Genomic DNA, 56,691 nt, shown 5'->3' on the forward strand with positions numbered 1-56,691 from the left:
GATCGGCAGGCCCGTGGCACCATCGGGAAAGCCGTAGCTGATCACATTGGTGATCAGCTCATCAGCCGCGAGCGAGATCTGATACGAGACCGCGGGCGGCAGGGCATGCTCGTCGCAAAAGGTCTCGATGGCATCCGCAAGCCGGGTCAGTTCGCTCAGATCGGCCGCAAGGGCCAGTTCGGTCACTGCGGTCATGGCGCGGTTCCCTGATCCGGGGCGCGTGTGGCGCAGCCGGGCCTGGCCGGCCGCGTGGTGGCGGATGATCAGGCGAAAGCGGCGATCGCCTCGTCGCGGCCGGGCAGGATCTGGAAGATCGCGCTGAAACCGCTGATATCGAAGACCTCGCGGATCTCGGGCCGCATGCCCGACAGCACCACCTTGCCGCCGCTGGCCTTCGACCGTTTGGCCGCGATCAGCAGAACCCGCAGACCGGCGCTGCTGATATAGTCCAGCCCGGCAAGATCCACCGCCAGCCGGCCCGACGAGGACTCCAGCGCCGCCAGAACCTCGGCTTCGAAAGCCGGACAACTGGTGCCGTCCAGCCGGCCCTTAGGGCTGAGGACGACGACCGTTCCGATGGACTGACGCTCGATCTGCATCTTCGCTCCCGTCAACTTGAGCCCGGGTCCGCCGGTGACCGTCAGGAACACTGAGGTGCGGCCCCTGGAACCGTTCCGGATTCCATATCAGGTGACAGCCCTTTGCCCAAGGGATTTTGTCCATGGCGGACAGTATATGACAGTTGAATGACGTTGCGGGGCGAGGATTGCAGCGCGTGGGGGTGGTACGGCACACTCCGCATCCTGCGGGACCGATGGTCCGGTCCCGATCTTCTCCGGCTCAGATGGAATGCTGCTCGACGTTACCACGGCCCTGGCCGGGCTGGGCCTGTTCTTCCTGGGGGCCCGCACGCTGGGCGATGCCTTGAAACGCCTGGCGGGCCGCCGGGTCCGGGTTGCGGTCGCCCGCAGCACCGACGGGCCCCTGAAGGCTGCGGGCATGGGGCTGGTGATGGCGGCCGTCACCCAGTCCACCCAGGTCGCCACCTTCATCCTGGCCGGCATGATCCGGGCGGCGCTGATCAGGGCCGAGCGGGCCATGATGGTCATGACCGGTGTCAATGTCGGGGTCTGCGGCCTGCTGTTCGTCGCGACGTTCGATGTGCGCATCGTGGTCTATGCCGTCATCGGCCTTACCGGCATCGCGATGACCCGCGCCCGCTTCGCGCCCTGGCGGGACCAGATCTCGGCCCTGTTCGGCGCCGGGCTGCTGCTGTTCGGGCTGGGACTGCTGCGCCAGGGAACGGTACCGATCGCCGGGCTCGACATCGTCACCGGCACCATGGCGGCGATCAGCGGCCACGATATCCTGGTGTTCCTGGCCGCTGCCCTGCTGATCCTGGCCGTGCAGTCCTCGTCGGCCGTGGGCATGATCGGGATCTCGCTGGCCGGTGCCGGGTTGTTCGGGCCGGAACAGGCGATCGCGCTCGCCTTCGGCGCCAATTTCGGCACCGCGCTCAACATGGCGCTGCTCACCCGCAGCATGACCGGTCGGGCGCGACAGCTCGCCATGTTCCAGGTGCTGGTCAACCTTGTCGGCACGGCCGTGACCCTGCCGCTGCTGCTGGCGGAAAGCGCCGGCCTGACCGGCTTCGGCCCGATCCGGGCGATCGCGGGGCTGACCGGCGATGCGGGCCGCACCGTCGCCTGGGCCTTTCTGCTGTTCAATCTGGTCGGCGCCGGACTGTCCGGCCTGCTGCTGTCGTGGATCGCGCCGGTCCTGGCCCGGCTCTGGCCGGTGAGCCGGGTGGAGGCGGATGCCCAGCCCGCCTTTCTGGAAGACGGCATGCTGCGGGATCCGGCCGGCGCGCTCGATCTCGCCATCCTGGAACAGCGCCGGCTGGTCGCCCATCTGGCGCATCTGTCGGCGATCGCAGCCGGTCCGGGCGATGCGGCCGCAGGCATGGCCGCGCAGGCCCAGCGGGTCGACGGGCTGCTGACCCTGCACGGGCGGATCGCGGAGGTGCTGCGGGATCTGTCCGCCGCCGACCTGTCCGCCACCGCCTATGAGCGGCTGGCTCGTGCCGTGGCCAATCATCAGCGCATCGAAGGCGTGATTCAGACCTTTGCCGAACTGGCGGGCACCCTTATCGACCGACTCGGTGATCCGGGGGCGATGGGGCGGGTGTCGCGCGGCATGGTGGACGGCATCGATGCGGTGGTGATGACGCTGGCCGAGGTGGCGCGGAGCGCGGACCCCGAGGAGCGGATGCTGCTCAGGGCGATGACCGGTGACCGTGCCGAGACCATGGGCCGGATCCGCAGCAGCTATCTGGCGGCGGAAGAGGCGCTGTCGGCCGGCGATCGCGGCCGCCTGCTGCTGGCAACCAATCTGTGCGAGCGATTGTTCTGGATGCTCGGCAGCCTGGTCGAGGGCCTGGAGGCGGAATTCGATGCCGGGAGCGGCGACGGCGAGGTCTTGCCGCTGCCGCAGACCGCCTGAACGGAACGGATGCCGCCCGCGGCTGTGTCTTCGATGCCATGTCGTCGGAAATCGTCAACCCTGGATGAATTGCCGGCATCGCCGTGGCGGCCCGTAGGGGTATGCTGATCGCCGTGAAATTTTTCCGCTTCAGGAAGGCTTACGGGCTCCATGCTCGATCTGCTCACCGATCCGCAGGTCATCCTCAGCTTCCTCACCCTTGCGGTGCTGGAAATCGTTCTCGGCATCGACAATCTGCTGTTCGTTCAGATCATCGCCGGCCGGGTCGCCCCGGAACGGCGGGATACTGCCCGGCGCGTCGGGCTGGCCCTCGCGCTGGTCACCCGACTGATCCTGCTTGCGGCCATCTCGTGGGTCGCCGGCCTGACGGCGCCGCTTGTCGACATCTGGGGATTCGCGCTGTCCTGGCGCGATGTGATCCTGATTGCAGGCGGCCTGTTTCTGCTGGCCAAGGCCACCACCGAGATCCATCACACGGTGGATGGCGATGAGGAGCACGGTGCCGGTCAGGCGAAGGTTCATCTGAGCTTCGCGGCCGCCGTCGTGCAGATCGCGCTGCTCGACATCGTGTTCTCGCTCGACAGCGTCATCACGGCGGTCGGCATGGCGCAGCATCTGCCGGTGATGGTGGCGGCGGTGATCGCGGCCATGATCGTGATGATCGTGGCGGCCGCCCCGGTCGGCCGCTTCGTCGAGCGGCATCAGTCGGTGAAAATGCTCTGCCTGTCCTTCCTGCTTCTGGTTGGCGTGGCCTTGATCGCGGACGGGCTGCATTTCCATATACCGAAGGGCTATCTCTACTTCGCCATCGCCTTCTCGGCGCTGGTCGAAGGTCTCAACATCCTGGCCAAGAGCCGCCGGCGCCGTCGCCGGGCCACGAGCAACGTCGCACCGTCGTGATCTTCGAAATACTGATCGTCTTCGCGCTGATCCTGCTGAATGCGGTTTTCGCGATGTCGGAAATGGCCCTGGTCTCCGCCCGTCGTCCGCGGCTGGTGGAGCGGGCCTCGGCCGGTGACCGGTCGGCAGCCGCTGCGCTGCGGCTGGCCGACGACCCGACCCGCTTCCTCTCCACCGTACAGATCGGCATCACCCTGGTGGGTGTGCTGGCCGGCGCCTATTCAGGGGCCACCCTTGCCGGGCCGCTGGCGGATGTGCTGGCGACCATTCCGGGCTTCGAGCCCCATGCCCGGCCGGTGGCCGTGGGCCTGGTCGTCGCCGGCGTCACCTATGTGTCGCTGGTGGTGGGCGAGCTGATCCCCAAGCGGCTGGCGCTGGCCCATGCGACCACCATCGCCATGGCGGTCGCGCGGCCGATGTCGGTGCTGGCGGTGATCGCCACGCCGGCGATCTGGCTGCTGCGGGTGTCCACCGAAGGCGGGCTCAGGCTGCTCAGGGTCGATACCACTGCAACCGAGGCCGTCACCGAGGATGAAATCCGGGCCATGGTGCGCGAGGGCGCCGATAGCGGGGCCATTCATCGCGCCGAGCAGAGCCTGATCGACAGCGTCTTTGCTCTGGACGACCGGCCGGTGCGCACGGTGATGACGCCGCGCCACGACGTGATCTGGCTCGATGCCGACCGGCCGTTCGGCGAGCAGCTGGACAGAATCTCGGGGAGCGCGCGCTCGCGCTATCCCGTCGCCCGCGGCAGCCTGGACGAGCCGGTGGGCATCGTCGCCACGCGTGACATTCTGGATGTCGTCCTAGCCGGCGGAACACCCGACATGGCCACACTCGCCCGGCCTGTGCTGGTGGTGCACGAGGGCGTGCCGCTGCTGAAGATGATCGCCATGCTTCGCGATGAACGTGAGCCCATGGCGCTGGTGGTGGATGAATATGGCGGTGTCGAGGGCGTGGTTACCGCCACCGACATCCTGTCGGCGATTGCGGGGGAAACCGCGCTCGGCTGGGATGACGATCGCCCGGCAGCGGTGGCGCGGCCCGAGGGCGGCTGGCTTGCCGATGGCCGCATGGCGATCGGCGAGGTGGAGCGCCTGCTCGACCGTCAGGATCTTCACGGCGAGGGCGACTATGCCACTCTGGCCGGTTTCCTGCTCTGGCACATGGAACGCGTGCCGGCGGCGGGTGACGTCTTCGACTGGCAGGACATCCGCTTCGAAGTCGTCGACATGGATGGGCGCCGGATCGACAAGGTTATGATCCGGCTGCGGCCGGTTGACGACATTCTGCCGGGGGAGGGGATCTGAGGCGGCAATGTCGCCTCAGCGCAGCACACCGCCACGCAGATCGGGGGCCAGACGCCGGATGCCGGCGTCCGCCTCCGCCATGGCGCGCTCTCCCTGATTACCGTCGCAGGCGCGATTGGCACGGTCCAGATGCTGGCGGGCCGCGATGTAGTCGGCAACGCGACGATCCCGCCGGGGCGGGTCGGCCACCAGTTTTGCCAGCGTCTGCACGGCGGAGCGACAGGATGAGCGCGCCGCCTCCTGGGCGGTGGCGCCCGAGGCGGGGAGCGTTGCCGTGACCAGCGCAGCAAGGCTGCTGGCCACGAACATGATGTGCAGACGGGTCCGCTCCGGTCGGGCGGCACGAAGGCGGCGGATGATCATCGCGAAGGCGCCTCGTCGATCAGGCAGGAGCACTTGCGCCGGGCGGGAGCGTCGATCGCGTCCCGATCAGGTGGGGAAGGGATCATCATGTTCCCATGTAAATTTATGCGCACATGGTAACCGTGAAGCGATCCTTTCGCGACGCAGTATCTCCATGCAGGGCTGTGCTGTAAACGGCGAACTCCACGAAATCCGACGGCCGATCCTGTCGGGGCGGCGAATCGCCGCGTATCGCAAATCAGTCTCACCCGCGCTTGAAGCGACGCTTCCAGAATGATAGGGAGGTGTTGATAGGAATTCGCAATCTCACGCCGCCGACGCACGCCGTCCGGCGGCCCGGATTCCGCCTGCCCCGCTTATCGACGAGACTGCCATGACCGACATGTTTCGCCGTCCCGCCCGTCATCGCCTGTTCGGCAGGATCGGTGGCGCTGCCGCCGCCCTTGCCCTGCTGGTCGCCGGCCAGGCTGCTGACGCTGCCGAAGTCAACCTGTACTCGGCGCGTCAGGAACAGCTGATCCGCCCGATCCTGGACACCTTCACCGCCGAGACCGGCATCAAGGTGAACCTGCTCTCCGACAGCGGTGAAAAGCTGCTGGCGCGCATTCAGGCCGAGGGGGAGAACAGCCCTGCCGACATTCTGCTGACCGTCGACGTGGCACGGCTGGAGCAGGCGAAGGAGGCCGGCATTTTCCAGCCCGTCTCGTCGAAGGTGCTTGAAGAGGCGGTGCCGGCCTATCTGCGGGACCGCGACGATGCCTGGTTCGGCCTGTCGAAGCGCGCGCGCGTTGTGGTCTACGCCAAGGACAGGGTGAAGCCCGAGGAGCTGTCGACCTATGAGCAGCTGGCCGACCCGGTGTGGAAGGGCCGTATCGCCATCCGCTCGTCGAGCAACACCTATAACCAGTCGATGACTGCGGCCATGATCGTGGCCAACGGGCCCGAGAAGACCGAGGAATGGGCGAAGGGGCTGGTCGCCAATTTCGCCCGCAAGCCGCAGGGCGGCGACCGCGACCAGATCCAGGCCGTTGCCTCGGGCGAGGCCGATATCGCGGTGGTCAACACCTATTATCTGGGCGGCATGCTAGCCGGCAACGATCAGGCCCAGAAGGAGGCCGCCCAGAAGGTGGCGGTGTTCTTCCCCAATCAGGGTGACCGCGGGACGCATGTCAACGTGTCGGGTGCCGGCGTGGTCAAGACCGCGCCCAACCGCGATGCGGCGGTCAAGCTGCTGGAGTTCCTGGTCTCCGAGAAGGCTCAGAAGTTCTATGCCGAGGTGAACCAGGAATTCCCCGTGCGGCCGGGTGTGCCGTCTTCGGCGATCATTCAGTCCTGGGGGCCGTTCAAGGAAGACACCGTGGCCATCACCCGCCTGGGCGAGCTGAACCGTCAGTCGGTTGAGATCATGGACCGCGCCGGCTGGCGCTGATCCTGACGGCCGCGAAGGTCGGGAAGGGGTGCCGTGGCTGAAGCGTCGCGGCACCCTTTCGTCGTCCTGGCGCGGCAGTGCTTGATCCGCGGCCGGGTGACGTGTACCCATCGTCGATCCCGGAGCTGCGGATATGTCGCAGTCGCGACCGGGACATGCCTGGCCCGCACGACACCCGGCCCGCACGACACCTGGCACCCACGGCAGCTGACGGAGGGGTATCTGCCCCATGGCCACGATCTATGCAGGCAAGCCGGAGGACGAGCCCCCTGCGGTCGGCCGCGCCGCCGTGGCGCCGGCGCCGCTGGCCCGTCGGGGTGGTCGGGGCGGTCTGGTCTGGCCGGCCGCGGCGCTTCTGCTGGCGGCGCTGGTCGCCGTGCCGGTGGTGGTGGTGCTGAGCGCAGGCGTCACCCCCGATCTTGCGGTCTGGTCCCATCTGATCGACACCGTGCTCGGCCGCTATCTGGTCAACACCTTCTGGCTGGTGATCGGGGTCGGCGCCGGGACGCTGACACTGGGTGTGGGCACGGCCTGGCTGGTCACCATGTGCCGTTTTCCCGGACGTCGGACCTTTGAATGGGCCCTGTTGCTGCCGATGGCGGTGCCGGCCTATGTGATCGCCTATACCTATTCCGGGCTGCTCGACTATTCCGGGCCGGTGCAGGAGACTTTGCGCATCCTGATCGGCGCGACCAGCCGCCGCGACTACTGGTTCCCGGAGATCCGCAGCCTGGGTGGCGCGATCGTGGTGATGACGCTGGTGCTCTACCCTTACGTCTATCTGCTTGCCCGGTCGGCATTTCTTGAACAGTCGATGTGCGTGCTGGAGATCGGCCGCACGCTGGGCAATGGCCCCTGGTCGTGCTTCCGGCGCATCGCCCTGCCGCTGGCGCGCCCGGCGATCGTAACCGGGGTGAGCCTGGCGCTGATGGAGGTTCTGGCGGATTTCGGCACCGTCGACTATTTCGCCGTCGACACCTTCACCACCGGCATCTATCGCACCTGGTTCGGCCTGGGGGAGCGCGCTGCCGCGGCCCAGCTGGCGGCGGCGCTGCTTTCGGTGGTGCTGATCCTGGTGTTGCTGGAGCGAGCCAGCCGCGGTGACCGGCGCTTCCACCATACCTCGCGCCGCTACCGGCCGCTGCCGGGCTGGCAGCTCCGCGGCCTGCGCAAGGCCGGGGCGGTCGCGGCCTGTGCCCTGCCGATCCTGTGCGGTTTCCTGATCCCGGCCACGGCGCTCGGCTGGTGGGCGCTGACCTCGCGTCTCGATTCGGGCAGCGGCTTCCCGCGCCTGGTGGCGACCAGCCTGCTTCTGGCCGCCGCCGCCGCGGTCATGGCCGTGGCGGCTGCCCTGGTCATTGCCTATGCCCGCAGGCTTTCGCCGGGGCGCGCCTCGGCGCTGGCCGCACGGGTCGCGGCCATGGGCTATGCCGTGCCGGGGGCGGTGATCGCCGTCGGCATCGTCGTGCCGCTGGCGGCCGCCGACGGTGTGATCATCGACATCGCCCGCGCGCTCGGCCTCGGCAATCCAGGGTTGGTTCTGACCGGCACGCTGGTCGGGCTGCTCTATGCCTATATGGTGCGCTTCCTCGCCGTCTCGCTGAACACGGTGGAGGCGAGCCTCGGCAAGGTGACGGCCTCGATGGATGATGCCGCAAGGGTCTTCGGCCTGGGGCCCGGGGCGACGCTGGTCCGCGTCCATGCCCCCCTGGTGTCCGGCGGTCTGCTGACCGCGGCGCTTCTGGTCTTCGTCGACGTGCTGAAGGAATTGCCGGCGACCCTGATCCTCAGGCCGTTCGGCATCGGCACGCTTGCCATGCGCACCTACGAACTGGCCGGTGACGAGCGTCTGGCCGATGCCTCGTTGCCGGCCCTCACCATCGTCGCCGCCGGTATCCTGCCGGTCATCCTGTTGTCCCGGGCCATTGCCCGTTCCCGCCCCGGTGCCCAGAGTTCATGAACCCGTCCTCCACCGCCCCGTCCCGACTGATCCTCGACGATATCGTGCATGCCTATGACGGCCGGGTTGCCGTCGATCATGTCTCGGTCGGTATCGCGGCCGGCGAGATCCTGTGCCTGTTGGGCCCGTCCGGCTGCGGCAAGACCACCTGCCTGCGGCTTGCGGCGGGGCTGGAGGACGTGCAGCAGGGCCGGGTGATCATCGATGGCCGGACGGTGGCGGAGCCCGGCCGCGCGGTGAAGCCCGAGGCCCGCGGCGTCGGTCTGGTCTTTCAGGACTACGCCTTGTTTCCGCATCTCACCGTCCTCGACAATGTCGGCTTCGGACTCAGGCAGGCCGGTGCTGCGGAACGCCGGCGACGGAGCGAGGCGCTGCTCGATCTGGTCGGGCTCGGCGGCCGGGGAGGTGACTACCCGCATATGATGTCGGGCGGCGAGCAGCAGCGCGTCGCGCTGGCCCGGGCGCTGGCGCCTGAACCGCAGGTGATGCTGCTGGACGAGCCGTTCTCGGGGCTGGACATTGCGCTGCGCGACCGGCTGTGCGCCGACACGCTTGCCGTGCTGCGTGAGGTGGGGGCGGCTGCCCTGATGGTGACCCATGACCCGGACGAGGCCCTGCGCATGGGCGACCGGATCGCGGTGATGAATGGCGGCCGGATCATGCAGGCGGGATATGCCACGGAGCTTTATCAGGCGCCGGCAACCCCTTTTGTCGCCCGCCTTTTCGGTGAATTGAATGCCATGACGGTGCGGGTTGCGGGCGGCCGGGTTTCAACACCTCTCGGCCAGTTGCCGGCGCCCGGCCTGGCGGAAGGTGAGGCGGCTTCGGTGCTGATCCGGCCCGAGGCGCTGATCGAGGACCTGGCCGGACCGATCGCGGCCGAGGTCGTCGAGGTCCGGGCGCTCGGGCCGATGACGGCGCTTGGAATACGGGTCGAGGGTTGGCCCGGCCGGCTGGGGTTGAGGCTTGCCGGCGTGCCACGCCATGCGCGGGGCGACCGCATCCGCCTGACGCTCGATCTGAACCAGACTTTCGTATTCCTGGCAGACGGGCGCTGACGGCTGCATTGCACAGCCCCCGTGCTTCTGCCATCATGCGCCGCACGATTGGGCAGTCCGTGGGACTGCGGAGGAGGGGTACCCGATGAGCATCGGTATTTGGCAGATTGTCCTGATCCTGGTTCTGGTCCTGATCCTGTTCGGGGCGGGCAAGCTGCCGCGGGTGATGGGCGACGTCGCCAAGGGCATCAAGAGCTTCAAGGCCGGCATGAAGGACGAAGAGACCGAGAACAACAGCTCGCCGTCTCAGGATCCGAAGGTGCTGAACAAGCCGCAGGATGCGCGCATGGCGGACGAGATTCGCCGTGATGAGGTCGGCGGCCCGAAGGCCTGATCCGGTGAGGCATTCGAGGAGCGGACGCAGGTTGCTGCGTCCGTCTGCGTGACGCCATGTTCGACATCGGCTGGGCGGAACTCGCCCTGGTGTTCGTCGTTGCCCTGATCGTGATCGGCCCCAAGGATCTGCCTGTCGCATTGCGTGCGGCCGGCGTCTGGATAGGGCGGCTGCGGCGCATGGCGCGCGAATTCCAGTCGAGCGTTGATGAGGTCCTGCGCGAGTCCGAACTCAAGGAGCTGCGCGACCGGGCCGAGAAGGCGTCGCGCTTCGACATGGGCGAGGCGACCCGCAGGGCCATCGATCCCGACGGTGCGCTGGAGCGGGCGACATCGCCCGTGAGCCTGGAGGATGACGCCCCGGCGGCCCGGGCCGCGGCTGCGGATGCGCCGGCCACGGCGCCGGCAGCCTCTGCGTCTCCGGCGTCGCAGACCCCGCCTCCCGCAGTTCCGGCCCCCACGGATGCCACGCCTGCCGCACCGGTCGGGGCCAAGCCCGCCACGCCCGCTACGGCACCGGCGGCGCCGGCCGCGACACCTGACGATGCCACGACCCCGAAGGCCTGACGCTTCATGGCGACCCATGACGACGACGACGAGGTAGAAAACTCCAAGGCGCCGCTGCTCGAACACCTGATCGAGCTTCGCAACCGACTGATCTATTCGGTCGTGGCGCTGCTGATCGCCTTCGGCGTCTGCTACATGTTCGCCGAGGATATCTTCGGCTTCCTGGTCGAGCCGCTTGCCAAGGTGCTCGGCCACGACAAACGTCTGATCTATACCGGCCTGACCGAGGCTTTCTTCACCTATGTGAAGGTCTCATTCTACGCCGCGCTGTTCATCTCGTTCCCGATCATCGCATCCCAGCTCTACATGTTCGTGGCGCCGGGGCTCTATCGGAACGAGCGCAAGGCGTTCATGCCCTTCCTGGTCGCGACGCCGTTCCTGTTCGTCCTTGGCGCGGCGCTGGCCTATTACTTCGTCTTCCCGCTCGCCTGGGGCTTCTTCGCCGGCTTCCAGACCACGGGCTCCGAAACCAGCATGGCGATCGAGCTGGAAGCCAAGGTCGACCAGTATCTGTCGCTGGTGCTGGCCCTGATCTTCGCCTTCGGTCTCGCCTTCCAGCTGCCGGTGGCGCTGAGCCTGCTGGTGCGCGCCGGGTTGGTGAGCGCCGAGGCGCTGGCCAAGAAGCGGCGATTTGCGATCGTCATCGTGTTCCTGGCGGCGGCCGTGATGACACCGCCTGATCTGATCAGCCAGGTGTCGCTGGCCGTGCCGCTGCTGATCCTCTACGAGATTTCGATCTTCATCGCCCGGCGGATCGAAAGGGCGCGGGCGGAGCGCGAGAAGGCCGAGGAGGCGGAACTCGCTGCAGCACTGGCCGACAAGGACGACAGCGGCGCTTGACCCGAAGGGATCGGGGCCGTTAGATGGGCGCGCTTCGGCCGTATGGCCGGCGCGCCCTTCGTCGTTTCCGGAACCATCGTTCATTCAGCGAGCGAACCCATGCACGACATACGCCTTCTGCGCGATGCGCCAGACGCCTTCGACGCCGCTCTTGCTCGTCGTGGCCTCGATGCGTCGTCGGAGCGTCTCGTGGCGCTCGACGAACGGCGCCGCGCCCTGATCCGCGAATTGCAGGAATTGCAGACCCGGCGCAATGTCGCCTCCAAGGAAATCGGCCAGATCAAGCGCAACGGCGGCGATGCCACGGCGCTGGTTGCCGAGGTTCAGGCGATCAAGGAGCGGATGCCGGAACTGGAAGCCGAAGAGGCGGCGCTTGGCCGCGAACTCGACGAAGCACTCTCCAGCCTGCCCAACCAGCTGGATGCAGATGTGCCCGATGGGCCGGACGAGACGGCCAATGTCGAGCTGCGCCGGTGGGGCACGCCCCGATCCTTCGATTTCGCGCCCCGCGCCCATTATGAACTGGGCGAGATGATGGCCGCCGGCCCGGTGCTGAAGGCGATGGATTTCGAGCGCGCGGCGAAGCTGTCCGGCGCACGTTTCGTGGTTCTGGCCGGCCAGATGGCGCGGCTTGAACGGGCACTGGCGCAGTTCATGCTCGACCTGCATACGGGCGCGCATGGCTTTCTTGAGGTGCAGCCGCCGCTTCTGGTCGGTACGGATGCCCTCTATGGCACCGGACAGCTGCCCAAATTCGCCGAAGACCTGTTCCGCACCACCGATGATCGCTGGCTGATCCCGACCTCTGAAGTGCCGCTGACCAATCTTGTGGCGGGCGAGATCCTGGACGAGGCCGCATTGCCGCTGAGGCTGACGGCGCTGACCCCATGCTTCCGGTCCGAAGCCGGATCTGCCGGCCGTGACACCCGCGGCATGCTGCGTCAGCACCAGTTTTCGAAGGTGGAGATGGTATCCATCACCACCGCCGAAGCCTCGCGCGACGAGCAGGAGTACATGACGGCCTGCGCCGAAAAGGTCCTCCAGCTGCTGGAACTTCCCTATCGGGTGGTCGTGCTGTGCGCGGGCGATACCGGTTTTGCCGCGGCACGCACCCACGATATCGAGGTCTGGGTGCCCGCGCAGAACACCTATCGTGAAATCTCCAGCGTTTCGAACACCCGCGATTTCCAGGCGCGGCGGATGAAAGCCCGCTGTCGCAAGGCCGGCGAGCGTGACACCCGCTTCGTCCACACGCTCAACGGTTCGGGCGTGGCGGTGGGCCGCGCATTGATCGCGCTGGTCGAAAACCATCAGCAGGCGGATGGCAGCATCCGCATTCCCGAGGCGCTGCGCCCCTATCTTGGCGGTGCCGAGATCGTCGGCGCCTGATCCGGTCGCCTGTCCCCTGCAGGCGACACGCATCACATCATACCGGAATACCGGAAACGAGTGCCGCCGATTGCATCGGCGGCACTTCCCATGAAAGCCAAGAACGGGTATCCAAGCCCGGCTTTCCCGATCCTCAAGGAGTTCGGCACGTGCGCATCCTGATCAGCAACGACGACGGCATCAACGCCCCCGGGATCGCGATCCTGGAGCAGATCGCGCGCGAGCTGTCCGACGACGTCTGGGTCGTCGCCCCTGAAACCGATCAGAGCGGCGTGTCGCATTCGTTGACCATCCACAACCCGCTGCGGGTGCGCAAGATCGCCGACAAGCGCTATGGCGTCAGCGGCACGCCCACCGATTGCGTGCTCATCGCCACCCGGCGGCTGATGCACGAGACCGCGCCGGATCTGGTGCTCTCGGGCGTCAACCGCGGCGCCAATCTGGGCGAGGATGTGCATTATTCAGGCACCATCGCCGCCGCCAAGGAAGCCACGTTGCTCGGCCTGCAGGCGATCGCGATGAGCCAGGTCTTCGTCGACCCGCAGGACGTGCCGTGGCGCACGGCTCGTGCTCATGGCCCCGCGCTGGTCGAGAAGCTGATCGCCACCAAATGGCCCAAGGGCGTGCTGGTCAATGTCAACTATCCCCCGGTCGAGCCCGAGGCGGTGACCGGCGTCAAGGTCGTCTCGCAGGGCCAGCGCGTGCTGGGCGAGATGATCGTCGAGGGGCGCGATCCGCGCGGCGTGCCGTATTACTGGATCGGCGGCCTGCGCCGCGACGGCCACGAGACCGAGGGCACCGACCTGTCGGTGATCCGCAAGGGCGCCATTTCGGTCACCCCGCTGCATATCGACCTGACCGCCCGCGACTATATGGGCGCGCTTGAGGACGTGCTGGGGGCCTGACGATGGAGACGCTCGCCGAAGCGAAGATCAAGCTGTTGATGCAGCTGCGTTCGGCGGGCATCACCGACACGCGGGTGCTGAAGGCCATCGAGACGGTGCCGCGCGAGATCTTCGTGCCGACGCCGCTGGTGCCCAAGGCCTATGCCAATCGGGCCCTGCCCATCGGGCAGGGCCAGACCATCAGCCAGCCCGAGGTGGTGGCGCTGATGACCCAGGCCCTGGAACTGGGCGACCGGCACAAGGTGCTGGAGATCGGCACCGGTTCGGGATACCAGACCGCGATCCTCTCGCGGCTGGCCCGCCGGGTCTACACGATCGAGCGTCATCGCAGCCTGGCGCGGGAGGCCCAGACCCGCTTCGGCGAACTGGCCATGCACAACGTCGTCAACCGGATCGGCGACGGTATGCGGGGCTGGCCGGAACAGGCACCCTTCGACCGGATCATCGTGACGGCCGCCTCCGACGAGGTGCCGGAAGAACTGCTCGATCAACTGTCGATCGGCGGGCTGATGGTGATGCCGGTCGGGGCGCATGGCCGCGAGCAGCGGCTGATGAAGCTGATTCGCAACGAGGATGGCGTCGACGACGTCGAAATCGCCCGCGTCCGCTTCGTGCCGTTGATGCCCGGCGTGCCGCGTGAAGACGATCCGGGCTCGCCGGCGGGTTGAGATGCGCTGGCGGCTTGTGCCGGATCACGCTTCCGTTGCCGCAGTGCGACATGCGGCTTAGACTGGGCGCGCCATGAACGGGGCCGCCATGATCAGACCCAGCCTGCCTTTCCGCCAAGCCGCCGCAGCGGCGCTCGTGTTTCTTGTTGCCGCCTGCGCCGGCCGCGACGAGCCGGCGCCTGTCGATTTTCGCGGTGCCCAGCCTGCGGAAATCGCGCTACCTGCCGGGGCGAGCGAGATCGTCGTGGAGCGGGGCGATACGCTGTATGCCATTGCCCGCCGCAACAATGTGCCGCTCCGGGCGCTGATCGAAGCGAACCATCTGGAACCGCCCTATACCATCTATCCCGGCAACCGGCTGGTGCTGCCGGCCAACCGCATCCACACCGTGCGCCAGAACGAGACGCTCTACGGTATCTCGCGGGCCTATGGTGTGGAGATGACGGCCCTGGCCCAGGCCAACGGGCTGCAGCCGCCCTATCCGGTTTCCCCGGGCCAGCGTCTGGTCGTGCCCGAAGGGCAGGGGCCCGGCACCCAGGCCGCGGCCGAGGCGGTGGCCGCGGCGGGGCCTGAAGGGCGGCCGCCCTCGGCACGTATCGACGGGGCGGAGACGATTTCCGTGTCCTCTGCGGTCGGCGGCACGGCCATCGCTTCGACGGGCGGGACGGCGACCGGCGCCACCGGCATCTCGGCCGCGCCCCTGCCGCCGCCCGGAACTGAGCCGTCCGGGACTGAAACCTCGTCTGCGGCATCGACGACGGTTGCACCTGTCGCGGCGGCGCCGGTTGCCGCCGGTGAGCCCGCGACCGGCGGCGCACCGGTGACGCTGACCCCCGGGGCGGAGACGACCGCGCCGCCGCCTGCGGCACCGGCCGCCCCGGCTGCCGAGCCGGCCCCGCAGCCGGCACCCGCACCGGCCGAGCCGCCGAAGGCGGAACCGGCACCTGCACCCGCACCGGCCGCCCCGGCGCAGCCGGCGGCGGAGCCGGCCCCCGCGCCCGTAAAGGCGAAACCGGTGGAAACGGGCGATCTCGGCCCTGCGCCCAAGCGCTTCGTCTGGCCGGTCAACGGACGGGTGGTCTCAGGTTATGGCGACAAGGCGGGCGGCCTGCACAATGATGGCGTGAACATCCAGGCGCCGCGCGGCACACCCATCCGCGCAGCCGCCGACGGCGTGGTGGTCTATGCCGGCAGCGATCTGAAGGGCTTCGGCAACATGCTGCTGATCCGCCATGGCGGCAACTGGCTGACCGCCTATGCCCATGCCCAGGCGGTGCTGGTGGATCGTGGGCAGCGGGTCAAGCAGGGCGAGGTGATCGCCCGGGTTGGCTCCAGCGGCAATGTCGATCAGCCTCAGCTGCATTTCGAGCTGCGCCGCGGCCGCGAAGCCGTTGATCCCGAACGCTATCTGCCCCGGCGCTGAGCCGGGGCAGGGTATGCTGCCGGTGACGATGCCTCAGGGCGTCAGCGATAGCGGCTGAAGACCACCGAGGCGTTGACACCGCCGAAGCCGAAGCCGTTCGACAGCACATGATCGACGGACCGGTGGCGTGCTTCGGGTCCGATCAGGTCCAGCCCGGCCGCGGCCGGATCGGGATCGGTGAGGTTCAGCGTCGGCGGCAGGATGCCGTCGCGCAGCGCCAGCACCGAGAACATCGCCTCGATTGCGCCGGCGGCACCGAGCAGATGGCCGGTGGCCGATTTGGTCGACGAGATCGACACGCCCGCAGCCTCGCCGAACACCGCCCGGATCGCTGCCAGTTCGCCGGCATCGCCGACCGGGGTGGAAGTGGCATGGGCATTCAGATAGCCGATCTCTCCGGGGGCGAGACGCGCCGAGGCGAGGGCGGCCCGCATCGCCCGCTGGGCGCCTTCACCGTCTTCCGGCGCGGCGGTCATGTGATGGGCATCGGCACTGGTGCCATAGCCGGTGAGTTCGGCGATCGGAACCGCACCGCGTGCCAGGGCATGGTCCAGCGCCTCGATCACCAGCATGGCCGCGCCTTCACCCATGACGAAACCGTCGCGCGCCGCATCGAAGGGACGCGACGCTTCGGTCGGGCGGTCGTTGAAGCCGGTGGAAAGGGCGCGGGCTGCCGCGAAGCCGCCAAGGCTGACCCGGTCGATGCAGCCTTCGGCCCCGCCTGCCAGCGCAATATCGGCCTCGCCCGAATGGATCAGCCGGGCGGCATCGCCGATCGCCTGGACACTGGCGGCACAGGCCGTTACCGGCGCACCCAGCGGGCCGCGCAGCCCGAAGCGGATCGAAACCTGTCCCGCCGCCATGTTGGGCAGGAAGGACGGCACGGTGAAGGGCGAGAGCCGCCGCGGTCCCTTGCCATCGGTCGTGCGCACGGCTTCGGCCATGGCGGGCAGGCCGCCGACGCCGGTGCCGATGATGGTCGCGGTGCGGTTGCGCTCGGCCTCCGAGGCCTCCAGCCAGCCGGCCTGGCCCAATGCCTCTTCGGCGGCAGCCATGGCGAGCAGGATGAAGCGATCCATCTTCTTGTGGTCCTTGGGCGGCACCGTGCGGGCGGCATCGAACCCGCCCTCGGCATCCTCGGCCGCATCGGGCACCACGCCGGCGATCCTGGCCGGCAGATCGTGGACCATGGCCTCGGGCAGGGCGCGAATGCCGGAGCGCCCCTCGATCAGGCGCCGCCAGACGGTGGGGGCGCCCTGGCCGAGCGGCGAGACCACGCCGATGCCGGTGACGACGATGCGTCTCATGGGGGTGTCCTTCATCTTGACCCGGACAGCAGCGTCCTGAGGTCGTTAAGGGCTGCGGCGATCCCGTCGGTCATCGGCGCGGGATCGCCGGCGAGAAAGGCGAGCACGGCACCACCGGCCCAGCGGGCAGTGAAATCGCGGGCCGCGGCCTCCGCCCGGTCGGCAGCGACGCCGCCCGCGACCAGTTCGGCGACCACGCTCTTGCGCAGCAGGGTGGCTGCCCGGATGCAGATATCCCGGGCCGCACGTTCCGCCTCGCCACCATTGGCCAGATCGCGTGCAAGCCGCTGGATCGGGCAGCCATAGCGTGCGGCCAGCGGTGCACCGGCCGAGAGCCCGGCGGCAATGATCGTCAGCCGCTCTTCCGGAGAGCGGCCCTCCGCCGCCCGGGACAGAATCTCCTCCGCCCGGTTTAGTTGCGCTTCAGCCGCTGCGGTCGCAAGAGCGGCCTTGGTCGGGAAGTGGTAGAAGACGGCCCCGGCCGGGATGCCGGCCCCGGCGGCAATGTCGCGCAGGCTGACGGCATCATACCCCCGCTGATGGAAGAGGTCAGCGGCCGCCCGGGCCAGGCGCTCGCGACGGTCTCGGGCAGGTATGCGCATGCCGGTGGTCATCTCTCGAATAGTTAGTCAACTGACTTACAAAATCACCAGAACCGGGCCGCGTCAAGCGCGGCCCGGTTCTGCGTCAGCCCTCGCGGGTTTCCAGCCGTCGGCCGAGGCGGCCGGCCAGATCCTGGATGTACTGCCAGGCCACGCGACCCGACCTTCCGCCGCGGGTCTGGGCCCAGGTGAGGGCCTCGCGCTCCACATCGACCTTGTCGGAACCAAGGTCATAGGCGGCGACATAGCCATGGACCATGGCCAGATAGGTCTTCTGGTCGCAGGCATGGAAGCCGAGCCAGAGGCCGAAGCGGTCGGAGAGCGAGACCTTTTCTTCGATCGCTTCCGACGGGTTGATCGCGGTCGAGCGCTCGTTGTCGATCATGTCGCGCGGCATCAGATGGCGGCGGTTGGAGGTGGCGTAGAACAAAACCTCGTCGGGCCGGCCCTCGATGCCGCCGTCGAGCACGGCCTTCAGCGATTTGTAGTCGGTGTCGTCATGGTCGAAGGACAGATCGTCGCAGAACAGCAGCGCCCGGGTATCGCCGCCGCGCAGCACCGCCAGCAGGTCCGGCAGCTGCGAGATGTCCTCGCGGTGGATCTCGATCAGCTTGAGCGGCCGGCTGCCGGCCGGCGTCTCCGACACGATCTTCGCGTGCACCGCCTTCACAAGCGAGCTTTTGCCCATGCCACGGGCGCCCCAGAGCAGGGCATTGTTGGCCGGCAGGCCGGCGGCGAAGCGCCTGGTGTTGTCGAGCAGCTGATCGCGTGCCAGGTTCACACCTTCGAGCAGGCTGATATCGACCCGGGAGACCCTGGGGACCGGCTGCAGGCTGCGATTGGTCGAGACCCAGACGAAGGCGTCGGCGGCGTCCAGGTCGATCGCGGCGGCGGGCGGCGGCGCCATGCGCTCCAGCGCCGAGGCGATGCGGTCGAGCACCGACAGAAGGTCGGGGGAAGCAGAGGCGGTATCGGTCATCGGAGCAGGATCCTGCAGGCGGATGTCGGACAGGAGAGGCAGTGAGGCGGTGTTATACCGCTTCGATCGGGCGTCCCCAAGCAGCGGGCCATTATGAGGACCCCCACATGACGGTACCGGGCTGGTCCCGCAGCAGCCGGGTTCGCTTTGCAAAGCCGCGGGGCGCCGCTATAGTCCGCTCACGACTGCGCCGGAGCCGGCTTGCGGCTGCGGCCTCCTCTTGCCAACGCAATATATACCCACGGGGACGTATCGATGCTCATCTCTCCGGCCTATGCGCAGGCCGCCGGTGCCGACGGCGGTGCCGGCATGCTCATGCAGCTGCTGCCGCTGCTCCTGATCTTCGTCGTCTTCTATTTCCTGCTGATCCGGCCGCAGCAGAAGAAGGCCAAGCAGCACCGCGAGATGATCTCGGCGCTGCGTCGCGGCGACCGTGTGGTGACCGCGGGCGGCATCGTCGGCACCATCGCCAAGGTCGATGACGACACTTACGCCACGCTGGAGATCGCGCCTGACGTGCGCGTGAAGGTGATGCGCCATACCATCACCGACAAGATCGCGGCGACCGAGCCGGCCCGCTCGGGCCGCAAGGGCAAGGAGGCCGACGAGGCCGACGACGCCGACGCCGACACCGAGAAGACCGGGAAGTGACGAACAGGCCGCCGCGGGAGGTATCCCGCGGCGGCCTTCTCCCGAAGAAGACGTCTCCCCGAGGTCCGGTTTCCCGCCGCCTCTCCGCCTTCCGCCCAGACGACGGTATCCATGCTGCAATTCGCCAAGTGGAAGACGGCGCTGATCATCGGCATCTGCCTGATCGGCGTTCTCTTCACCGCCCCGAACCTGATCGGCCGGCAGACGCTGGATGCGCTGCCCGACTGGCTGCCCAAACAGCGCCTCAGCCTGGGGCTCGACCTGCGCGGCGGCTCGCATCTGCTGCTCGAAGTCGAGATGGGGGCGGTGCTGCGTGAGCGCCTGGCCTCGGTGGCCGATGATGTGCGGTCGAAGCTGCGCGAAGACGGAACCGGTTACGCGGCGATCGGCGTCGATGGTGACGCCATCGTGGTCCGGGCGCGTGATGCCGCCGATGCCGGCAGGATCGCGGATGCCATGCGCAGCCTGAATGCCGGGCTCGACGTGTCGACCGATGGCGGCGTGATCCGCGCCACCTTCACCGAGGCCGAGATCGCCCATCGCCGCGACCAGACGCTCGCCCAGTCGATCGAGGTCGTGCGTCGGCGCGTCGATGAACTCGGCACCCGGGAAAGCTCGATTCAGCGCCAGGGCGACGAGCGGATCATCGTTCAGCTGCCCGGCGTCGAGAATCCGGGCGAGATCAAGGCCCTGCTCGGTACCACCGCGAAGATGAGCTTCCGCCTGCTCGACCCCACGGTCAGCGCGGCCGAGGTGCTCTCAGGCGGCCGTCTGCCGCCGGGCTCGGAACTGCTCGACGGCACCGGCCCCGGCGGTCAGCCGACCAGATATGTGGTCCAGCGGCGGGTTCTGGTCTCGGGCGAACGCCTGACCGACAGCCAGCCCAGCTTCCAGAACAACGAGCCGGTGGTCAGCTTCCGCTTCGACAGCGTCGGCGCCCGCCGTTTCGGCGAGGCCACCCAGCAGAATGTCGGTCGCAACCTGGCGATCGTGCTCGACGAGAAGGTGATCAGCGCACCGGTGATCCGCGAGCCCATCCTGGGCGGATCGGGCGTCATCTCCGGAACCTTCACGGTTCAGGAAGCCAACAATCTGGCCGTCCTGCTGCGTGCCGGTGCTCTGCCGGCGCCGCTGACCGTGATCGAAGAGCGCACCGTCGGCCCGGACCTCGGTGCCGACGCCATTGCCCGTGGTGAATTCGCGAGCGTGCTGGCCTTCGTTCTGGTCATTGCCTTCATGGCGTTCTACTACCGCCGGCTCGGCATCTATGCCGATATCGCCCTGCTCGCCAATCTGGTGCTGCTGCTGGGGGCCCTGTCGGCCCTGCAGGCGACGCTGACCCTGCCGGGTATCGCCGGCATCGTGCTGACGATGGGCATGGCGGTCGACGCCAATGTGCTGATCTATGAGCGTATCCGCGAGGAACGCGCTGCCGGCCGATCCGTGATCGCCTCGGTGGAGGCCGGCTTCAAGGGGGCGATGACCACCATCATCGACAGCAACCTCACCACGCTGATTGCCGCGGCGCTGCTGTTCCAGTTCGGCTCGGGCCCCGTTAAGGGCTTCGCGGTCACGCTGTCGATCGGCATTCTGACCACGCTGTTCAGCGCCGTGTTCGTGACCCGCCTGCTTGTGGCCAGCTGGCTGCATCGGGCGCGTCCGAAGACCCTTGCCCTCTGACCGCGCCGGGATCGATCACATGTTCAAGTTCTCACTCAACCCCGGCAAGACCAATATCGACTTTCTGCGCCACCGGATCGCGGCCCTGGTCTTCACCGCCCTTCTGACCATCGCCACCATTGGTCTGGTGGTCGGCAAGGGGCTGAATTTCGGCATCGATTTCACCGGCGGCGTGCTGGTCGAAGTCCAGACCTCGGGCCCTGCCGATCTGGCGGCGATGCGCGATGCGCTGGGAGACGGCACCTTCGGTGACGTGTCGCTGCAGAATTTCGGCGCCGACAACGCCGTGCTGATCCGCCTTGGCCAGGATGCCAGCGAGGGCGATGCGCAGGGCCGGATGGTCGAGGCGCTGCGCCAGACCCTGTCCGAGAAGGTCGACCCGAACATCCAGATCCAGCGCGCCGAATTCGTCGGCCCCAAAGTGGGGCAGGAACTGATTGAAGGCGCGGTGATTGCCTTCGTGGTCGCGATTGCGGCCATGATGATCTATGTGTGGTTCCGCTTTGAATGGCAGTTCGGCGTGGGCGCCGTCGCGGCCCTGTTCCACGACGTGATCATGACCATCGGCATGTATGCGGTGACCGGCTATGAGTTCAATCTCACCAGTGTCGCCGCGGTGCTGACCATCATCGGCTATTCGCTGAACGACACGGTGGTCATCTTCGACCGGGTGCGCGAAAATCTGCGCAAGTACCGCGACATGACCATCGTGGAACTGCTGAACCGGGCGGTGAACGACACGCTTGCGCGAACGATCATGACCGGGTTCACCACGCTGATCGCGCTGTTCGCGCTCTACTTCGTGGCCGGCTCCGCGCTTGCGGGCTTCACCTTCGCAATGATCGCGGGCGTGTTCATCGGCACCTATTCCACGATCTTCATCGCGGTGCCGATCCTGGTCTATCTGAACCTGCAGAAGCGCCAGCGGGGCCGGGTGGGCACCGATGGCAACGAAGAGGGTGAGGCGGAGGCCGAGGTGAAGGCCTGACGCCGCCACCCCCGCCCTTTCCTCTCGGACCGGAGTATTCACCGATGATGGACCTGACCCCTAAGCTCGCCGACGGCGCCAAGGTGGTGCAGGGCTATGCGGAAGGCCGCTTCCGTATCGGCGGCGAGATCTTTCCGCATTCGGTGCTGGTGATGCCGGGCGTGGTCGAGGCCTGGCAGGCAGTGGATCTTGCCACCGCTACGGTGGAGAGCCTGGAGCCGGTGCTTGCCGCCGGCCGCGCCGGGCAGGTCGAGGTGCTGATCATCGGCTGCGGCCCGCGCACCCAGCTGGTACCGCGGCCGCTGCGCGATGCATTGAAGGCGGCCGGTATCGGTGTCGAAGGCATGGATACCGGCGCCGCCGCCCGCACCTACAACGTCATGACCATGGAAGACCGCAAGGCGGCGGCTGCCCTGATCGTTCTCTGACCACAGAACGGCGCCAGACGAAAACCCCCGCCCGGCAGCCCGGGCGGGGGTTTTTACGTGCAGGGGAAGCTGCGCCGGCCGGATCAGGCCTTGGCGAGATTCTCGGCCGCGAAGTCCCAGTTCACCAGGTTGTCCAGGAAGGACTGGACGAAATCCGGGCGACGGTTCTGGTAGTCGAGGTAGTAGGCATGCTCCCAGACGTCGATGGTGAGCAGCGGCGTGGCGCCGGTGCCGACCGGGGTTTCGGCATTGCCGGTCTTCACGATCTCAAGCTTGCCGTCCTTCACCACCAGCCAGGCCCAGCCCGAGCCGAACTGGGTGGTGGCGGCGTTCTTGAACGCCTCCTTGAACTTGTCGAGACCGCCGAAATCGGCATCGATCCGGCTGGCCAGATCGCCCGAGGGGGCGCCGCCGCCATTGGGCTTCATCGAATGCCAGAAGAAGGTGTGGTTCCACACCTGCGCGGCGTTATTGAACACGCCGGCCTTCGCCGCATCGCCGCGGCTCTTGACGATGATGTCTTCGAGGCTGGCGTCGGCGAGATCGGTGCCCTCGACCAGCTTGTTGAGGTTCACGACATAGGTGTTGTGGTGCTTGCCGTGATGGAACTCGAAAGTCTGGGCCGAGATATGCGGCTCCAGAGCGGTCTTGTCGTAGGGCAGGGCGGGAAGTTCGAACGCCATGACGATCCTCGTCCTCAATTGTCATTATGCCCAGGCGGCGGACCCCTCTTGTCGTGGGCTGCCGCCGGATGACAGGCTTTACCACCGCATGCCGCTGACCGGCATGTCGCTGGAGAAAGCCCGATGGGGTGATACCGCGAAACTCCACCTTGTGCCAACCATCGGTCGGGCTTGATCGCCGGTCGAGCCGGAGGGTGCCCGACACCAGACCGGAATGGAACCAGGCGGGGTGTTTCCGGCAGAACCCCTCCACAGCCACCCGGTTCCGCCAGGAGGCGTCATGCGGGTCACCGTTCCGCCCGAATATGGGGCGAGTCGCGGTCCGGGCCAAGGGCTGCCTTCGACATGTCACGGGTTGTTATGTGCCGATGGTGCGCCGGATCAGCGACGGCGAAGCACGGCCGCTGCCGCCCGCTGCCCCGAGACCACCGCGCCTTCGATCGTGGCCGGCAGGCCGGTGGCGGTCCAGTCGCCGGCGAGCACGACATCCGGCCGGGGGCGGGTGCGATCGACAGGGCCCGGGCGCAGCGCCTCGCCGCCCGGATCGTGACGCATGGTTGCCCGCTTCTCTTTCACAACCCGGACCGGCGGCATCGCGGCCGAAAGCCCGGCCATGGCGAGGCCGGCCCGGATTTCCGCCCAGCCGGTTGCCGCCAGCACCTCTGCCGGCCGGTCCATCAGCGCATCGGCGGCGCTGGTGGTGATGGACAGGATGCCGTCCCGATGAAAGATCCAGTCGGCCATCCCGCCGGTCACCATCAGCGCCTCTGGCATGCCGGGGGGCAGCCGATCCGGGGCGTAGTGGATGTTCAGGATGGCGGAGCTGGTGCGGGGCACCGTGATGTTGGGCAGCAGGCGGTGGGCGGCCGCCGGCGGCAGGGCGAGCACGATCATCCGGTCGGGGTCGGGCGGCGGCAGCCGGTCGAGCGGGGTGGTCGGATGCAGGCGGACGCCCAGTGCCCGCAAACGCGCGACTGCCGGGGCGATCAAGGCGGCATCCAGCCCGCCTTCGGCCAGGTGCAGCCGGAAGCCGCGGGGGCCGGCGAGCGCAAGCCGGCGAAGCATGCGGGCGACCAGCCGGGCATCGGCCGCCGCGGGATCGATGTTGAGCGCGGCGCGGACCAGCGGAGCCAGCACCGCCTGACCGAGCTTGCGCGAGAGCAGGCCGGGGCGGGCTGTTCCGAGCGGGCCGTTCACGCGGCCGTCGAGCAGAAGGCCGGCAAGGGCCAGCAGATCGCCCGCACCGAGCCCCAGGCTGCGCATCAGCTGCATCGGGCTGCCGAGCCGGATCTCGTGCCGGCCGGTGACCTCGCCGCCGGGGCCATCAAGGGCGACTGCGGGATAGATGGCCGGCAGCTCGCGAAACCGCCCGCCGACCCTGCGCACGAAATCGAGCGCGGCCGGATTGGCCCCCAGCAGAACATGGGTGCCGTTGTCCAGCCGATGGCCGGTGACCGGGTCGTCGAAGGACCGGCAGCGGCCGCCGGCCTGGGGCGCCGTCTCCAGCAGCTCGACCGTCAGCCCGGCTTCGGCCAGATCGAGTGCCGCGGCGAGGCCGGCAATGCCGGCGCCGGCAACCAGGACGCGGGTCGGGCGCGGGGGACGAGCGGGCAAGGCGGTCAGCCGCCGATCCGGGCAAGCACGGCGTGGCGCAGGGCTGCGCGGACTGCCCGCCGTTTCAGCTGCCGGCGCAGATCCGGGGGCAGGGCGGCGAAGCGCCGCGCCTCCAGCACCGCCAGCAGGCCGCGATAGGCATCGGCCATGGCCATGGCCGGGCGCAGACGGCGGCGCAGATGCGGATCATCGGGCAGGGCGGCATCTGCGGCAGCAAAGGCATCGCGGGCAGCATGGCCAAGGGCGCGTGCGGCGGGCAGGCGGGCGGGCCCTTCGGCAATGACCACGGGTGCCGCCCGTGGATCGGCACCGGCGGCCATCAGGGCCTCTGCCGGCAGGTAGATCCGCCCATGGATCGCATCCTCGTCGATGTCGCGCAGAATGTTGGTCAGCTGGAGCGCCCGGCCCAGATGACGGGCATAGGCCCGGCCTGCAGCCCGGGGGACACCGAAGGCCACCAGGGCTGCCTCGCCGACGGCGCCGGCCACGCGATCGGCGTAGCGCAACAGATCCGCCCAGGCAGGGGCACCGCCGGGATGATCGCTGCAATCGCTCAGGCAGCCGGCGACGATCTGTCGAAGGGCATCGACCGGCAGATGATGGTGCCGGACGGCATGGTGGAGCAGCGCCGCATCGCGCCCGGTCGGCGCATGGTCGGCACCGAGGGCCAGCAGATCCGCATCGATCGCGTCCAGAAGCTGCCGCCGCCGGGCGGCGGGTGCATGGCCGTCGGCAATGTCGTCGACCAGCCGGCTGACGGCATAGAGGGCCTGCATGGCCGGCCGGCCATCCGATGGCATCAGGCGGATGGCCATGCCGAAGCTGCTGCCGGTGGTCTGGCTTTCGGGCACCGGCACCCGCAGGGCCGCCAGGCCGGCATCGGCAAGGGCGCCTGCCCAGTCCCTGCGGCGCGGTCGGATGCGCCGGGCCAGGGGGTCGGCACCGGTGAAGCGGCGACGATGGCGGCGGGCTATGCCGAGCGTGAGGGCAGCCTGAATGCGCAGCCGGCGCACCGGTGTGGCGAGCAGCGGCCGCGCCCGGTCGAGCAGGTCGTCCACAGCTTCCAGCATCCGCCCGATCGCGGCGAGCAGGCGCGGCGGTGCCGCAGGCGCACCCAGCACCGCGGCGCCGAGCCCCGCATCCGCCAGCCAGCTGCCCGGCAGCCAGACCCGGCCGGCGGTGCGATAATCGGCCCCCAGATCGCGAATGTGGTTCAGCAATTGAAGGGCGACGGCCAGATCGTCGCCGGCCTGGCGACGGGCGGGATCCTGGTCGCCGGACACCGCCATCAACACGCGGGCGACCGGCGCGGCCGACAACCGGCAATGGCCGTCGAGTGCCGCCCAGTCTGCCGGAACGAACCCGTCGACATCGCGACGCGAGGCTTCGGCCAGATCGCGCAACGGAGTGATGTCGATGCCAGCCTGTGCGAAGGCGGCGGCCGCCTCGGCCGCAAGCCGCCGCAGTTCGTCGGCGGCCGGCGTCGCCGTCAGATGCGGCTGACCGTCCCCCTCCAGACCATCCGTGAAAGCGGCAATCGCGGCGTGACGGTCGGCCTTCGGCAGGTTGCGGTCGTCGGCGATGTCGTCGAGCCGCCGTGCTGCCCGATAGAAGGCCTGAACCGCCATCCGGCCCGGCCCGGGAGGGGCGGCCATCCCCAGCACGGGAAAATCCTCGCGCCCCGCGGCCAGCGCGCGCACCGGCAGGGTTACCCGGTCAGGGGCGGCGGACGCCACGGTCAGACGGGTAGCGACGGCGGATGGGCGTGGATCGGCATCAGCCGTCATCGGCGGCGGGTCTCCGGCAGGGAAGGGATCCGGGATGAGGAAGGTCGCGCGCTTTCAGAATAGCATCACGCGGTTTGCGGTGGAGCCCCCGAAGCCTATATGGTCGGCCGAAACCCGCCGGAGCACGCTTCGGCTCACAAGCCCGGCCCGGAGAGACGGATGACCACGGTTTCCGATACCGAACGCGCAGCGGCGCTGGCGGCGAGCGCAGACGAGCTGACCAGGCTGGATCCGGACCGCTTCGCCTGCCTGATGCTGGCCGATCCGGAGCGGCGTGCCGATCTGGTTGCTCTGCTCGGCTTTGCCTTCGAGACCGCGAAGACCGCCGAGGTGGTGAGCGAAACCATGATCGGCGCCATCCGCCTGCAATGGTGGCGCGAAGCCCTGGACGGAATCGAGGCCGGCACGCCGCGGCGCCATCAGGTGATCGATCTTCTGGCCCCGGCGATCGCGGCCCATGATCTGCCGCGGGACCGGCTGGAGCGGATGATCGATGCCCGCGAGGTGGATTTCGAACCGGCACCCTTTGCCGATGCCGCTGCGGTCGAAGCCTATGCCCGCGACACGGCGGGACAGCTGGCGCGGTTGCAGGCCAGGGTACTTGGGGTAACCGATGGCGCACGGCTGGATGCGGCCGAGGCGGTCGGTACCGGCTTCGGTCTGGCAGGTGTGCTCAGAGCCCTGCCGCATCAGGCGCGGCGGCGGCGGGTGCTGCTGCCCCGCGACCGGATGGAAGCGGCCGGTCTGGGGACGGGCCAGGTGATTGAACCGCATCTGCGCGACCAGGCGGTAACGACCGCGATTGCCGCCATCGTCGCAGATCTGGCCGGGCGTGCCGGGGCGCTGATCGCCGATGCCCGCAAGGCCGGCCGCCTGCCGCGGCCTGTGGCGGGGCAGGCGGCACTCGCCCGGGTGCATCTGGCACGGCTGGCACGGGCGGGTCATGATCCGTTCACGGCCCCGGCCGTGCTCAGCCCGGCACGTCGGGCTTTCACCCTGCTGCTTGCCCGGGGCTGAGACCGGCGGATCCGTCCTCAGGCGGCCACGGGCCGGGCATCGGCCCAGGCCGCGATGTCTTCGAGCGCCCGGCGGGCCATCACCTGCTTGCGCTCATTCTTGCGGATCTTGCCTTCGAGCGGCGCGAACAGGCCAAAATTCACGTTCATCGGCTGGAAGGTTTCGGGGTTCGCGGCGCCGGTGATATGGGCGAGCAGCGCGCCCATGGCGGTGGTGGCGGGCGGCAGCACGATCTCCTGCCCCAGTGCCTCTGCCGCAGCGAAGCGGCCGGCCAGCAGGCCCATGGCCGCGCTTTCGACATAGCCTTCGACGCCGGTCACCTGGCCGGCAAAGCGCAGATGCGGGGCCGCCTTCAGCCGCATCACCCCGTCCAGCACCCGCGGGCTGTTGATGAAGGTGTTGCGGTGGATGCCGCCCAGCCGGGCGAACTCGGCATTCTGCAGACCCGGAATCATCCGGAAGATCCGGCTCTGTTCGCCGTATTTCAGCTTGGTCTGGAAACCGACCATGTTCCAGAGCGTGCCGGAGGCGTTGTCCTGGCGCAGCTGGACCACGGCATGCGGCGAGCGGCCGGTGCGCGGATCGGTCAGGCCGACCGGCTTCATCGGGCCGAAGCGCAGGGTCTCGGGCCCGCGTTCCGCCATCACCTCGATCGGCAGGCAGCCTTCGAAATAGGGCGTCGACTTCTCCCACTCCTTGAAGTCGGTCTTCTCGCCGCCGATGATCGCGGCGATGAAGGCTTCATAGGTCTCCCGGTCCAGCGGGCAGTTGACATAATCGGCACCGGTGCCGCCCGGCCCCGGCTTGTCGTAGCGCGACTGCATCCAGGCAATGTCGAAGTCGATGCTGTCCCGGTGCACGATCGGCGCAATGGCGTCGAAGAAGGCGAGGCTGTCCTCGCCGGTGGCGGCGCGCACCGCCTCGGCAAGGGCAGGGGAGGTCAGCGGCCCGGTGGCGATGATCGTCCGGCCCCAGTCTGCCGGCGGCAGGCCGGTCACCTCTTCACGGCGGATCTCAAGCAGCGGATGGGCACGCAACCGTTCTTCCACCGCGGCCGAGAAACCGTGGCGATCGACCGCGAGCGCGCCACCCGCCGGCACCTGATGGGAATCGGCTGCGGCCATGATCACGCTGTCGGCGCGCCGCATCTCGGCATGGAGCACGCCCACCGCATTCGAGGTGGCGTCATCGGACCGGAAGGAGTTCGAGCAGACCAGTTCCGCCAGACCGTCGGTTGCATGGGCCTCGGTCTTTCTGACCGGGCGCATCTCGTGCAGGATCACCGGCACGCCTGACTGCAGCAGCTGCCAGGCAGCCTCGGAACCGGCAAGACCGCCGCCCACGACATGGACGGGAGCGATATGAACCGGGGCAGAGGTCTTCACGGGCACCAACCTTTCCTGTGGCCGACGGCAGAGACGAACCGTCGCCCCAGGACATATTACAGTCGGGCCCGGCCCTCAAGCGGGAGCCGTAGCTTCAGACCCCGCTTCTCAGACCCGGCGCGGCGCCCGGCTGGCGGATTCGAGGGCGGCCGGTGCACTGGCGGCACGGAAACCGGCAAGGCCGAGGGCGGCCACGATCACCGCCACGTCGTCAGGCCGGGCTGCATCCGATGTGACCCCGTCGCGCCCCGTAAGGGCGAACAGCGCGCCGCCGACCAGCAGAGCGGTGACCAGGCCGGCGCGCCGGCGCGCTTCGGCCGGGGCGATCATCGGCTGGGTGAGCTCCCGGCGCTGGGCCCCGCGCGAGATCAGATCGGCGATGGTGTCGGCGATCATCGCCATATCCGCCGGGGCCGGAGCCTGGGTCGGATGGGCGGCGTCGCCGCCGGTGGCGGAACGAGCGGCATCGGTGAGCAGGCGGCGACCGATGCGGGCGATGCCCTGGGCGGCCGTGTCGGGCGCAAGCCCGGCGAGGCCCGGGGCACGCGGATCACTGGCGGCGAGTATGGCGGGCAATGTATGGACGGAATCTCCGTGACGTGTGGGTTCCAGATGTTGCGCGCACGAGTCGTTCTTCGCCGCCGATGCTCCGAGCATGTGGCAAACCCCCGGTCTGTCCCGATCATCACGTTCAACTTACCGTCCGGACACGCAGTTCTGATCGCGGCGCGTTCCGTCCTGTGCTCACGCTATGACAGGACGTCGGTGACGGCAAGTCACCGACGTTCCACAGTCAACGTTTTTTACCCGATCAGCCCGTTCAGGCCTGTCCGAGGTAGATAACAGGTGCAAAATCGTACGGAATCTCGCAAATCTGGCGAAATTTATGGTGAAGATGGATTTAATTGACCCGGCATCTATCTTTCATTCGGCTGAAATGATTCGCGCACCGGCCCGTTTTGCGTTTTCCATGGCAAGATGCCGGCCCAGATAGTGGCCGGTATGGCTGGCGGGGTTGTGGATGACATCCTCCGGCGTGCCCTCGGCCACGATGTGGCCGCCGCCGGACCCGCCTTCAGGGCCCATGTCTATCAGCCAGTCCGCTGTTTTGATAACGTCGAGATTGTGCTCGATCACCACCACCGTGTTGCCCTGATCGACCAGGGTGTGCAGGACTTCGAGCAGCTTGCGGACGTCGTCGAAGTGCAGGCCGGTGGTCGGCTCGTCCAGGATATAGAGTGTCCGCCCGGTCGCCCGACGCGACAGCTCTTTGGCCAGCTTCACCCGCTGGGCTTCGCCGCCCGACAGGGTGGTGGCGGACTGGCCGAGACGGATATAGCCAAGCCCGACCTCGGCGATCGTGCGCAGCTTGTCGCGGATCGACGGCATGGCCTGGAAGAAGTCCAGCCCCTCGTCGACGGTCATGTCGAGGACGTCGGCGATCGACTTGCCCTTGAACTGGACCTCCAGCGTCTCGCGGTTATAGCGCTTGCCCTTGCAGGCATCGCACTGGACATAGACGTCGGGCAGGAAGTGCATTTCGATCCGGATCACGCCGTCGCCCTGGCAGGCCTCGCAGCGACCGCCCTTGACGTTGAACGAGAAGCGGCCCGGCTTATAGCCGCGCGCCTTGGCGTCCGGCAGGCCGGCGAACCAGTCGCGGATCTGGGTGAACAGGCCGACATAGGTCGCCGGGTTCGACCGGGGGGTGCGGCCGATCGGCGACTGGTCGATGTTGATGATCTTGTCGATATGCTCCAGCCCATCGATGCGGTCGTGCTGGCCCGGATGGGTACGGGCACCGTTGAGCCGGCGGGCGATCGCCTGGTAGAGCGTCTCGATCACCAGCGTCGACTTGCCGCCGCCGGAGACGCCGGTGACGCAGGTGAAGGTGCCGAGCGGGAAGCTGGCGGTGACATCGTGGAGGTTGTTGGAGCGGGCGCCGACCAGGGTGATGGCCTCGCCCGTGCCTTTGCGCCGTTCTTCCGGCACCGGAATCAGCTTCGCACCGGTCAGATAGCGACCGGTGAGCGAGGCCGGGTTGGCCATGATTTCCGCCGGTGTCCCCTCGGCGACCACCTTGCCGCCATGCTCGCCCGCGCCCGGCCCCATGTCGATGACATGATCGGCGGCGCGGATGGCGTCTTCGTCGTGCTCGACCACCAGCACCGAATTGCCCAGATCGCGCAGGTCCTTCAGCGCGGCCAGCAGCCGGTCGTTGTCGCGTTGATGCAGGCCGATCGAGGGCTCGTCGAGCACGTAAAGCACGCCCGTCAGGCGCGAGCCGATCTGTGAGGCAAGGCGGATGCGCTGGCTCTCGCCACCCGAAAGCGAACCGGAGCCGCGGGCGAGGGTGAGATAGTCGAGCCCCACTTCGGTGAGGAAGCGCAGCCGCTCGTTGATCTCCTTCAGGATCCGCTGGGCGATCTCCCGGCGCTTGGCATCGAGACGGCCGTCGAGCGCACCGAACCAGGACCGGGCCTCGCCGATCGACATCGCCGAGACGTCGGCAATGTTCTTCATGTCGATCTTGACCGCGAGTGCCGTTTCCTTCAGGCGCTGACCACCGCAGGTTTCACAGGGACGATTGCCCTGGAAGCGCGACAGTTCCTCGCGGATGAAGGCACTGTCTGTCTCGCGCCAGCGCCGCTCCAGATTGGGGATCACGCCTTCAAAGGGGCGGTCGACGGTATAGTTGCGCGCGCCGTCTTCATAGCGGATCTTGATGGCTTCTTCGCCACTGCCGAACAGGATGGCCTGACGGACCCGGTCGGGCAGTTTCTCCCAGGACTGGGTCAGCGTCACCTTGTAGTGTGCGGCGATGCCGGCAAGCGTCTGGTTGTAGAACTGGGTGGTCGACTTGGCCCAGGGGGCGATCGCGCCCTCGCGCAGGCCCAGCGACGGGTCCGGCACCACCAGTTCGGGGTCGAAATGGCTCTTCACCCCCAGCCCGTCGCAATCCGGGCAGGCGCCATAGGGATTGTTGAAGCTGAACAGCCGGGGCTCGATCTCGTCGATGGTGAAGCCGGAAACCGGGCAGGCGAAGCGAGCCGAGAAGGTCGTGCGGTCGCCGGTGTCGGCATTCTCGGCGATCATGATGCCGTCGGCGAGATCGAGCGCGGTCTCGACGCTGTCGGCCAGCCGGTTGCCCAGCCCGTCGCGGATGACGATGCGATCGACCACGACCTCGATATCATGCTTGCGCTTCTTGTCGAGCGCGGGCGCGTCCTCGATCTCGTGAATCTCGCCGTCGATCTTCACGCGGGTGAAGCCGCGCTTCATCAGCTCGGCCAGTTCCTTGCGGTACTCGCCCTTGCGGCCGCGCACCACGGGGGCAAGCAGCAGCAGGCGGGTGCCGTCGCCCATCTCCATCATCCGGTCGACCATCTGGCTGACCGTCTGGCTTTCGATCGGCAGGCCGGTTGCGGGAGAATAGGGGATGCCGACCCGTGCCCAGAGCAGGCGCATATAGTCGTAGATCTCGGTGACGGTGCCCACGGTCGAGCGCGGATTGCGCGAGGTGGTCTTCTGCTCGATCGAAATGGCGGGCGACAGGCCGTCGATACGCTCGACATCCGGCTTCTGCATCAGCTCCAGGAACTGACGGGCATAGGCCGACAGGCTTTCGACATAGCGGCGCTGACCTTCGGCATAGATGGTGTCGAAGGCGAGCGACGACTTGCCGGAGCCGCTGAGGCCGGTGATCACCACCAGCCGGTCGCGCGGAATATCGACGTCGACGTCCTTGAGATTGTGTTCCCGCGCCCCGCGGACGCTGATCAGTCTGGTGGTGTCGCGCATCTGATCCCGCACCATGTGCCTCGCCGGCCGGATGTCGTTCCAGCGCCCCGCGCTGCAGGGCAGCACACGAACAAATAGTGCACGGATGCCTGATCGTCACGTGGCAAATCATGTCAGGAGGCCGGGGATATTCACCAGGGCCAGGGCGGCAGCCATGCGCCGGTGGCATGGCTGCCCGGGGTCCCCGGGGTGCGCCCCGGTGCCTGTGGCCGCTGCTCAGGCCTCGCGGATATGACGGATGAAGGCGCCGACGCGGACGGTCAGCTGCTGGCCCTCCTCGACCAGGGCGGTCGAGGTGTCGAGCACGCGCCGGGCCATGGTGCCGGCATCTTCGGCGCTGCGTGACACGCGGCCGATTTCGGCACTGACCCGGCCGGCGCCGGCGGCCGCCTGGCTGATCGAGGCCGCGATCTCGCTGGTGGCGCTGCGCTGCCTGTCGACCGCACCCGAGATGCCATCGACCACCTGGCTGATCCGGTCGATGGTGGCGCCGACGCGGCTGATCGTCGATGCGGCCTCGCTTGCGACCGTGCGGATCTGGGCGATGCGCGCCTCGATATCTGCGGTCGCACGGCTGGTCTGGGTGGCAAGGCTCTTCACTTCCGATGCCACGACGGCGAAACCCTTGCCGGCCTCACCGGCGCGGGCCGCCTCGATGGTGGCGTTGAGGGCGAGAAGATTGGTCTGCTCGGCGATGTCGCTGATCAGGCGGACGACCTCGCCGATCTGGTTGGCGGCCTCCACCAGCCCGGTCACGGTATGGTTCGAACGCCGGGCCTCGCCCACCGCCTCGGTGGTGATGGTGGATCCTTCTGCGACCTGACGGAGGATGTCGCTGATGGCCGCGCTCAGCTGTTCCGTCGATCCGGCCACGGTCTGAACGCTGCGGGCCGTTTCATCGGCGGAACCGGCGACGCCCGAGCTGGTCTCGCGGGCCTGATCGACACCGGCACTCATGGCCCGGGCGGTGTCGCGCATCTGCTGCGACGATTGCCGCACGGCCGTGACCACCTCGCCGATGGAGCGCTCGAAATCCGCGGCAAGACGGTCCAGGGCGGCAGCCTTCTCGGCCTCGGCCTGAAGACGCTGGGTATCGTTGACCTGACGCAGGCGTTCGGCTTCGGCCATGCCGTCGCGGAAGACCAGCAGTGCCCGTGCCATTTCGCCCAGTTCGTCACGCCGGTCGAGCCCGTTCAGGTCGACGGTGGTGTGGCCGCCTGCCAGCTCACGCATGGCGCCGATCGCGCGGGCGAGCGGGCGGGCGAGCAGGGTGCGCAGGCCCAGGATCAGGGCGATGAGAAGCGTGAGCATGGCGGCGGCGGTCAGAAGGGCGCTCTGCCACAGGGCCGTGCTGGTTGCAGCCTCGACCTCGGCAAGCGACCAGGCGGCGGCGATGGCGCCGACCAGCTTCTGATCCTTGCCGGCGAAAACCGGCCGCACGAGCAGTATGGCTGCGGATGTCTCTTCGTCATAGGCCTCGCTGCGGCCGAGTGCGGCGGCAGCGCGGCCGTGAAGGGCGGCCAGATCGGCTGCGGTCAGGCGTGGATCATCCATGCCGACGATCCGGCTGCCGTCGAGGGAGAAGGCGGCAAAAGAGGCGAGGCGGTTGCCGTCGCGTTCCATCAGCGGGCCGACGATCGTCTGGATGCCAGATGCCTTGGCGTATTGCACGCCGCCCGACACCTGGCCCGCAAGCATGTCGGTGAGCGTCCGGTCCGACCGACGAAAGGCATCCGAGAGCGCCTCGGCCCGGCTGAAGGCTTCCCGGAGGCCGATGGCCGTGAGAACGAGGCCGACCATGATCACGGTCATGATGGTGATGCGCAGATGCAGTTTCACCGTGCGGCGGCGGAGATTCGGGGACATGTTTCGGGCCTCCGTCTGGGCAAAATGCGTCTGGGCAAGGGGCGTCTGGGCACGGGGTATCCGGGCGGCCGCGATCCGGAGAGAGATCGCGGCCGTCGGCAGGCACAGGGGCTGGAACGATCAGGGACTCGGAAAGGCGGCGGCCGTCAGAGGTTGCCGAGCGCCTCGGCATCGAGGCCGAGGGTCACCGCGCCGATCGGCTTGCCGCTGTCGGGGTCGATCACCGGCTCGCTGAGCTGGATGATGTAGGTCTGGCTGCTGTCGTCGAAATCGACGTCAGAGACATGACGCCCATCGGGGCCCTTCAGGAAGGTCTGCTGCCATTTCGGCTCGTCGCCCTGCCAGTAGTCGGATGTGACGTCGCTCATGCCGACGTTCAGACCACGGTTGTCCATGACGAAGGCCTCGGTGATCAGCCCCTCTGACGCGTCCTTGGCCTTGTGCAGGATGGCCGATGCCGGATTGGACGTGACACCCGAGATGGTGGGCGTGCTGGCGGCGCCGACCTCCGCCCGCCAGGCCTTGTCCCTGGCCAGGATGTCCGCCTCGCTCAGGCCGGCATGGGCGGCGTTCTGGGCACGAATCGCAGCGATGATGCCGGGATCGGTCACCAGCTGATGCATCACGCCGGCATCGACCTTGGTCAATCCGGCTTCCAGCTCCGCCGGCGGCCCGTCGGCACGCACGGGCAGTGCAAGACAGAGGGCTGCAAGGGCGATGCCGGCGGCGAGGCCCGCCTTCATCGCCAGCGGCAGCGGCTCCCGCACGGCGGCGCGGGCAAGGGGGCGGCGATCGGAACGGGGAGGGATGACGGTGCGGGACATGGGGACACTCCCTTCTTCGCCCTGGCCATAATATGCATTATGGCGTCACATAAGGACGTGTTGGTATAGGTGCCCGCTCTGCGGCGGTGACCGGCTTCAGTGACGATCATCCTGCCGGGAAAATCTTAGCAATTCTTTTAAGTGCGCGAAAAATCGATCGGCGTTCCAGAAAAACGGCGAACCTGAACCGGGTGCGATTCGCGCATCGGTTCAGGTTCATTGCATATATCAGGTCACTGATCGAGCGGTTCGAGGCCGCACCATTCGGCGATGAAGAGAGCGATGGCGCCGGTGACACGCTCGATGGAGGCGAGGGAGACCCGTTCGTCGAAGCCGTGAACATCGGCGGTGACGGGGCCATAGACGAGGCAGGGGCAGTCGCCGTAGAGCACGAAGACACGACCGTCCAGATAGCTGGGCGTCACGAAGCTCTCCAGCCCCCGGCCGAAGGCGCGGGCATGGGCGCGACCCAGGGTCTTTTCGGCATCGCTGCCTTCTTCCAGCACATAGCCTTCGGCGAAGAAGCCGTTGTAGTCGATCTCGGGCGGGTTGTTGGCCAGGAAGGCATCGGCCTTGGCGGCGTCCGACAGGCAGGCTTCGATCTCGGCGGCGGCATCGCGGGGATCCACACCGGGATAGATCGAGATCCGGCAATCAAAGGTGCACCAGGCTGGCACCGACGACGCCCAGTCGCCGCCTTCGATCTTGCCGAAATTGAGATTGATCGGGTGATCCAGCTCTTCGAAATAGCGATGGGCGGTCTTGCGTTCGTTCCAGTCGGCTTCGAGCCGGCGCAGGGCCTGCATCAGCCGATAGGCGGCCTCGATCGCATTGGCACCCGATCCGGCTTCGCGGACATGGACGGGAATGCCGCGCACGGTGACCTTGAACCAGATCACACCGACATTGGCCCGCACCAGCTTATCGTCTTCCGGTTCGGGGATGATGGCGGCATCGGCGCGATAGCCGCGTACCAGGCAGGCGAGGGCGCCATTGCCGGTGCATTCTTCTTCCGTCACCGACTGGACATGGACGGTGGCGGCCGGCTGATAGCCCAGGCGCCGGAGGGCATCCATGGCGAAGACATTGGCGGCGATGCCCGCCTTCATGTCGCCCGACCCGCGGCCATAGAGCCAGTCGCCCTCGATCACCGGCTCGTAGGGCGGATTGGTCCACATGTCGTGCGGCCCTTCGGGCACGACGTCGATATGGCCGTTCAGGATCAGCGAGCGCCCGGTCTCGTTCCGCGGCCGGTGGGTGCCGACGACGTTGAGGGCATTCTGATAATCGACCTTCACCGGCGAAAAGCCGGGGTGATGGCAGATCTCGTCGACATCGATCGCCCAGCGGTCGACCGCATAGCCGCGGTCGCGCAGCGTCTTTGCCATGAAGTCCTGCGCGGTGTGTTCACGGCCACGCAGTGACGGCAGGCGGATCAGATCCTGCGTGAAGGCGATCTGTTCGGCAAAGCCCTGTTTCACCGAAGCGAGGATCGCTTCGGCCAGGGCGGGATCCAGCCGCGAGCCTTCGGGGCGTGCCCCGGCGGGCGCTGCGGATGCGGGTGTGATGGTGTCGGTCATCTGAGGTCCGGCCTCCCTTGGTCTTATGCCTCTGGATTGAGCGTAGAAGGCCGGTTTGCTTCGATAAATATCGATGTGATAAATCTCGTTTCGATAATGATCAAAGGAAACGCGTCATGGCCCTGCCGAGCCTGTCGACGGTGGATCTGAAGCTTTTGGGCGTGTTCCTGGCGGTCGTGAAAGCCGGTGGCTTTGCGCCGGCGCAAGCGGCGCTCAATGTCGCCGCCTCGACCATCAGCATCCAGATCGGCACGCTTGAAAAGCGGCTGGGCGTGGTGCTGTGCCGGCGTGGCCGGGGTGGATTCGCGCTGACCGAGGATGGCCGTCGTGTTCATGAAGCGGCCCAGGCGCTGTTTGCCCAGATCGAGGATTTCCAGGCCCGGATCGGCAGTCTGGGCGGGGGGATGACCGGCAGGCTGAACCTGGCGGTGATGGAGAATCTGATCACCCACCCGAGTTTCAGCCTGAGCACGTTGATCGCGCGTTTCAGGGACGGGGCGCCGGGGGTGCGGGTCAGCATCGATACGGCATCACCGGCACGGCTGGAAGAAATGGTGCTGGGCGGTGCGGCGCATCTGGCGATCGGCTATTTCCCGCGCCGGCTTGCCCAGTTCACCTATGCACCGGCCTGCGAGGTGGAAATGGAGCTTTGTGCCGGGGCGGGTCATCCGCTGTTCGATGTTGCGGCGCCGACGCCCGAGATGGTCCGGGCCGCCGAACATGCCCATCGCGGCTATGTCTCGACCGAGCAGACCCCCGATGCCCATCGCGGCTTCGTGTTCACCGCCGAGGCCCAGAGCGTCGAGGCCCTGGCGATCCTTGTATTGTCAGGCCGTTATCTGGCCTTCCTGCCCACCCACTTCACCCGCCGGCCCGGCTATGCCGGCCGTATCCGGCCGATCCTGCCCGAGCGTTACGCCTACCGGTCGTCGATCGAGATCGTCCGCAACCGGGCGGCACCGGTGACGGCGCCGGCGGCGCGGTTCATGGAGCTGGTCGCGGCCTCTCAGTGACCGCCGCCGCGGCGGCGGATGGCCCCTTCCGCCCGGCGCTCGACAATCAGCTTGGCCAGGATGGTGACCAGGGCGAGCACGGTGAGGGTGGAGGCGGCGGCGAAGGCGCCGATGGCATTATAGTCGTTGTAGAGCAGTTCAACCTGCAGCGGCAGGGTGTTGGTCTGGCCACGGATATTGCCGGAAACCACCGACACCGCACCGAATTCGCCCATCACCCGCGCATTGCACAGGATTGCGCCGTAGAGCAGCGCCCATTTCACATTGGGCAGGGTCACGCGCAGGAAGGTCTTGAGACCCGAGGCACCGAGGGTGATGGCAGCCTCTTCCTCGTCGGTGCCCTGGGCCTGCATCAGCGGCACCAGTTCACGGGCGACGAACGGGCTGGTCACGAACAGGCTGACCAGAAAGATCGCCGGGATGGTGAACATCACCTGGATGCCGGCGGCATCGAGCGTCGGCCCCAGCAGGCCCTGGGCGCCGTAGACGAAAAGATAGGCGACGCCGGCCACGATCGGCGAGATCGAGAAGGGAAGCTCGATCACGGTCATCAGCAGCTTGCGGCCGGGGAAGGTGAATTTGGCGATCGCCCAGGCAGCGGCGAGGCCGAAGCCGATATTGATCGGAACGACCACGATCGCGGTCAGGATGGTGAGCCCGATGGCATGCAGCGTGTCGGGGGCGACGACATTCGAGGTCCATCCTCCGATACCGGCGGCAAAGGCCTGGGCGAAGATCACCGCGAGCGGTACCACCAGGAACAGCCCCGAGATGCCGACGGCAAGGGCAATGAGCAGGGCGCGCAGCCAGCCTTCGCCGGCCACCCCTTTCCAGGCTTCGGGGGTGCGGCCGTTCCGGTCGTGATCCGCCTGACGACGGCTGGCGGTGGCGGGGATGTCGGTCATCGTCCTGTCCTCATCCCCGGCCTGAATGGCGGGCGGCCCAGAATTGCAGGATGTTGATCAGCAGCAGCATCACGAAGGCGCAGACCAGGATCATCGTCGCGATCGCCGCCGCGGCCGGATAGTCGAACTCTTCCAGCCGGATGAAGGTGAGCAGGGCGGTGATCTCGGTCTGGAAGGGGCGGTTGCCGGCAATGAAGATCACGCCGCCGAACTCCCCCAGGCTGCGGGCGAAGGCAAGGGCCGATCCGGCCAGGAAGGCGGGCAGGATCGCCGGCATGATGACGCGCAGGAAGATCGCCCGATCGGGCGCCCCCAGCGAATGGGCGGCCTCTTCGGCCTCGCGCGACAGATCTTCCAGCACCGGCTGAACCGTGCGGACCACGAAGGGGATGCTGGTGAAGGCCATGGCGACGGCGATACCGAGCGGCGTATAGGCAACCTTGATGCCCAGATCCTTGAGCGGCGCGCCGAGCCAGCCGGTGGGTGCGAGCAGATTGGCAAGCGCGATGCCGGCCACGGCCGTGGGCAGGGCAAAGGGCAGATCGACCAGAGCGTCGAGCACCCGGCGGCCCGGGAAGCGGTAGCGCACCAGTACCCAGGCGAGCAGCAGGCCGAAGACCGCGTTGAACAGGGTGGCGCCGGCGGCGGCACCCAGTGTCACCTGATAGGTGGCCACCGCCCGCCGCGAGGTCACGATCGCCCAGAACTCCGCAGGACCCAGGCTCGCGGATTTGAGCACCAGGGCGAAGATCGGCAGCGCGATGATGAGTGCGGTGTAGAACAGCGTGATGCCGAGTGTCAGGCCGAAGCCCGGCAGCACGCCGCGGGAACGCGAGAGAGCGGTGGCCATGGCCGGATCAGCGGCTCTGCGCCGCGAAGAGCTGGTCGAGCTTGCCGCCCTCGGCGAAATGCTCGGCCTGGATCTTGTCCCAGCCGCCGAAGACGTCTTCGACGCGGACCAGCTTCAGCTCGGGGAACTGACCGGCATATTTCGCAGCGATCTCGGGATCGACCACGCGGTTATAGCGCTTTGCCGCGATCTCCTGAACCTGCTTGCCGTAGAGGAAATCCAGATAGCCTTCGGCCGCCTTGCGGCTGCCGCGCTCGTCGACGACCTTGTCGACCACGGCGACCGGGAACTCGGCCATCAGGCTCTGCGACGGGGTCACGACTTCGTAATCGTCCTCGCCGTATTCCTTGCGGATCAGGTTGGTCTCGGCCTCGAAAGTGATCAGCACGTCGCCGATGCCGCGCTCGACGAAGGTGGTGGTGGCGCCGCGTCCGCCGGTGTCGAACACCGCGACATGGCCGAAGACCTGAGAAACGAATTCGTCGGTCTTCGCGACATCACCCTTGAAGGTATCGAGGCCATAGGCATAGGCCGCGAGATAGGTATAGCGCGCATTGCCCGAGGTCTTGGGATTCGGGAAGACGACTTCTACTCCGTCGCGGACCAGATCCGACCAGTCCTTGATGTTCTTGGGGTTGCCCTTGCGCACCAGGAAGGACGGCATCGAATACCAGGGCGAGGCATTGTTGGGCAGTTCCGACTGCCAGCCCGGCTGGATCAGGCCGCCATTCTTCACCAGGAAGTCGATATCGGTAACCTGATTGAAGGTCACGACATCGGCCTTCAGCCCTTCCAGGATCGCCCGGGCCTGGCGCGAGGTGCCGGCATGGGACTGGTTCACCTCGATCGAGCGGCCGGTTTCGGCCTTCCAGGCCGGCACGAAGCTCTCGTTGATCTCGGCGAACAGCTCGCGCGCGATGTCATAGGAGGCGTTGAGCAGGGTGTCGTCGGCGGCCCGCGCCGGCGCGCCGGCGGCGAGGCCGAGCGCGAGGGCGGCGGCAAAAGCGAGGCGCTTCATCTGGCAGGCTCCAGAAAGGCGGGGATGGGAGACTCGCGGGCCGGAAGGCTGCGTGAGCTGTGGGGCGTGCCGTCAGACGCCTTCGTCTTCAGGCATATTTCCCCCATCGCACGCAGTCCGTCCGGGATGTGTGACGAGAATGTGCATCCGGAGCCGTGGATGTCAACGATTAAACATGAGTATGATGTTTTATGGGTTATTTCACAAGATGAATTTGTTTTACGCCATCAGCTCCCCGGCGAGGCTGCTGGCGAGGGCGGCGACCTGGTTGCGGATGTCGGGCACCGCCGTGCTTTCCCAGAACACGCCCCGGGTCAGCGGGCCTATGGCGGCAAGGCGGCGATCGGCTGTGCCGTCGGCGCCGATGACCCGCAGATCCGCATCGACGTCAAGGCCCAGCGCCAGCATATCGGCCCGGATGGCGCCGCGGGCGAACAGGCCGGCCAGCAGAGGTTCGGGCGTGCAGGCAAGGTCGGAGCCGGGACCCGTGCAGTCGATCGCCCGTGCCGCCACGATACGTTCCACCGCGCCGCCGCCCCGCGGTACCAGATCGAAGGCGACCCGGTCGGGCGTGACGTGGCGGGCGCGGATGCGCATGGCCCGGACCAGCAACCGGCCGCGGGCCCGGGCATCGGCGATGCGTGCCGCGACATCCGGGGCCATGCGATGGCGATGAATGTCCCACCACGGGCGGAGATGGCGCAGAAACCGACGTTTCTCCGCGGGGGAGAGCCCCTGCCAGAGCGGCTGGGTGACCGGCCGCAGCCCGTCGATCACCGCCCGCCAGCCGCCGCCATGTCCGCGGGTGGCCAGATCGGCCTCTGCCGCCCGCACGTGCTGACGCACCATCTTCACCAGCGCGCTCAGCCTCTCGGGGGCCGTTTCCGGGGTGATCGAGGGGATCGGGGCCGGAACCGGCGCATGGGCGCGGGGCAGCAGCCCGCGGCGAGAGATGGCATGGATGGTGCCGCGATGGCCGCGATCCAGCAGGCTGATCACGACGTCGACCGCGGTGAGGCCCGTACCCACAAGGATGACATCCGCCTCGCGATCCAGACCATCGAGTGCGCCCGGCGCCCACGGGTCCGGGGCATAGGCGGGCCCCGCCGGCACGTCGCACCCGGGCGGAAAGTTGCCGAGAGCCAGAACGGCGGCATCGACGCGGTAGCTGCGGCCGCCATCGACCTGCATCACGAAGCCGCCGCCCTCCATCGCCTCCAGACGTACCGCCGCATCATGGATCAGCTGCAGGTTCATGGCCTTGCCCTGGCGCCAGATCCGGTCGCCGATCAGATCCTGGATATAGGAGCCATAGATCCGGCGCGGCACGAAGCTGTCGCGCCCGGCCGGACCGTCGGGCAGAAAGGCGGTCAGGGTACTCCGGGTGGCCTCCAGCCACTGGACGAAATGGCCCGGCTGGTCGGGGAAGGCGCTCATATTGCCGGCCCGGACATTGAGCAGGTGATGGGGATTGCCGGTGGCATAGGCGACACCGCGGCCGAACTGGCTGTTCCGTTCGACCAGCAGGATCCTGTCCTGCCGCCGGCAGCGGTCCAGCAGGTGCACGGCAAGCAGGGCGCCGCTGAAACCGGCCCCGATGATCGCAATGGTGGTGCCGCGTTCGCTCATGCGCAGGATCCCCGGCGGTTGAGATGCAGGCTCAGCCTAGCGTGTGGCGGGCGGTCTAGTCATCAGACACAGAATAGCCGATTGCAGGATGGGGCCGGCTGTCGCAGGATGCGGCCAATTCGCGGGCGCCCCCTTGCCGGAGCGGCGCCTCCAACCGTTAGGTCGAGGGAAGACAGAGCCATGGCTGGCAGCGTCAACAAGGTGATCCTGATCGGCAATCTGGGCCGGGACCCGGAGGTGCGCAGCACCCAGGACGGCATGAAGATCGTGAACCTTGCGGTCGCGACCAGCGAGAACTGGCGCGACCGCCAGAGCGGCGAGCGCCGCGAGCGGACCGAATGGCACCGCGTGGTGATCTTCAACGAGCGCCTGGCCGAGGTGGCCGAAAAGTTCCTGCGCAAGGGCTCCAAGGTCTATGTCGAGGGCGCGCTTCAGACCCGCAAATGGACCGATCAACAGGGCCAGGAGAAGTACACCACCGAGGTGGTGCTGCAGCGCTTCCGCGGTGAGCTGACCATGCTCGACGGCCGCGGCGAAGGGGGCAGTGGCGCTGATTTCGGCGGCGGTGACGATTTCGGCGGTGGCGCCACCGGCGGTGGCATGGGCGGTGGCGGCGGCCGTCGCGGCGGTGGTTACGGCGGTGGCCGCGGCGGCCAGGGCGGTGCCGGCGGCGGCTTTGGCGGCGGCTATGACGACTACGGCTCAGATTATGGCGGTGGCTCCGGCGGCGGCCGCGGTGGCGCCGGCGGCGGTTCGAACGATCTGGATGACGAGATCCCGTTCTGATCCCGAGGGATCGACGGGCTGACATGAAGAACCCGCCTGATGCTCCGCGCATCAGGCGGGTTCTTCGCGTTCAGGATAAGGCGTCAGCGGTCGACATACCCCATCTCGCGCTCACCGTAACGCGGACCGGCGGTGACGCCCGGCGGCAGGGCCGCATCGAGGCGGGCGGTCTCGTCAGCCGTGAGGGTCAGGTCCAGGGCGGCCCAGTTGTCTTCCAGATGGCTGCGGCGGCGGGTGCCGGGGATGGGGATCACGTCTTCACCGCGGCCGAGCAGCCAGGCGAGGGCGACACGGCCCGCGGTGACGCCGCGTTCGGCCGCGATTTCGCGCACCGTGGCGGCGGCAGCCATGTTGGCATCGTAATTGGCGCCGATCAGCCGCGGATCGGTACGGCGCCGGTCGCCTTCGGGGTAGTCCTCGGCCCGGGTGACCGTGCCGGTCAGGAAGCCGCGGCCGAGCGGTGCGAAGGGCACCAGCGCGATGCCGAGCCGGCGCAGGGTCGGGATGATGTCCGCTTCGAGATCACGCTCCCAGAGCGAGTATTCGCTTTGCAGGGCTGCAACCGGCAACACGGTGTGCGCCCGGGCGATGGTCGCGGCCGAGGCCTCGGAGAGGCCGAAATGCAGCACCTTGCCGGCCTTCACCAGATCGGCCACGGTGCCCGCCACATCCTCGATCGGCACGGCGGGATCGACACGGTGCTGATAGAGCAGATCAATGCGGTCGGTGCCCAGGCGCGAGAGTGAACCCTCCACCGCCTGAACGATTCGTTCGGGCCGGCTGTCGACGCCGATGCTCCGGCCGCCTTCGATCTTCCAGCCGAATTTGGTGGCGATCACCACCCGGTCGCGCAACGGGCCCGTCGATGTGGTGCCGGCCAGGGCGCGCCCGATCAGGCTTTCATTCAGGAATGGTCCGTAAACCTCTGCCGTATCGAGGAAAGAGCAGCCGAGATCTATTGCGCGGTGGATGGTCGCGATCGATTCGGCATCGTCGGTGGCGCCATAGGACTGGCTCATGCCCATGCAGCCGAGGCCGAGGGCGGAAACCGCCGGGCCGTTGCTGCCAAGGCGTCTGGTCTGGGTCATTTCCTGAGGTCCTGCGTCTTGTTTCTGTGGCGGATCGCGCCCGCCGGCGGCGGTCAGGGGCAACAGCATGCGCCTGCGCCCGGGCCTTGGCCAGCCTCCGGCGTTGTGTAACAGACGTCGGAGGCCCATATTCCGCCCGGGACCAGCCGCTACCGGAGGGCCGCCTGTGGCCGACGACATCAACGACCCGCTGCGCCTCGACGCGCAGCTCTGCTTTGCGCTTTATGGCGCCTCGCTGGCCATGACCAAGCTGTACCGGCCGGTGCTGGAGGGGCTGGGCCTGACCTATCCGCAATATCTGGCAATGCTGGTGCTGTGGGAGAGCGATGATGTCACGGTGGGTGATCTGGGCCGCCGGCTGGGGCTGGATTCCGGCACGCTCACGCCGCTGTTGAAGCGGCTTGAGGCGGCGGGCCTGGTGACACGGCGCCGCGATCCGCGCGACGAGCGCCAGGTGCGGGTGGCCCTGACCGATGCGGGCACGGCATTGAAAGCACGGGCACGTCACGTGCCGGAGCGAATGTTCTGTGCCATGGGGCTGGAGATCGATGAACTGGGCGATCTTCGTCGGCGCCTGCATGCGCTTCAGGCGCGGCTGAGCGATGCGGCATCGGAACCAGATAGCGGCAGCTGACGGCGGGCTATATGTGCCATGTCATGCTTTTTTATATTGCGCAAAATTAAATTGATGACAATATAAATCCAGGACGACGAGACGACCGGCACCGGAGAGGGCCGGTTCAGCCAAGGAGACAGGCCATGCAGATCCTCTACACCGCCAATGCCACCGCCACCGGCGGCCGTGATGGCCGCGCCGCCAGCGATGACGGCCGCATCGACCTGCCGCTCGCCATGCCGGCAGCACTGGGCGGCAACGGCAAGGGCACCAATCCCGAACAGCTGTTCGCAGCCGGTTACGCCGCCTGCTTCCTGTCGGCGCTGAAGCTGGTCGCCGGGCAGAAGGGCGTGAAGCTGGGCAATGACGCCCAGGTCGCGGCCGCCGTCTCCATCGGCAAGGACGACACCGGCTTCGGCCTGGCCGTCACCCTGACTGTGAGCCTGCCGGGTGTGGATGCCGCTGCGGCGCACGCGCTGGTCGAAGCCGCGCATCAGGTGTGCCCTTATTCCAAGGCAACCCGCGGCAATATCGAGGTTGAGCTGACGGTCGCCTGAGGCGTCTGCGGCCCCTGCATCCGCCCGGAATGCGGGGGCCGGCCGGCGTGGTTGTTCGGCGGCGCAAAATTGGTTAGCTTCGGGGACGATTTCACGACCGGCCGGTGACGCACGGGATATCCGAGCGGCCCGGCCGATGCGTGTAAGCCTTCGACTGATCGCCCGCCGACGCCGCGCCCCCGCGTTTCGACGGCAGGCGTCGCCCTCTTTTCCGGCGCCGCTTTGATGGCGGCACCGGTTCAAGTTCCGGGATCGCACCTTGTCCGACACGCCCGTTCCGCCCATCGCTTCCGATATCGCTCCGGTCACGATCGAAGACGAGATGCGGCGCTCGTACCTCGATTACGCGATGAGCGTGATCGTGGCACGTGCGCTGCCCGACGTCCGCGACGGCCTGAAGCCCGTGCACCGGCGGATCCTGTTCTCGATGCACGAGAGCGGTTACGAGTGGAACAAGCCGTTCCGCAAATCGGCGCGCGTGGTCGGCGACGTCATGGGTAAGTACCACCCCCATGGCGACAGCGCGATCTACGACACCATGGTCCGCATGGCGCAGGATTTCTCCATGCGCCTGACGCTGATCGACGGCCAGGGTAACTTCGGCTCCATGGACGGCGATCCCCCGGCGGCCATGCGTTATACCGAGGCGCGCCTGACCAAGGCCGCCAGCACCCTCCTGTCGGATCTCGACAAGGAGACGGTGGACTTCCAGAACAACTACGACGACACGACCCGCGAGCCGACGGTTCTGCCCGCCCGGTTCCCGAACCTGCTCGTCAACGGCGCGGGCGGCATCGCCGTCGGCATGGCGACCAACATCCCGACCCATAATCTGGGCGAGGTGATCGACGCGGCCATCGCGATGGTCAACAACCCCGAGATTACCGATCTTGAACTGCTGCGAATCGTGCCGGGCCCCGATTTTCCGACCGGCGGCATCATCGTGGGCCGAGGCGGCAGCCGCGAGGCGTTGCTGACCGGCCGCGGCTCGGTGCTGCTGCGCGGCAAGGTCGAAGTCGAGGAGATCCGCAAGGATCGTATGGCGATCATCGTTCGCGAGATCCCCTATCAGGTCAACAAGGCCCGGATGATCGAGCGCATCGCCGAGGCGGTGCGCGAGCGCAAGATCGAGGGTGTGGCCGATCTGCGCGATGAAAGCGACCGGGACGGCGTGCGGGTGGTGGTCGAGCTGAAGCGTGATGCCACGGCGGAAGTGGTCGTGAACCAGCTCTACCGTTTCACGCCGCTGCAGACCTCGTTCGGCGTCAACATGCTGGCGCTGAACGGCGGCAAGCCCGAGATGATGACGCTCCGCGACATGCTTCAGGCCTTCCTGGAGTTCCGCGAGGAGGTCATCACCCGGCGGACGATCTATGAGCTGCGCAAGGCGCGCGAGCGGGCGCATGTGTTGATGGGCCTGGGCGTCGCGGTCGTGAACCTCGACCCGGTGGTGGAGCTGATCAAGGCCTCGCCCGACAGCGCCTCTGCCCGCGATGCGCTGATGGACCGGCCCTGGCCGGCCGGCGATATCGCGCCTTATATCGCGCTGGTGGGCGAGCCCGACCGCAGCGTGGTCGATGGCATGTACCGGCTTTCCGAAGCCCAGGCCCGCGCGATCCTGGATCTGCGCCTGCATCGCCTGACCGGGCTTGAGCGTGAGCGCATCGGCGCCGAACTGCGTGAGATCTGCGACAGAATCCTGGAATTCCTTCGCATCCTCAATGATCGCGCCCGCATGCTCGAAGTGCTGCGCGAGGAGCTGATCGAGGTCCGGGACGAGTTTGCAACGCCCCGCCGTACCGTGATCGAGGAATCCGAGTTCGACTACAATGTCGAGGACCTGATCGAACGCGAGGAGATGGTCGTCACGGTCACCCATGGCGGCTACATCAAGCGCGTGCCGCTGTCGACCTATCGGGCCCAGCGGCGTGGCGGCAAGGGCCGGTCTTCGATGGCGGTGCGCGACGAGGATTTCGTCTCGCAGATCTTCGTGCTCAACAGCCATGCCGCGGTGCTGTTCTTCTCCACCGCCGGTCAGGTCTACAAGCTGAAGGTCTGGCAGCTGCCGGCGGGCACGCCGCAGAGCCGCGGCAAGGCCATGGTCAACCTGCTGCCGCTGAAGGAAGGCGAGGTCATCGCCACCCTGATGCCGCTGCCCGACGATCCCGACATGCCCGAGATCGCCGAGGTCGACGAGGCCGCAGCCGACGAGGCGGCGGAGGAGGCGGCCGAGGCGCTGGACGCCATCGCCGATGGCGACGCCTATGTGATGTTCGCGACCGCCAGGGGCAATGTCCGCCGCAACCGTCTGGCCGATTTCGTCAATGTGATGAGCAACGGCAAGATCGCCATCCGTCTGGGCGAGGGCGACCGTCTGGTCGGCGTGCTGCCGTGCAACGGCGGCGACGACGTGGTGCTCGCCAGCCGGGCCGGTAAGGCGATCCGCTTTCCCGTTGGGGCGGTGCGGCTGTTCAAGAGCCGCACCTCGGACGGTGTGCGCGGCATCTCGCTGACCGGCAGCGACGAAGTGGTGTCGATGTCGATCATCCGCCATCGCGAGGTGGATGTTGATACGCGCGACAATTATCTGCGCTTCGCCAACGCCAAGCGTCGCTGGCTGGCGCAGCTGAAGGCGTTGGAGACCGGCACCTCGGCCGTGGTCGACGGAGAAGAGGCGGCACCGGTCGAAACCGGCGACCTGCCGAAGGACGAGGCGGAACTCGCAGCCCGCTACGGTCTGGATCTTGAGACCGCCCAGCGGCTGGAAGCGGAGGAAGAGTTCCTGCTGGCCGTGACCGCCCGCGGCTATGGCAAGCGCACCTCGGCCTATGAATATCGCACAACCAATCGTGGCGGTTCGGGCATCGTGAACATGACCACCGGCGCCCGGAACGGCCATATCGTGGCCTGCTTCCCGGTGGCACAGGGCGAACAGATCATGCTGGTGACCGATGGCGGCCAGCTGATCCGGACGCCGGTTGCCGATATCCGTATCGCCGGCCGCGACACCATGGGCGTGATCGTGTTCAAGACCGCCCAGGACGAAAAGGTGGTCTCGGCGGCCCGGTTGAGCGAGACCGCGGAAGAAGAACAGAACGGCGCCGGCGAGGCCAATGCTGATGGCGAAGCCGGTGACGAGGGGGAGCAGGACGCGACGGTGACGACCGATCTTCGCGGAGACGAAGACGAGGCGTAAGCCGGCGCGGGTGGAGACCCAGTGGAGGACCAGGCATTGAGCGGCAAGGGCATCTATCCGGGGACATTCGACCCGGTGACCAACGGGCATATGGACATCATCCGACGCAGCCTCAGGGTGGTGGACAAGCTCGTGGTGGCCGTGGCGGCCAACCCCGGCAAGGGACCGATGTTTTCTCTTGAGGAGCGGGTGAGCCTGGTGCTTGCCGAGCTTCAGACCCTGCCGCCGGACCAGGCTGCCCGGGTCGAGGTGAAACCCTTCGACACCCTGCTGATGCATTTCGCAGTCGAACAGGGCGCGGGCGTCATCATGCGTGGCCTGCGCGCCGTGTCTGACTTCGAATACGAGTTCCAGATGGCGGGAATGAACGCTCGGCTGAACACGCAGGTCGAGACGGTCTTCCTGATGGCCTCGGAGAAGGTGCAGTTCATTTCCTCGCGCTTCGTGAAGGAGATCGGCCGGCTTGGCGGTGACATCTCGCAGTTCGTCAGCCCGCAGGTGAAGACGATCCTGGACGTGCGTTTCGAAGAGGAGCGCAACGGCATCCGTCCGCTGGACTGATCCGCCGTCAGACCCGAAGATCATCGCGGGACGGTGGCCGCCAGGGCGGTTACCGTCCCGCGCTGTTATATGCTTCATCAACCTCTTGCACCGGTTACCTCCGCTTCGATGAAAGTCGACCTGTTCGATTTCGACCTGCCGCGCGAGCTGATCGCCCAGCGCCCGGCCGAGCCTCGTGAAAGCGCCCGTCTGCTCCGGATCCGGGCGGGCGGGCTGACGGATCATCGCGTCGCCGACCTGCCGGATCTCCTCCGCCCCGACGACCTGCTGGTGGTCAACGACACACGGGTGATCCCGTCGCGATTGTTCGGCCGGCGCGGTGAAGCCAGGGTCGAGGTAACGCTGCACAAGGCCGAGGGCCTGGATGTCTGGGCAGCCTTTGCACGCCCGGCCCGCAAGCTCCGCCTGGGCGACCGGTTCGAGGCCGAGGCCGGCGGACGGGCGCTGGGGGCCGAGGTGATCGAGCGGCGCGATGCCGGCGAGGTCGTGCTGCGCTTCGATCTGGCCGGCGGCGAGTTGATCCAGGCACTGGAAGAGGTGGGGCGCCTGCCGCTGCCGCCCTATATCGAGCGGCCGGAGGGCGCGGATGCCCGCGACACCGAGGATTACCAGACGATCTTTGCCCGGGATAAGGGCGCCGTCGCGGCCCCGACCGCCGGGCTGCACTTCACCGACCGGCTGCTTTCAGCCCTTGATGCCCGAGGCATCGAGCGCCTGGCGCTGACGCTGCATGTCGGGGCCGGCACCTTTCTGCCGGTGAAGGCCGATGATACGGTCGACCATCATATGCATGCCGAGTGGGGGCGGCTGACGGCGGAGACGGCGGACCGGCTGAATGCGGCGCGGGCGGCCGGCCGGCGGATCGTCGCCGTCGGCACCACCGCCATGCGCCTGCTTGAGACGGCCGCCGGTGAGGATCGGCGCTTCCGGCCGTTCGAGGGCGAAACCCGGATCTTCATTACCCCCGGCGGCCGGCCGATCCGGGGCACCGACGCGCTGATGACCAATTTCCACCTGCCGCGCTCCACCCTGTTCATGCTGGTCTCGGCCTTTGCCGGGCTGAACCGGATGCACGCGGCCTATGCCCACGCCATCGCCGGCGGCTATCGCTTCTTCTCTTATGGCGACGCCTGCCTGATCGACCATTGCCCGGACGACGCCGCATCATGACCACGATCCCGCACGAGCAGAGCCCGTCCCGCGTTGTTGCGGGCCAGGGTGCCGAACCCCGCTTTGGCTACACGCTGACGGCCGAGGACGGCATGGCCCGGCGCGGCCGGATCGTCACCGCCCATGGCGCCATCGACACGCCGGCCTTCATGCCGGTCGGCACGGCCGGTACGGTGAAGGGCCTGACCCCTGAGCAGGTGGCGGCGACCGGCGCGCAGATCCTGCTGGGCAATACCTATCACCTGATGCTGCGCCCGGGCGCTGAACGGGTCGACCGGCTGGGCGGGCTGCACCGCTTCATGAACTGGCCGGCGCCGATCCTGACCGACAGCGGCGGGTTTCAGGTCATGTCGCTGGCGGCGCTGCGCAAGCTGGATGATGACGGTGTCACTTTCCGCTCGCATCTGGACGGTAGCAAGATCCGCCTGACGCCCGAGCGGTCGATCGAGATCCAGCGTCTGCTCGATGCCACGATCACCATGTGCTTCGACGAATGCACGCCCTATCCCGCGACCTATGACCAGGCCGCAAGCTCGATGCGGCTGTCGATGCGCTGGGCGGGGCGCTGCCGCGCGGCCTTTGCCGATCGGCCGGGCTATGCCCTGTTCGGCATCGTTCAGGGTGGGGTTCATGGCGATCTGCGCGCCGAAAGCGTGGAACGGCTGACGGAGATCGGCTTCGAGGGCTATGCCGTGGGTGGCCTGGCGGTTGGTGAGGGGTTCGAGCTGATGTGCTCCACCCTGGATGTCACCACGCCGCTGATGCCGCGCGACAAGCCGCGCTATCTGATGGGGGTTGGTCGACCGCAGGACCTGGTGGCGGCGGTGCGGCGCGGCATCGACATGTTCGACTGCGTAATGCCGACGCGATCCGGCCGGACCGGCCAGGCCTTCACCCGCCGTGGCCCGGTCAATATCCGCAACGCCCGCCATGCCGACGATCCGCGGCCGCTGGACGACCGCTGTGGATGCCCTGCCTGCATGCAGTATTCGCGCGCCTATCTGCATCACCTGCACAAGGCGAGCGAGATCCTGGGCGCCGTACTGCTGACCCAGCACAATCTCTGGTACTATCAGGATCTTATGCGCGACATGCGCGCCGCCATCCCGGAGGGCCGGATGGACGCCTTTACGGCAGAATTCGAGGCCGGTCTCGCCGAGGGGGACATCCCGCCGCTCTGACATCCCCCCGGCGCAGGCCGTCGGCTCAACCTTTGAGGTCGGGGAAGTCTTCTTCGCGGAACTCGATGCCGCCGCGGCTCTCGGGTGCCTCGCCCGCGTTCTCGCCGCGGCGGAGTTCGACCCGGCGGATCTTGCCCGAAATCGTCTTGGGCAGATCCTCGGTGAACTCGATGCGCCGGATGCGCTTGAAGGGCGCCACCCGGCCGCGGACATAGGCCAGGATGTCACGCGCCGTCTCAGCATCGGGCTCAAAGCCCTTGATCAGAGAGATATAGGCCTTCGGCACCGCCAGACGCACCGGATCGGGCGCGGGAACCACGGCCGCCTCGGCGACGGCGTCGTGCTCAATCAGCACGCTCTCCAGTTCGAAGGGGCTGATCCGGTAATCCGAGGCCTTGAAGACGTCATCGGCACGACCGACGAAGGTGAAATAACCGTCGTCGTCGCGGATGGCCACGTCGCCGGTGCGGTAGAAGTCGCCGGATGTGGCGAGCAGAGCCTTGCCCTCTGCTGCCTCGTAGCCGCGCATCAGACTGGCCGGCCGGCGGTCACCGAGAGCAAGGGCGATCTCGCCTTCCTCGACCTGATTGCCGTCGGCATCGAGCAGGGTTGCGACATAGCCCGGCAGCGGCCGCCCCATGGAGCCGGTCTTGATCGGCTGGCCGGGCGGGTTGCCGAACTGGGCGCTGGTCTCCGTCTGGCCATAGCCGTCCCGGATGGTCAGGCCCCAGGCTTCCTGAACCTGTTCGATGATCTCGGGGTTCAGCGGTTCACCCGCGCCGCAGACCTCGCGCAGGCTGGTGCGGATCGACTTCAGATCCTGCTGGATGAACATCCGCCAGACCGTCGGCGGGGCACAGAGTGTGGTGACACCGCCCTGCGCAATGGCGTTGAGCAGGCTCGCAGCCTCGAAACGGGGCTGATTGGCGATGAAGATCGTGGCGCCGGCGATCCAGGGGGCGAAAAAGCAGCTCCATGCGTGCTTGGCCCAGCCGGGTGACGAGATGTTCAGATGCACGTCGCCGGGCTTAAGCCCCAGCCAGTACATGGTGGAAAGATGACCGATCGGGTAGCTGGCATGGGTGTGGATCACCAGCTTGGGCTTGGCGGTGGTGCCGGAGGTGAAGTAGAGCAGCAGCTCATCCTCGGCCCGGGTCTCACCATCCGGGGTGAAGCCGTGGGCAAAGCGCGGATTTTCATGGGCATCCGCGAAATCGGTCCAGCCCGGAGCGCTGCCATCGGCGGCGATCCGGGTCAGTCCGCGGGCCCGTTCCAGCGCCTCGAATTTGGCCGCGTGCTCCGCACCCGCGATGATGTGGCGCACACGACCACGCTCCAGCCGGTCGTCAAGATCCTCGGTGGACAGCAGGGTGGTGGCGGGGATGACCACGGCCCCCAGTTTCATGGCCGCCAGCATCGTCTCCCAAAGCGGGACCGTGTTGCCCAGCATCAGCAGGATGCGATCGCCGCGCGCGACACCCAGATAGCGGAGATGGTTGGCGACCCGGTCCGAGCGATCGCGCAGCTCGGCAAAACTCAGCGAGGTCTCGGCGCCGGTCGGCACGTCGACGATCCGAAGCGCCGGACGGTTGCGGCTTTCGGCCTCGGTCGCGAGCACGGCATCGAACCAGTCCAGCGCCCAGTTGAACCTCTCGGGGCGCGGCCAGGAAAACCCGGCGCAGGCGCGGTCGTAATTCTCGCGATTGGCCAGCAGAAAGGCGCGGGCCTCGGCATAGGTCATGGTCATGACGACAGGGTCCTCTCGGGTCTTACCTCCGGCCGCGACCGGTCGCAGATGCGATGCGCCGGCCGTTCTCGTCCATTGATCATTGGCACAGCACGCCCGACGTGACCAGACCCGCCGTCGCACGCGTGCGAGGCGCGATGTCGCACGGTGTTCGAACGGTCTGGCAGAAGCATGTGTTTCGCGGCGTTCCACGGCTTGACCGATCGCAGCCTCGCCCCTATGGTTACGCCCGTTCGCAGCCGGGGCGGTCTTCTCCCGGGCAGTCGGTGGCGGCGAACCGCAGAATACTGCGAGCCCGTAGCTCAGCCGGTAGAGCATCTGACTTTCGATTGGGAGCGCCGGCCGGAAACGGCCGGATGAGACAGGCGTCAAAGTCGGGGAACCCGTCCGCGTCGCGGCGACGGCAATCCCGAGCCAAGCCGATCCTCCGGTACAGAGGATCGGAAGGTGTAGAGGCCAGACGGCGCCCACCTAACTCACGCACTCGTCTCAGGGTGCGACGACATGGTGAAGGGATGGTCCGGGCCACAAACACCCCGCAAGCGGGGTGGCGGTGAAAGCCGTGGTGGTGGAGTAATCAGAGGGTCCTGGGTTCGAGTCCCAGCGGGCTCACCATCTTTTGAAAGCGGCATGTCCTCCCGGGCGTGCCGCTTTCTTCGTTACGGCACATTCCTGAAGTCGCCATGTCAGGAAACATCTTGTTGTCGATATGAGACGCGTCTACGACGGTGTCGCAAAACGGGCCTTCTATTGACGATGGCATCTGTCTGGTCAATGGTTGTTTACCATTCATTTACCCGGTATTCTCGATTTATTTACCGCGTCCAATTTATGGTGGCCTCTGAATGCGGGCTGCAGCTGCGGCCGCCTCATTTCGATGTGGATGTTGACGATGGACCGGATCCTCGGACGTATGACCATCACGATCAAGTCGGCCCTGCTGATCGTGATCATGGCGGCGGTGGCGCTGATCATTGCCGTTTTGAGCTATGACGGGCTGATGGTCAGCGAGCGCCATGGCGAAACCATGCGCAACGCTTCCGAGCGGGCCACCTATGGCGAGCGGGCGAACGGGCTGGTGATGTCGGTGGTCTCTGACAGCCGTGGCATCTATATGTCCGCGGATTCCGAAAAGGCCGAGAAGTTTGCCGTGACGTTGATGGCGGCGCTCGACCGGCTGGGCGAGACGATGGACGCCTGGGAGCGTGCGGTTCCCGAATCTCAGCGCGCCGAGTTCGCGCCTGTCATGGCGAAGGCGAAGGAGTTCATCGATTTCCGCCGCGAGCTCGTCCGTCTCGGCCGGACGGAAGGGCCTGTTGCGGCGCGGGCCTATGGCGACAATGACGCGAACCGGGCCAACCGGAAGGCACTCAACGATCAGCTGGAGAAGCTGGCGGTGCAGAACGCGGCGGCGGTGGATGCGGGCGTCCATGCCATGCGTGAATTCCACGACAGCCGCGTGGCGCTGCTGCTCGGCGTCGCCGCTGCGGGCATCCTCCTTGGGCTGGCTGCTGCTGGTGTCGTTGCGATTGCCGGGATCGGCCGACCTCTCGGCCGGATCAGCGGTGCAATGGAGACGATTGCCGCCGGCACCGATGACGTCACGGTGCCCGGAACCGATCGCCGCGACGAGGTGGGTGTGATGGCACGGGCGCTGGAGGTGCTGCGGGGCGCGCAGGCCACGGCACGGCGGCTGGGCGAGGAGCGTGAGCGGGCCCAGATCGAACGCCTGAAGCGGGCCGAGGCGCTGGAGCGCCGCATTCAGGGCTTCGACCGCGACGTCGTGTCCATCCTGGCCGAGGTCGACAAGGCGATCCGGCATCTGCAGGACACTGCCGGCACCATGTCGGGTCTGGCCGACGACCTCCGCGGCCGGGCCGGATCCTCTGCCGCCGCGGCCGAACAGACCTCGGCGAATGTGCAGACCGTGGCCGCCGCTGCTGAAGAGATGGCGGGCACCTTGCGTGAAATCTCCAACCAGGTGGTGCGCTCGACCGATGTCGCAGCCAAGGCCAGCGCCCAGGCGGAAGGCGCCGATCAGACCATCCAGAGCCTGGCGGAAGCTGCCGGCCGGATTGGCGACATCGTTCGACTGATCGAAGACATCGCCGGCCAGACCAATCTGCTGGCATTGAATGCGACCATCGAAGCCGCACGTGCCGGCGATGCCGGCAAGGGCTTTGCGGTGGTCGCCGGTGAGGTGAAGAGCCTGGCCGGGCAGACGGGCAAGGCGACCGCCGATATCGCGGCCCAGATTTCGGCCATCCAGACCGCCACCGAACGCTCGGTCGAAGCCTTCCGGGCCATCGGCGGGACGATCGACAACATCAACGAGATCTCGACCACGATCGCGAGCGCCGTGGAAGAGCAGACCGCGGCAACGGGCGAGATTGCCCGCAATGTTCAGCAGGCCGCCGTGGGGTCGCAGGAGGTGTCGACCACGGTTTCGCAGGTCAACCGCGCTGCCGACGATACCGGCTCTGCCGCACGCAGCCTGGCACAGGCAACCGATCTGCTGTCGGCGCAGGCGGGGCGGCTGCGGCAGGATATCGATGCCTTCCTGACCGACATGCGCAATCAGAGCCTCTCTGCGGCATGACATGAGGATATCACCACAGAGTCCTGATATTCCTGTAGTATGACAGTGACAGGGCGTCGCAGATCGGGCGGCGCCCTGTTTCCTGTCGATCCCGCCACCCGCCTTGTGACGTCATAGGGGATGTACAGAAATCATGGGCTTGCAGTTTCCGTTTCGGCCGGTCGCGGCCATCGGCCTCCTGGGGGCCGTGCTCCTGGCCGGCTGCCTGCAGTTTCCGGCCGAACGCGATATGCGCTCGGGCATCATCGTGAAGGATGACCGGCACTTCGTTTTCGAGGCGACGGCCTTCGATCGCGGGCGGTATGCCAAGGACAGCGACCAGGGTGAAGCGACGCGGACCGGACTCCTGATCGGAGAACTCGACCGTAAGCGCCTGTGTCCCAACGGATATCGTATTGTGAAGCGCGAGGAACGGGTGATCGGCAATGCACCGGCATCCCAGGGCCGGGAATGGTTGCTGCAGTATATCGGGGAGTGCCGGTGATCGGGATCGGCAGATGCCTTGACCGGCGGTAGGCCCGGTAGGGCAGGGGGGAGCGAAGCGCATGTGATGCCACGTCACATCAATGCGGATATCGATGGCAGATCAAGGGTATGGCTGGCACGACCGGCGCGGCGTCCCCTGTGAATCAGGGCTTGGCGAACCGGTCCGACCGTGCCATTGTGTCCCACGACACTGGCGCGCGGTATATGCCGTGCCGCCGGGCTGGCACCGATGCCGCGGCATTGATTGATGCGGCAGACGGTGCCTGCGTTTCGACCTGCTCGTGAAGTTTCCGACCTGCTCGTGAAGCCGGAGTTCGCCTCGATGACCGTGAAGTCCCCGATCCGTGCCGGGCTGTTCGCCGTGACGATCGTCGCGCTGGGTGCCGCCCTGCCGCTTGCACCTGCGGCCCAGGCGGCCGCCGCGAAGACCAAGCCCGTCCAGACCGCGGC

51 protein-coding genes (2 of these 51 only partly in view) are annotated in these 56,691 nt (G+C 67.4%); 30 read left to right on the forward strand and 21 right to left on the reverse strand.

What is annotated here, in order from left to right:
* On the reverse strand, nt 1–195 hold the 5' portion of the coding sequence (locus P7L68_RS15535; RefSeq protein ID WP_372006532.1) for an ATP-binding protein. Its footprint begins 255 nt before the window's first position; only the first 195 of its 450 coding nucleotides appear in the window; it begins with the start codon at nt 193–195; the stop codon falls past the left edge of the window.
* A gap of 68 nt (nt 196–263) precedes the next feature.
* Complete coding sequence (locus P7L68_RS15540; RefSeq protein WP_372006533.1) at nt 264–599, reverse strand: STAS domain-containing protein; 336 nt, start codon at nt 597–599, stop codon at nt 264–266.
* A 250-nt stretch (nt 600–849) separates the two neighbouring features.
* Here P7L68_RS15540 and P7L68_RS15545 point away from each other — a divergent pair, with 250 nt between their 5' ends.
* From P7L68_RS15545 to P7L68_RS15555, 3 genes are all read left to right on the forward strand, one after another.
* Nucleotides 850–2,502, forward strand: a complete 1,653-nt coding sequence (locus P7L68_RS15545) for a Na/Pi cotransporter family protein (protein WP_372006534.1) — start codon at nt 850–852, stop codon at nt 2,500–2,502.
* Between the two features lie 150 nt (nt 2,503–2,652).
* Entirely contained in the window at nt 2,653–3,402 is a 750-nt protein-coding gene (locus tag P7L68_RS15550; RefSeq protein ID WP_372006535.1) for a TerC family protein, read from the forward strand.
* Entirely contained in the window at nt 3,399–4,712 is a 1,314-nt protein-coding gene (locus tag P7L68_RS15555) for a hemolysin family protein (protein ID WP_372006536.1), read from the forward strand. The genes P7L68_RS15550 and P7L68_RS15555 overlap by 4 nt, the downstream gene beginning before the upstream one ends.
* A gap of 15 nt (nt 4,713–4,727) precedes the next feature.
* Here the strand turns inward: P7L68_RS15555 and P7L68_RS15560 are convergent, their stop codons facing one another.
* Nucleotides 4,728–5,075 (reverse strand): hypothetical protein, encoded by a 348-nt coding sequence (locus P7L68_RS15560; protein ID WP_372006537.1) that lies wholly within the window; start codon nt 5,073–5,075, stop codon nt 4,728–4,730.
* 373 nt (nt 5,076–5,448) lie between these two features.
* On the opposite strand from P7L68_RS15560, the gene P7L68_RS15565 reads away from it, so the two are divergent.
* The 10 genes from P7L68_RS15565 to P7L68_RS15610 all read left to right on the forward strand — a co-directional run bounded on the left by P7L68_RS15565 (nt 5,449) and on the right by P7L68_RS15610 (nt 15,647).
* On the forward strand, nt 5,449–6,504 hold the full coding sequence (locus tag P7L68_RS15565) for a Fe(3+) ABC transporter substrate-binding protein (protein WP_372006538.1): 1,056 nt from the start codon (nt 5,449–5,451) through the stop codon (nt 6,502–6,504).
* 229 nt (nt 6,505–6,733) lie between these two features.
* Nucleotides 6,734–8,464 (forward strand): ABC transporter permease, encoded by a 1,731-nt coding sequence (locus tag P7L68_RS15570; protein ID WP_372006539.1) that lies wholly within the window; start codon nt 6,734–6,736, stop codon nt 8,462–8,464.
* The gene (locus tag P7L68_RS15575) at nt 8,461–9,522 is read left to right on the forward strand and encodes an ABC transporter ATP-binding protein (protein ID WP_372006540.1); all 1,062 of its coding nucleotides are present in this window, start codon (nt 8,461–8,463) and stop codon (nt 9,520–9,522) included. Before P7L68_RS15570 ends, P7L68_RS15575 begins: the two co-directional genes overlap by 4 nt.
* Before the next feature lie 85 nt (nt 9,523–9,607).
* Nucleotides 9,608–9,856, forward strand: a complete 249-nt coding sequence (gene tatA / locus P7L68_RS15580; RefSeq protein WP_372006541.1) for a twin-arginine translocase TatA/TatE family subunit — start codon at nt 9,608–9,610, stop codon at nt 9,854–9,856.
* A gap of 56 nt (nt 9,857–9,912) precedes the next feature.
* Nucleotides 9,913–10,422 (forward strand): Sec-independent protein translocase protein TatB, encoded by a 510-nt coding sequence (tatB, locus tag P7L68_RS15585; protein ID WP_372006542.1) that lies wholly within the window; start codon nt 9,913–9,915, stop codon nt 10,420–10,422.
* A 6-nt stretch (nt 10,423–10,428) separates the two neighbouring features.
* A complete protein-coding gene (gene tatC / locus P7L68_RS15590; RefSeq protein ID WP_372006543.1) occupies nt 10,429–11,262 on the forward strand; it encodes a twin-arginine translocase subunit TatC in 834 nt (277 codons plus the stop codon).
* Between the two features lie 99 nt (nt 11,263–11,361).
* Entirely contained in the window at nt 11,362–12,651 is a 1,290-nt protein-coding gene (gene serS, locus P7L68_RS15595; protein WP_372006544.1) for a serine--tRNA ligase, read from the forward strand.
* Nucleotides 12,652–12,800: 149 nt separating this feature from the next.
* The gene (surE, locus tag P7L68_RS15600) at nt 12,801–13,556 is read left to right on the forward strand and encodes a 5'/3'-nucleotidase SurE (RefSeq protein ID WP_014745057.1); all 756 of its coding nucleotides are present in this window, start codon (nt 12,801–12,803) and stop codon (nt 13,554–13,556) included.
* Between the two features lie 2 nt (nt 13,557–13,558).
* The gene (locus P7L68_RS15605) at nt 13,559–14,224 is read left to right on the forward strand and encodes a protein-L-isoaspartate(D-aspartate) O-methyltransferase (protein WP_372006545.1); all 666 of its coding nucleotides are present in this window, start codon (nt 13,559–13,561) and stop codon (nt 14,222–14,224) included.
* An 88-nt stretch (nt 14,225–14,312) separates the two neighbouring features.
* Entirely contained in the window at nt 14,313–15,647 is a 1,335-nt protein-coding gene (locus P7L68_RS15610) for a peptidoglycan DD-metalloendopeptidase family protein (RefSeq protein WP_372006546.1), read from the forward strand.
* Nucleotides 15,648–15,688: 41 nt separating this feature from the next.
* Here the strand turns inward: P7L68_RS15610 and fabF are convergent, their stop codons facing one another.
* The 3 genes from fabF to P7L68_RS15625 form a co-directional block, all read right to left on the reverse strand.
* The gene (gene fabF / locus P7L68_RS15615; RefSeq protein WP_372006547.1) at nt 15,689–16,954 is read right to left on the reverse strand and encodes a beta-ketoacyl-ACP synthase II; all 1,266 of its coding nucleotides are present in this window, start codon (nt 16,952–16,954) and stop codon (nt 15,689–15,691) included.
* A gap of 11 nt (nt 16,955–16,965) precedes the next feature.
* Nucleotides 16,966–17,556 carry a TetR family transcriptional regulator gene (locus P7L68_RS15620; protein WP_372006548.1) on the reverse strand — a complete coding sequence of 197 codons (591 nt, stop codon included), beginning with the start codon at nt 17,554–17,556 and terminating at the stop codon, nt 16,966–16,968.
* Nucleotides 17,557–17,641: 85 nt separating this feature from the next.
* Nucleotides 17,642–18,535, reverse strand: coding sequence for an ATP-binding protein (locus tag P7L68_RS15625; RefSeq protein WP_372006549.1), 894 nt, complete (start codon nt 18,533–18,535; stop codon nt 17,642–17,644).
* A gap of 255 nt (nt 18,536–18,790) precedes the next feature.
* Here P7L68_RS15625 and yajC point away from each other — a divergent pair, with 255 nt between their 5' ends.
* The 4 genes from yajC (at nt 18,791) to P7L68_RS15645 (ending at nt 22,282) form a co-directional block, all read left to right on the forward strand.
* A complete protein-coding gene (yajC, locus tag P7L68_RS15630) occupies nt 18,791–19,186 on the forward strand; it encodes a preprotein translocase subunit YajC (RefSeq protein WP_372006550.1) in 396 nt (131 codons plus the stop codon).
* Nucleotides 19,187–19,297: 111 nt separating this feature from the next.
* A complete protein-coding gene (gene secD / locus P7L68_RS15635; protein WP_372006551.1) occupies nt 19,298–20,866 on the forward strand; it encodes a protein translocase subunit SecD in 1,569 nt (522 codons plus the stop codon).
* A 19-nt stretch (nt 20,867–20,885) separates the two neighbouring features.
* Nucleotides 20,886–21,854 (forward strand): protein translocase subunit SecF, encoded by a 969-nt coding sequence (secF, locus tag P7L68_RS15640; protein ID WP_372006552.1) that lies wholly within the window; start codon nt 20,886–20,888, stop codon nt 21,852–21,854.
* 44 nt (nt 21,855–21,898) lie between these two features.
* Nucleotides 21,899–22,282 carry an Mth938-like domain-containing protein gene (locus P7L68_RS15645; RefSeq protein ID WP_372006553.1) on the forward strand — a complete coding sequence of 128 codons (384 nt, stop codon included), beginning with the start codon at nt 21,899–21,901 and terminating at the stop codon, nt 22,280–22,282.
* An 83-nt stretch (nt 22,283–22,365) separates the two neighbouring features.
* Here the strand turns inward: P7L68_RS15645 and P7L68_RS15650 are convergent, their stop codons facing one another.
* Nucleotides 22,366–22,965, reverse strand: coding sequence for a superoxide dismutase (locus P7L68_RS15650; RefSeq protein ID WP_372006554.1), 600 nt, complete (start codon nt 22,963–22,965; stop codon nt 22,366–22,368).
* Between P7L68_RS15650 and P7L68_RS15655 the strand changes: the two genes are divergently transcribed.
* The gene (locus P7L68_RS15655) at nt 22,964–23,140 is read left to right on the forward strand and encodes a hypothetical protein (RefSeq protein WP_372006555.1); all 177 of its coding nucleotides are present in this window, start codon (nt 22,964–22,966) and stop codon (nt 23,138–23,140) included. The genes P7L68_RS15650 and P7L68_RS15655 overlap by 2 nt on opposite strands.
* A gap of 206 nt (nt 23,141–23,346) precedes the next feature.
* Here P7L68_RS15655 and P7L68_RS15660 read toward each other — a convergent pair whose 3' ends face one another.
* On the reverse strand, nt 23,347–24,579 hold the full coding sequence (locus tag P7L68_RS15660; RefSeq protein ID WP_372006556.1) for an FAD-dependent oxidoreductase: 1,233 nt from the start codon (nt 24,577–24,579) through the stop codon (nt 23,347–23,349).
* A gap of 5 nt (nt 24,580–24,584) precedes the next feature.
* Nucleotides 24,585–26,366, reverse strand: a complete 1,782-nt coding sequence (locus tag P7L68_RS15665) for a squalene/phytoene synthase family protein (protein ID WP_372006557.1) — start codon at nt 26,364–26,366, stop codon at nt 24,585–24,587.
* 159 nt (nt 26,367–26,525) lie between these two features.
* On the opposite strand from P7L68_RS15665, the gene P7L68_RS15670 reads away from it, so the two are divergent.
* On the forward strand, nt 26,526–27,383 hold the full coding sequence (locus P7L68_RS15670) for a phytoene/squalene synthase family protein (protein ID WP_372006558.1): 858 nt from the start codon (nt 26,526–26,528) through the stop codon (nt 27,381–27,383).
* 17 nt (nt 27,384–27,400) lie between these two features.
* Here the strand turns inward: P7L68_RS15670 and trmFO are convergent, their stop codons facing one another.
* The 6 genes from trmFO to P7L68_RS15700 form a co-directional block, all read right to left on the reverse strand.
* Nucleotides 27,401–28,768, reverse strand: coding sequence for a methylenetetrahydrofolate--tRNA-(uracil(54)-C(5))-methyltransferase (FADH(2)-oxidizing) TrmFO (gene trmFO, locus P7L68_RS15675; protein WP_372006559.1), 1,368 nt, complete (start codon nt 28,766–28,768; stop codon nt 27,401–27,403).
* Between the two features lie 108 nt (nt 28,769–28,876).
* A complete protein-coding gene (locus P7L68_RS15680) occupies nt 28,877–29,344 on the reverse strand; it encodes a hypothetical protein (RefSeq protein WP_372006560.1) in 468 nt (155 codons plus the stop codon).
* A 348-nt stretch (nt 29,345–29,692) separates the two neighbouring features.
* Nucleotides 29,693–32,569, reverse strand: a complete 2,877-nt coding sequence (gene uvrA / locus P7L68_RS15685) for an excinuclease ABC subunit UvrA (protein WP_372006561.1) — start codon at nt 32,567–32,569, stop codon at nt 29,693–29,695.
* Nucleotides 32,570–32,785: 216 nt separating this feature from the next.
* On the reverse strand, nt 32,786–34,435 hold the full coding sequence (locus P7L68_RS15690) for a methyl-accepting chemotaxis protein (RefSeq protein ID WP_372006562.1): 1,650 nt from the start codon (nt 34,433–34,435) through the stop codon (nt 32,786–32,788).
* A gap of 146 nt (nt 34,436–34,581) precedes the next feature.
* Entirely contained in the window at nt 34,582–35,259 is a 678-nt protein-coding gene (locus tag P7L68_RS15695) for a hypothetical protein (RefSeq protein ID WP_372006563.1), read from the reverse strand.
* 233 nt (nt 35,260–35,492) lie between these two features.
* Complete coding sequence (locus tag P7L68_RS15700; RefSeq protein WP_372006564.1) at nt 35,493–36,839, reverse strand: ArgE/DapE family deacylase; 1,347 nt, start codon at nt 36,837–36,839, stop codon at nt 35,493–35,495.
* A gap of 116 nt (nt 36,840–36,955) precedes the next feature.
* On the opposite strand from P7L68_RS15700, the gene P7L68_RS15705 reads away from it, so the two are divergent.
* A complete protein-coding gene (locus P7L68_RS15705) occupies nt 36,956–37,852 on the forward strand; it encodes a LysR family transcriptional regulator (protein WP_372006565.1) in 897 nt (298 codons plus the stop codon).
* On the opposite strand, the gene cysW is transcribed toward P7L68_RS15705, so the two are convergent.
* The 4 genes from cysW to P7L68_RS15725 form a co-directional block, all read right to left on the reverse strand.
* The gene (cysW, locus tag P7L68_RS15710) at nt 37,846–38,757 is read right to left on the reverse strand and encodes a sulfate ABC transporter permease subunit CysW (protein WP_372006566.1); all 912 of its coding nucleotides are present in this window, start codon (nt 38,755–38,757) and stop codon (nt 37,846–37,848) included. The genes P7L68_RS15705 and cysW overlap by 7 nt on opposite strands.
* A gap of 10 nt (nt 38,758–38,767) precedes the next feature.
* On the reverse strand, nt 38,768–39,607 hold the full coding sequence (gene cysT, locus P7L68_RS15715; protein WP_372006567.1) for a sulfate ABC transporter permease subunit CysT: 840 nt from the start codon (nt 39,605–39,607) through the stop codon (nt 38,768–38,770).
* Nucleotides 39,608–39,614: 7 nt separating this feature from the next.
* Entirely contained in the window at nt 39,615–40,625 is a 1,011-nt protein-coding gene (locus P7L68_RS15720) for a sulfate ABC transporter substrate-binding protein (protein WP_372006568.1), read from the reverse strand.
* 219 nt (nt 40,626–40,844) lie between these two features.
* Nucleotides 40,845–42,254, reverse strand: a complete 1,410-nt coding sequence (locus P7L68_RS15725) for an FAD/NAD(P)-binding protein (protein WP_372006569.1) — start codon at nt 42,252–42,254, stop codon at nt 40,845–40,847.
* 180 nt (nt 42,255–42,434) lie between these two features.
* Between P7L68_RS15725 and ssb the strand changes: the two genes are divergently transcribed.
* Nucleotides 42,435–43,040, forward strand: coding sequence for a single-stranded DNA-binding protein (ssb, locus tag P7L68_RS15730; protein ID WP_372006570.1), 606 nt, complete (start codon nt 42,435–42,437; stop codon nt 43,038–43,040).
* 83 nt (nt 43,041–43,123) lie between these two features.
* Here ssb and P7L68_RS15735 read toward each other — a convergent pair whose 3' ends face one another.
* Nucleotides 43,124–44,128, reverse strand: a complete 1,005-nt coding sequence (locus P7L68_RS15735; RefSeq protein WP_372006571.1) for an aldo/keto reductase — start codon at nt 44,126–44,128, stop codon at nt 43,124–43,126.
* 166 nt (nt 44,129–44,294) lie between these two features.
* On the opposite strand from P7L68_RS15735, the gene P7L68_RS15740 reads away from it, so the two are divergent.
* The 6 genes from P7L68_RS15740 to tgt all read left to right on the forward strand — a co-directional run bounded on the left by P7L68_RS15740 (nt 44,295) and on the right by tgt (nt 51,409).
* Nucleotides 44,295–44,762 (forward strand): MarR family winged helix-turn-helix transcriptional regulator, encoded by a 468-nt coding sequence (locus tag P7L68_RS15740; protein WP_372006572.1) that lies wholly within the window; start codon nt 44,295–44,297, stop codon nt 44,760–44,762.
* 125 nt (nt 44,763–44,887) lie between these two features.
* Nucleotides 44,888–45,301 carry an organic hydroperoxide resistance protein gene (locus tag P7L68_RS15745; protein WP_372006573.1) on the forward strand — a complete coding sequence of 138 codons (414 nt, stop codon included), beginning with the start codon at nt 44,888–44,890 and terminating at the stop codon, nt 45,299–45,301.
* Nucleotides 45,302–45,560: 259 nt separating this feature from the next.
* A complete protein-coding gene (gyrA, locus tag P7L68_RS15750) occupies nt 45,561–48,497 on the forward strand; it encodes a DNA gyrase subunit A (protein ID WP_372006574.1) in 2,937 nt (978 codons plus the stop codon).
* A 21-nt stretch (nt 48,498–48,518) separates the two neighbouring features.
* On the forward strand, nt 48,519–49,058 hold the full coding sequence (gene coaD, locus P7L68_RS15755; protein WP_372006575.1) for a pantetheine-phosphate adenylyltransferase: 540 nt from the start codon (nt 48,519–48,521) through the stop codon (nt 49,056–49,058).
* A 108-nt stretch (nt 49,059–49,166) separates the two neighbouring features.
* Nucleotides 49,167–50,228: a tRNA preQ1(34) S-adenosylmethionine ribosyltransferase-isomerase QueA gene (queA, locus tag P7L68_RS15760; protein ID WP_372006576.1), complete on the forward strand. Its 1,062-nt coding sequence runs from the start codon at nt 49,167–49,169 to the stop codon at nt 50,226–50,228.
* Nucleotides 50,225–51,409, forward strand: coding sequence for a tRNA guanosine(34) transglycosylase Tgt (gene tgt, locus P7L68_RS15765; RefSeq protein WP_372006577.1), 1,185 nt, complete (start codon nt 50,225–50,227; stop codon nt 51,407–51,409). The genes queA and tgt overlap by 4 nt, the downstream gene beginning before the upstream one ends.
* Nucleotides 51,410–51,434: 25 nt before the next feature.
* On the opposite strand, the gene P7L68_RS15770 is transcribed toward tgt, so the two are convergent.
* The gene (locus P7L68_RS15770) at nt 51,435–53,156 is read right to left on the reverse strand and encodes an AMP-binding protein (RefSeq protein WP_372006578.1); all 1,722 of its coding nucleotides are present in this window, start codon (nt 53,154–53,156) and stop codon (nt 51,435–51,437) included.
* A gap of 778 nt (nt 53,157–53,934) precedes the next feature.
* Here P7L68_RS15770 and P7L68_RS15775 point away from each other — a divergent pair.
* The 3 genes from P7L68_RS15775 to P7L68_RS15785 form a co-directional block, all read left to right on the forward strand.
* Nucleotides 53,935–55,755, forward strand: coding sequence for a methyl-accepting chemotaxis protein (locus P7L68_RS15775; RefSeq protein WP_372006579.1), 1,821 nt, complete (start codon nt 53,935–53,937; stop codon nt 55,753–55,755).
* Nucleotides 55,756–55,888: 133 nt separating this feature from the next.
* Nucleotides 55,889–56,239, forward strand: coding sequence for a hypothetical protein (locus P7L68_RS15780; protein WP_372006580.1), 351 nt, complete (start codon nt 55,889–55,891; stop codon nt 56,237–56,239).
* 324 nt (nt 56,240–56,563) lie between these two features.
* Nucleotides 56,564–56,691 carry the 5' portion of a nuclear transport factor 2 family protein gene (locus P7L68_RS15785; protein WP_372006581.1) on the forward strand. It continues 508 nt past the right edge of the window, so only the first 128 of its 636 coding nucleotides appear in the window; its start codon is at nt 56,564–56,566; its stop codon lies off the right edge, out of view.

The sequence above is a fragment of the Tistrella mobilis genome, assembly GCF_041468085.1.
Taxonomy (GTDB): Bacteria; Pseudomonadota; Alphaproteobacteria; order Tistrellales; family Tistrellaceae; genus Tistrella; species Tistrella mobilis_A.

Excerpts from the sequence above, each read along its gene's own strand:
- P7L68_RS15575 (WP_372006540.1), top strand. The coding sequence starts at position 8,461 with ATGAACCCGTCCTCCACCGCCCCGTCCCGACTGATCCTCGACGATATC.
- P7L68_RS15655 (WP_372006555.1), top strand. The coding sequence starts at position 22,964 with ATGACGATCCTCGTCCTCAATTGTCATTATGCCCAGGCGGCGGACCCC.
- P7L68_RS15610 (WP_372006546.1), top strand. The coding sequence starts at position 14,313 with ATGATCAGACCCAGCCTGCCTTTCCGCCAAGCCGCCGCAGCGGCGCTC.
- P7L68_RS15645 (WP_372006553.1), top strand. The coding sequence starts at position 21,899 with ATGATGGACCTGACCCCTAAGCTCGCCGACGGCGCCAAGGTGGTGCAG.
- P7L68_RS15670 (WP_372006558.1), top strand. The coding sequence starts at position 26,526 with ATGACCACGGTTTCCGATACCGAACGCGCAGCGGCGCTGGCGGCGAGC.
- ssb (WP_372006570.1), top strand. The coding sequence starts at position 42,435 with ATGGCTGGCAGCGTCAACAAGGTGATCCTGATCGGCAATCTGGGCCGG.
- uvrA (WP_372006561.1), bottom strand. The coding sequence starts at position 32,569 with ATGCGCGACACCACCAGACTGATCAGCGTCCGCGGGGCGCGGGAACAC.
- tatA (WP_372006541.1), top strand. The coding sequence starts at position 9,608 with ATGAGCATCGGTATTTGGCAGATTGTCCTGATCCTGGTTCTGGTCCTG.
- P7L68_RS15550 (WP_372006535.1), top strand. The coding sequence starts at position 2,653 with ATGCTCGATCTGCTCACCGATCCGCAGGTCATCCTCAGCTTCCTCACC.
- serS (WP_372006544.1), top strand. The coding sequence starts at position 11,362 with ATGCACGACATACGCCTTCTGCGCGATGCGCCAGACGCCTTCGACGCC.
- P7L68_RS15690 (WP_372006562.1), bottom strand. The coding sequence starts at position 34,435 with ATGTCCCCGAATCTCCGCCGCCGCACGGTGAAACTGCATCTGCGCATC.
- P7L68_RS15540 (WP_372006533.1), bottom strand. The coding sequence starts at position 599 with ATGCAGATCGAGCGTCAGTCCATCGGAACGGTCGTCGTCCTCAGCCCT.
- queA (WP_372006576.1), top strand. The coding sequence starts at position 49,167 with ATGAAAGTCGACCTGTTCGATTTCGACCTGCCGCGCGAGCTGATCGCC.
- P7L68_RS15665 (WP_372006557.1), bottom strand. The coding sequence starts at position 26,366 with ATGACGGCTGATGCCGATCCACGCCCATCCGCCGTCGCTACCCGTCTG.
- fabF (WP_372006547.1), bottom strand. The coding sequence starts at position 16,954 with ATGAGACGCATCGTCGTCACCGGCATCGGCGTGGTCTCGCCGCTCGGC.
- P7L68_RS15570 (WP_372006539.1), top strand. The coding sequence starts at position 6,734 with ATGGCCACGATCTATGCAGGCAAGCCGGAGGACGAGCCCCCTGCGGTC.
- yajC (WP_372006550.1), top strand. The coding sequence starts at position 18,791 with ATGCTCATCTCTCCGGCCTATGCGCAGGCCGCCGGTGCCGACGGCGGT.
- tatC (WP_372006543.1), top strand. The coding sequence starts at position 10,429 with ATGGCGACCCATGACGACGACGACGAGGTAGAAAACTCCAAGGCGCCG.
- tatB (WP_372006542.1), top strand. The coding sequence starts at position 9,913 with ATGTTCGACATCGGCTGGGCGGAACTCGCCCTGGTGTTCGTCGTTGCC.
- P7L68_RS15695 (WP_372006563.1), bottom strand. The coding sequence starts at position 35,259 with ATGTCCCGCACCGTCATCCCTCCCCGTTCCGATCGCCGCCCCCTTGCC.
- P7L68_RS15650 (WP_372006554.1), bottom strand. The coding sequence starts at position 22,965 with ATGGCGTTCGAACTTCCCGCCCTGCCCTACGACAAGACCGCTCTGGAG.
- P7L68_RS15770 (WP_372006578.1), bottom strand. The coding sequence starts at position 53,156 with ATGACCATGACCTATGCCGAGGCCCGCGCCTTTCTGCTGGCCAATCGC.
- tgt (WP_372006577.1), top strand. The coding sequence starts at position 50,225 with ATGACCACGATCCCGCACGAGCAGAGCCCGTCCCGCGTTGTTGCGGGC.
- P7L68_RS15560 (WP_372006537.1), bottom strand. The coding sequence starts at position 5,075 with ATGATCATCCGCCGCCTTCGTGCCGCCCGACCGGAGCGGACCCGTCTG.
- P7L68_RS15545 (WP_372006534.1), top strand. The coding sequence starts at position 850 with ATGCTGCTCGACGTTACCACGGCCCTGGCCGGGCTGGGCCTGTTCTTC.
- P7L68_RS15745 (WP_372006573.1), top strand. The coding sequence starts at position 44,888 with ATGCAGATCCTCTACACCGCCAATGCCACCGCCACCGGCGGCCGTGAT.
- secD (WP_372006551.1), top strand. The coding sequence starts at position 19,298 with ATGCTGCAATTCGCCAAGTGGAAGACGGCGCTGATCATCGGCATCTGC.
- P7L68_RS15720 (WP_372006568.1), bottom strand. The coding sequence starts at position 40,625 with ATGAAGCGCCTCGCTTTTGCCGCCGCCCTCGCGCTCGGCCTCGCCGCC.
- P7L68_RS15735 (WP_372006571.1), bottom strand. The coding sequence starts at position 44,128 with ATGACCCAGACCAGACGCCTTGGCAGCAACGGCCCGGCGGTTTCCGCC.
- P7L68_RS15620 (WP_372006548.1), bottom strand. The coding sequence starts at position 17,556 with ATGCGCATACCTGCCCGAGACCGTCGCGAGCGCCTGGCCCGGGCGGCC.
- P7L68_RS15565 (WP_372006538.1), top strand. The coding sequence starts at position 5,449 with ATGACCGACATGTTTCGCCGTCCCGCCCGTCATCGCCTGTTCGGCAGG.
- secF (WP_372006552.1), top strand. The coding sequence starts at position 20,886 with ATGTTCAAGTTCTCACTCAACCCCGGCAAGACCAATATCGACTTTCTG.
- P7L68_RS15605 (WP_372006545.1), top strand. The coding sequence starts at position 13,559 with ATGGAGACGCTCGCCGAAGCGAAGATCAAGCTGTTGATGCAGCTGCGT.
- P7L68_RS15780 (WP_372006580.1), top strand. The coding sequence starts at position 55,889 with ATGGGCTTGCAGTTTCCGTTTCGGCCGGTCGCGGCCATCGGCCTCCTG.
- P7L68_RS15700 (WP_372006564.1), bottom strand. The coding sequence starts at position 36,839 with ATGACCGACACCATCACACCCGCATCCGCAGCGCCCGCCGGGGCACGC.
- P7L68_RS15625 (WP_372006549.1), bottom strand. The coding sequence starts at position 18,535 with ATGACCGATACCGCCTCTGCTTCCCCCGACCTTCTGTCGGTGCTCGAC.
- cysT (WP_372006567.1), bottom strand. The coding sequence starts at position 39,607 with ATGGCCACCGCTCTCTCGCGTTCCCGCGGCGTGCTGCCGGGCTTCGGC.
- cysW (WP_372006566.1), bottom strand. The coding sequence starts at position 38,757 with ATGACCGACATCCCCGCCACCGCCAGCCGTCGTCAGGCGGATCACGAC.
- P7L68_RS15705 (WP_372006565.1), top strand. The coding sequence starts at position 36,956 with ATGGCCCTGCCGAGCCTGTCGACGGTGGATCTGAAGCTTTTGGGCGTG.
- P7L68_RS15725 (WP_372006569.1), bottom strand. The coding sequence starts at position 42,254 with ATGAGCGAACGCGGCACCACCATTGCGATCATCGGGGCCGGTTTCAGC.